This window comes from Pseudomonas sp. MWU13-2517 (genome assembly GCF_023242545.1).
In the GTDB taxonomy this organism is placed as follows: domain Bacteria; phylum Pseudomonadota; class Gammaproteobacteria; order Pseudomonadales; family Pseudomonadaceae; genus Aquipseudomonas.
This window is the reverse complement of sequence record NZ_JALMFA010000004.1, coordinates 1-56977: the sequence shown is the minus strand read 5'-3', so window position 1 is coordinate 56977 and position 56977 is coordinate 1. Positions and strand designations below refer to the sequence as shown.

General features: G+C 61.6%; 54 protein-coding genes and 1 pseudogene (1 of these 55 cut by a window edge). 27 read left to right on the top strand and 28 right to left on the bottom strand.

Annotation, left to right across the window (positions count from 1 at the left end; all coding sequences use genetic code 11):
* From lepA to lptF, 3 genes are all read right to left on the bottom strand, one after another.
* On the bottom strand, positions 1–495 hold the 5' end (the start) of the coding sequence (gene lepA / locus M5B97_RS07150) for a translation elongation factor 4 (protein WP_123714726.1). 1305 nt of this gene lie to the left of the window's left edge; the window shows 495 of its 1800 coding nt (coding positions 1–495); its start codon is at positions 493–495; its stop codon lies beyond the left edge, outside the window.
* A 152-nt stretch (positions 496–647) separates the two neighbouring features.
* The gene (lptG, locus tag M5B97_RS07145; RefSeq protein WP_134658450.1) at positions 648–1727 is read right to left on the bottom strand and encodes an LPS export ABC transporter permease LptG; all 1080 of its coding nucleotides are present in this window, start codon (positions 1725–1727) and stop codon (positions 648–650) included.
* Positions 1720–2838: an LPS export ABC transporter permease LptF gene (gene lptF, locus M5B97_RS07140; RefSeq protein WP_123714724.1), complete on the bottom strand. Its 1119-nt coding sequence runs from the start codon at positions 2836–2838 to the stop codon at positions 1720–1722. Before lptF ends, lptG begins: the two co-directional genes overlap by 8 nt.
* 283 nt (positions 2839–3121) lie before the next feature.
* Here lptF and M5B97_RS07135 point away from each other — a divergent pair, with 283 nt between their 5' ends.
* The 5 genes from M5B97_RS07135 (at position 3122) to rlmF (ending at position 9913) form a co-directional block, all read left to right on the top strand.
* Positions 3122–4612 carry a leucyl aminopeptidase gene (locus M5B97_RS07135; RefSeq protein WP_123714723.1) on the top strand — a complete coding sequence of 497 codons (1491 nt, stop codon included), beginning with the start codon at positions 3122–3124 and terminating at the stop codon, positions 4610–4612.
* A gap of 160 nt (positions 4613–4772) precedes the next feature.
* The gene (locus M5B97_RS07130; RefSeq protein WP_134658454.1) at positions 4773–5201 is read left to right on the top strand and encodes a DNA polymerase III subunit chi; all 429 of its coding nucleotides are present in this window, start codon (positions 4773–4775) and stop codon (positions 5199–5201) included.
* 7 nt (positions 5202–5208) lie between these two features.
* Positions 5209–5595: a DNA polymerase III subunit chi gene (locus M5B97_RS07125; protein WP_134658456.1), complete on the top strand. Its 387-nt coding sequence runs from the start codon at positions 5209–5211 to the stop codon at positions 5593–5595.
* 123 nt (positions 5596–5718) lie between these two features.
* Complete coding sequence (locus M5B97_RS07120) at positions 5719–8565, top strand: valine--tRNA ligase (protein ID WP_248731122.1); 2847 nt, start codon at positions 5719–5721, stop codon at positions 8563–8565.
* Between the two features lie 328 nt (positions 8566–8893).
* Entirely contained in the window at positions 8894–9913 is a 1020-nt protein-coding gene (rlmF, locus tag M5B97_RS07115; RefSeq protein WP_123714719.1) for a 23S rRNA (adenine(1618)-N(6))-methyltransferase RlmF, read from the top strand.
* 79 nt (positions 9914–9992) lie between these two features.
* Here rlmF and M5B97_RS07110 read toward each other — a convergent pair whose 3' ends face one another.
* Positions 9993–10274, bottom strand: a complete 282-nt coding sequence (locus tag M5B97_RS07110) for an HU family DNA-binding protein (protein WP_005785131.1) — start codon at positions 10272–10274, stop codon at positions 9993–9995.
* 398 nt (positions 10275–10672) lie between these two features.
* On the opposite strand from M5B97_RS07110, the gene yejK reads away from it, so the two are divergent.
* On the top strand, positions 10673–11677 hold the full coding sequence (gene yejK, locus M5B97_RS07105) for a nucleoid-associated protein YejK (RefSeq protein ID WP_248731121.1): 1005 nt from the start codon (positions 10673–10675) through the stop codon (positions 11675–11677).
* Positions 11677–12027, top strand: coding sequence for a glutaredoxin family protein (locus M5B97_RS07100; RefSeq protein WP_248731120.1), 351 nt, complete (start codon positions 11677–11679; stop codon positions 12025–12027). Before yejK ends, M5B97_RS07100 begins: the two co-directional genes overlap by 1 nt.
* 121 nt (positions 12028–12148) lie before the next feature.
* Here M5B97_RS07100 and M5B97_RS07095 read toward each other — a convergent pair whose 3' ends face one another.
* The 4 genes from M5B97_RS07095 to M5B97_RS27625 all read right to left on the bottom strand — a co-directional run bounded on the left by M5B97_RS07095 (position 12149) and on the right by M5B97_RS27625 (position 16314).
* Positions 12149–14389, bottom strand: a complete 2241-nt coding sequence (locus tag M5B97_RS07095; RefSeq protein ID WP_248731119.1) for a TonB-dependent receptor — start codon at positions 14387–14389, stop codon at positions 12149–12151.
* A gap of 239 nt (positions 14390–14628) precedes the next feature.
* Complete coding sequence (locus M5B97_RS07090) at positions 14629–15606, bottom strand: FecR family protein (RefSeq protein WP_248731118.1); 978 nt, start codon at positions 15604–15606, stop codon at positions 14629–14631.
* Positions 15603–16181: an RNA polymerase sigma factor gene (locus M5B97_RS07085; RefSeq protein ID WP_123714716.1), complete on the bottom strand. Its 579-nt coding sequence runs from the start codon at positions 16179–16181 to the stop codon at positions 15603–15605. Before M5B97_RS07085 ends, M5B97_RS07090 begins: the two co-directional genes overlap by 4 nt.
* A gap of 7 nt (positions 16182–16188) precedes the next feature.
* The gene (locus tag M5B97_RS27625) at positions 16189–16314 is read right to left on the bottom strand and encodes a hypothetical protein (protein WP_283100916.1); all 126 of its coding nucleotides are present in this window, start codon (positions 16312–16314) and stop codon (positions 16189–16191) included.
* Positions 16315–16484: 170 nt separating this feature from the next.
* Here M5B97_RS27625 and M5B97_RS07080 point away from each other — a divergent pair, with 170 nt between their 5' ends.
* The 3 genes from M5B97_RS07080 (at position 16485) to fecA (ending at position 20339) form a co-directional block, all read left to right on the top strand.
* Positions 16485–16973 (top strand): sigma-70 family RNA polymerase sigma factor, encoded by a 489-nt coding sequence (locus M5B97_RS07080; protein ID WP_248731251.1) that lies wholly within the window; start codon positions 16485–16487, stop codon positions 16971–16973.
* Positions 16970–17911, top strand: a complete 942-nt coding sequence (locus M5B97_RS07075; RefSeq protein ID WP_248731117.1) for a FecR domain-containing protein — start codon at positions 16970–16972, stop codon at positions 17909–17911. The genes M5B97_RS07080 and M5B97_RS07075 overlap by 4 nt, the downstream gene beginning before the upstream one ends.
* A 91-nt stretch (positions 17912–18002) precedes the next feature.
* Positions 18003–20339 (top strand): TonB-dependent Fe(3+) dicitrate receptor FecA, encoded by a 2337-nt coding sequence (gene fecA, locus M5B97_RS07070; RefSeq protein WP_248731116.1) that lies wholly within the window; start codon positions 18003–18005, stop codon positions 20337–20339.
* Here fecA and M5B97_RS07065 read toward each other — a convergent pair.
* Positions 20336–21208 (bottom strand): LysR family transcriptional regulator, encoded by an 873-nt coding sequence (locus tag M5B97_RS07065; RefSeq protein WP_248731115.1) that lies wholly within the window; start codon positions 21206–21208, stop codon positions 20336–20338. The two genes, fecA and M5B97_RS07065, sit on opposite strands and share 4 nt — an antisense overlap.
* 106 nt (positions 21209–21314) lie before the next feature.
* Between M5B97_RS07065 and M5B97_RS07060 the strand changes: the two genes are divergently transcribed.
* Positions 21315–22823, top strand: coding sequence for an MFS transporter (locus tag M5B97_RS07060; protein WP_248731114.1), 1509 nt, complete (start codon positions 21315–21317; stop codon positions 22821–22823).
* A gap of 52 nt (positions 22824–22875) precedes the next feature.
* On the opposite strand, the gene M5B97_RS07055 is transcribed toward M5B97_RS07060, so the two are convergent.
* Together M5B97_RS07055 and M5B97_RS07050 are read right to left on the bottom strand one after the other, a co-directional pair.
* Positions 22876–23286 (bottom strand): HPF/RaiA family ribosome-associated protein, encoded by a 411-nt coding sequence (locus M5B97_RS07055; RefSeq protein WP_134658470.1) that lies wholly within the window; start codon positions 23284–23286, stop codon positions 22876–22878.
* 212 nt (positions 23287–23498) lie between these two features.
* Positions 23499–24446: a LysR substrate-binding domain-containing protein gene (locus tag M5B97_RS07050; protein ID WP_134658472.1), complete on the bottom strand. Its 948-nt coding sequence runs from the start codon at positions 24444–24446 to the stop codon at positions 23499–23501.
* Between the two features lie 136 nt (positions 24447–24582).
* Here M5B97_RS07050 and M5B97_RS07045 point away from each other — a divergent pair, with 136 nt between their 5' ends.
* The 3 genes from M5B97_RS07045 to M5B97_RS07035 all read left to right on the top strand — a co-directional run bounded on the left by M5B97_RS07045 (position 24583) and on the right by M5B97_RS07035 (position 27924).
* Positions 24583–25959, top strand: coding sequence for an L-serine ammonia-lyase (locus tag M5B97_RS07045; protein WP_248731113.1), 1377 nt, complete (start codon positions 24583–24585; stop codon positions 25957–25959).
* A gap of 61 nt (positions 25960–26020) precedes the next feature.
* On the top strand, positions 26021–27307 hold the full coding sequence (locus M5B97_RS07040) for a serine/threonine transporter (RefSeq protein WP_248731112.1): 1287 nt from the start codon (positions 26021–26023) through the stop codon (positions 27305–27307).
* Between the two features lie 299 nt (positions 27308–27606).
* On the top strand, positions 27607–27924 hold the full coding sequence (locus M5B97_RS07035; RefSeq protein WP_123714709.1) for a DUF3509 domain-containing protein: 318 nt from the start codon (positions 27607–27609) through the stop codon (positions 27922–27924).
* On the opposite strand, the gene M5B97_RS07030 is transcribed toward M5B97_RS07035, so the two are convergent.
* Positions 27921–28409, bottom strand: a complete 489-nt coding sequence (locus M5B97_RS07030; RefSeq protein ID WP_060755005.1) for a phosphate-starvation-inducible PsiE family protein — start codon at positions 28407–28409, stop codon at positions 27921–27923. The genes M5B97_RS07035 and M5B97_RS07030 overlap by 4 nt on opposite strands.
* A gap of 248 nt (positions 28410–28657) precedes the next feature.
* Here M5B97_RS07030 and M5B97_RS07025 point away from each other — a divergent pair, with 248 nt between their 5' ends.
* Positions 28658–28918: a YebG family protein gene (locus M5B97_RS07025; RefSeq protein ID WP_003188807.1), complete on the top strand. Its 261-nt coding sequence runs from the start codon at positions 28658–28660 to the stop codon at positions 28916–28918.
* Positions 28919–28973: 55 nt separating this feature from the next.
* On the opposite strand, the gene M5B97_RS07020 is transcribed toward M5B97_RS07025, so the two are convergent.
* Entirely contained in the window at positions 28974–29993 is a 1020-nt protein-coding gene (locus tag M5B97_RS07020) for a Glu/Leu/Phe/Val dehydrogenase dimerization domain-containing protein (RefSeq protein WP_134658478.1), read from the bottom strand.
* Between the two features lie 187 nt (positions 29994–30180).
* Here M5B97_RS07020 and M5B97_RS07015 point away from each other — a divergent pair, with 187 nt between their 5' ends.
* Complete coding sequence (locus tag M5B97_RS07015) at positions 30181–30984, top strand: transglutaminase family protein (protein ID WP_248731111.1); 804 nt, start codon at positions 30181–30183, stop codon at positions 30982–30984.
* On the opposite strand, the gene M5B97_RS07010 is transcribed toward M5B97_RS07015, so the two are convergent.
* From M5B97_RS07010 to hmgA, 4 genes are read right to left on the bottom strand one after another with little or no spacing between them, the layout of a single operon-like run.
* Positions 30981–32348 carry an aromatic acid/H+ symport family MFS transporter gene (locus M5B97_RS07010; RefSeq protein WP_248731110.1) on the bottom strand — a complete coding sequence of 456 codons (1368 nt, stop codon included), beginning with the start codon at positions 32346–32348 and terminating at the stop codon, positions 30981–30983. The genes M5B97_RS07015 and M5B97_RS07010 overlap by 4 nt on opposite strands.
* A 51-nt stretch (positions 32349–32399) precedes the next feature.
* Positions 32400–33044, bottom strand: coding sequence for a maleylacetoacetate isomerase (maiA, locus tag M5B97_RS07005; RefSeq protein ID WP_123714704.1), 645 nt, complete (start codon positions 33042–33044; stop codon positions 32400–32402).
* A gap of 12 nt (positions 33045–33056) precedes the next feature.
* Positions 33057–34343: a fumarylacetoacetase gene (fahA, locus tag M5B97_RS07000; RefSeq protein ID WP_248731109.1), complete on the bottom strand. Its 1287-nt coding sequence runs from the start codon at positions 34341–34343 to the stop codon at positions 33057–33059.
* A gap of 3 nt (positions 34344–34346) precedes the next feature.
* Positions 34347–35630: a homogentisate 1,2-dioxygenase gene (gene hmgA, locus M5B97_RS06995; RefSeq protein ID WP_248731108.1), complete on the bottom strand. Its 1284-nt coding sequence runs from the start codon at positions 35628–35630 to the stop codon at positions 34347–34349.
* Positions 35631–35750: 120 nt separating this feature from the next.
* Between hmgA and M5B97_RS06990 the strand changes: the two genes are divergently transcribed.
* Positions 35751–36530 (top strand): IclR family transcriptional regulator, encoded by a 780-nt coding sequence (locus M5B97_RS06990; protein ID WP_248731107.1) that lies wholly within the window; start codon positions 35751–35753, stop codon positions 36528–36530.
* 1 nt (position 36531) lies between these two features.
* On the opposite strand, the gene dacB is transcribed toward M5B97_RS06990, so the two are convergent.
* The 9 genes from dacB to M5B97_RS06945 all read right to left on the bottom strand — a co-directional run bounded on the left by dacB (position 36532) and on the right by M5B97_RS06945 (position 45986).
* Positions 36532–37989 carry a D-alanyl-D-alanine carboxypeptidase/D-alanyl-D-alanine-endopeptidase gene (dacB, locus tag M5B97_RS06985; RefSeq protein WP_248731106.1) on the bottom strand — a complete coding sequence of 486 codons (1458 nt, stop codon included), beginning with the start codon at positions 37987–37989 and terminating at the stop codon, positions 36532–36534.
* A gap of 52 nt (positions 37990–38041) precedes the next feature.
* On the bottom strand, positions 38042–39082 hold the full coding sequence (locus tag M5B97_RS06980; protein ID WP_248731105.1) for a hypothetical protein: 1041 nt from the start codon (positions 39080–39082) through the stop codon (positions 38042–38044).
* On the bottom strand, positions 39082–41496 hold the full coding sequence (locus M5B97_RS06975) for a TonB-dependent receptor (RefSeq protein ID WP_248731104.1): 2415 nt from the start codon (positions 41494–41496) through the stop codon (positions 39082–39084). The genes M5B97_RS06980 and M5B97_RS06975 overlap by 1 nt, the downstream gene beginning before the upstream one ends.
* Positions 41497–41604: 108 nt before the next feature.
* Positions 41605–42540 (bottom strand): glutathione S-transferase family protein, encoded by a 936-nt coding sequence (locus M5B97_RS06970; protein WP_248731103.1) that lies wholly within the window; start codon positions 42538–42540, stop codon positions 41605–41607.
* Positions 42541–42615: 75 nt separating this feature from the next.
* Positions 42616–42888, bottom strand: coding sequence for a GIY-YIG nuclease family protein (locus M5B97_RS06965; protein ID WP_123714697.1), 273 nt, complete (start codon positions 42886–42888; stop codon positions 42616–42618).
* A 36-nt stretch (positions 42889–42924) separates the two neighbouring features.
* Positions 42925–43395, bottom strand: coding sequence for a nuclear transport factor 2 family protein (locus M5B97_RS06960; protein WP_248731102.1), 471 nt, complete (start codon positions 43393–43395; stop codon positions 42925–42927).
* A 104-nt stretch (positions 43396–43499) separates the two neighbouring features.
* Positions 43500–44132, bottom strand: coding sequence for a DUF1120 domain-containing protein (locus tag M5B97_RS06955; RefSeq protein ID WP_248731101.1), 633 nt, complete (start codon positions 44130–44132; stop codon positions 43500–43502).
* A gap of 210 nt (positions 44133–44342) precedes the next feature.
* Positions 44343–44969, bottom strand: coding sequence for a response regulator transcription factor (locus M5B97_RS06950; protein ID WP_134658497.1), 627 nt, complete (start codon positions 44967–44969; stop codon positions 44343–44345).
* 183 nt (positions 44970–45152) lie between these two features.
* Complete coding sequence (locus M5B97_RS06945; RefSeq protein WP_248731100.1) at positions 45153–45986, bottom strand: response regulator; 834 nt, start codon at positions 45984–45986, stop codon at positions 45153–45155.
* Positions 45987–46399: 413 nt separating this feature from the next.
* Here M5B97_RS06945 and M5B97_RS06940 point away from each other — a divergent pair, with 413 nt between their 5' ends.
* From M5B97_RS06940 to M5B97_RS06895, 10 genes are all read left to right on the top strand, one after another.
* Complete coding sequence (locus M5B97_RS06940) at positions 46400–47041, top strand: DUF1120 domain-containing protein (protein WP_248731099.1); 642 nt, start codon at positions 46400–46402, stop codon at positions 47039–47041.
* Positions 47038–47679 (top strand): DUF1120 domain-containing protein, encoded by a 642-nt coding sequence (locus M5B97_RS06935; RefSeq protein WP_248731098.1) that lies wholly within the window; start codon positions 47038–47040, stop codon positions 47677–47679. Before M5B97_RS06940 ends, M5B97_RS06935 begins: the two co-directional genes overlap by 4 nt.
* Positions 47680–47706: 27 nt before the next feature.
* The gene (locus M5B97_RS06930; RefSeq protein ID WP_248731097.1) at positions 47707–48330 is read left to right on the top strand and encodes a DUF1120 domain-containing protein; all 624 of its coding nucleotides are present in this window, start codon (positions 47707–47709) and stop codon (positions 48328–48330) included.
* A gap of 27 nt (positions 48331–48357) precedes the next feature.
* The gene (locus M5B97_RS06925) at positions 48358–48981 is read left to right on the top strand and encodes a DUF1120 domain-containing protein (protein WP_123714690.1); all 624 of its coding nucleotides are present in this window, start codon (positions 48358–48360) and stop codon (positions 48979–48981) included.
* Between the two features lie 32 nt (positions 48982–49013).
* Positions 49014–49634 carry a DUF1120 domain-containing protein gene (locus M5B97_RS06920; RefSeq protein WP_248731096.1) on the top strand — a complete coding sequence of 207 codons (621 nt, stop codon included), beginning with the start codon at positions 49014–49016 and terminating at the stop codon, positions 49632–49634.
* Positions 49635–49676: 42 nt separating this feature from the next.
* Positions 49677–50306 (top strand): DUF1120 domain-containing protein, encoded by a 630-nt coding sequence (locus tag M5B97_RS06915; protein WP_123714688.1) that lies wholly within the window; start codon positions 49677–49679, stop codon positions 50304–50306.
* Between the two features lie 2 nt (positions 50307–50308).
* A complete protein-coding gene (locus M5B97_RS06910) occupies positions 50309–51007 on the top strand; it encodes a fimbria/pilus chaperone family protein (RefSeq protein WP_248731095.1) in 699 nt (232 codons plus the stop codon).
* Between the two features lie 120 nt (positions 51008–51127).
* Positions 51128–53569, top strand: coding sequence for a fimbria/pilus outer membrane usher protein (locus M5B97_RS06905; protein ID WP_248731094.1), 2442 nt, complete (start codon positions 51128–51130; stop codon positions 53567–53569).
* A gap of 11 nt (positions 53570–53580) precedes the next feature.
* Positions 53581–54705, top strand: coding sequence for a DUF1120 domain-containing protein (locus M5B97_RS06900; protein WP_248731093.1), 1125 nt, complete (start codon positions 53581–53583; stop codon positions 54703–54705).
* Between the two features lie 10 nt (positions 54706–54715).
* The gene (locus tag M5B97_RS06895; protein ID WP_248731092.1) at positions 54716–55366 is read left to right on the top strand and encodes a DUF1120 domain-containing protein; all 651 of its coding nucleotides are present in this window, start codon (positions 54716–54718) and stop codon (positions 55364–55366) included.
* 35 nt (positions 55367–55401) lie between these two features.
* On the opposite strand, the gene M5B97_RS06890 is transcribed toward M5B97_RS06895, so the two are convergent.
* Together M5B97_RS06890 and M5B97_RS06885 are read right to left on the bottom strand one after the other, a co-directional pair.
* Positions 55402–56673, bottom strand: a complete 1272-nt coding sequence (locus M5B97_RS06890) for a CynX/NimT family MFS transporter (RefSeq protein ID WP_248731091.1) — start codon at positions 56671–56673, stop codon at positions 55402–55404.
* Positions 56663–56848, bottom strand: a pseudogene (locus M5B97_RS06885) (GntR family transcriptional regulator); the annotation flags it as partial. The gene M5B97_RS06890 and the pseudogene M5B97_RS06885, both read right to left, overlap by 11 nt.
* Positions 56849–56977 lie beyond the last annotated feature (129 nt).

The window sequence follows — 56977 nt, the reverse complement described above, 5'->3', positions numbered from 1 at the left end:
GCTGCAGGTGACGGCGTCGGTGGCGTCGATGCCGATGATCTTCTCGATCTCTTCCTTGACGCGCTCAGGCTCGGCCTGGGGCAAGTCGATCTTGTTCAGCACGGGCATGACTTCCAGGCCCTGCTCGATTGCGGTGTAGCAGTTGGCAACCGACTGTGCTTCAACGCCCTGGCCGGCGTCGACCACCAGCAAGGCACCTTCACAGGCCGCCAGGGAGCGGCTGACTTCGTAGGTGAAGTCGACGTGGCCCGGGGTGTCGATGAAGTTCAACTGGTAGGTAATGCCGTCTTTGGCCTTGTAGTACAAGGTAACGCTGTGGGCCTTGATGGTGATCCCGCGCTCGCGTTCGAGGTCCATGGAGTCCAGTACCTGGGCTTCCATTTCACGCTCGGCAAGGCCGCCGCACATCTGGATGAATCGATCGGCCAGCGTCGACTTGCCATGGTCAATGTGGGCGATGATGGAGAAATTGCGGATATGACTCAAATCACTCACGGGTCAACACTCAAAAAGGCTGCAGGCAGATTGCCCGCTGAAAAATAGCCGGGAATTGTACCTGATGCTCAGGCCAGACGTCATCTTTGCTGACCAGAACAAAAATGCCCCGATCTACCGAACGGGGCATTTTTTTGTTCATATGCGCGGTATCAACCAGCCCGTCGCAGCAGCCAGAACCCGGCCACGGCGCAGATTGCCGTCGGTACCAGCACCGCAAACAGCGGAGAAAAGCCGAACACCAGGCTCGATGGGCCAAGCAGATCCTGGGCGATACGGAACGTGAAGCCTACCAGCACGCCGGTGAATACTCGCTGACCAAGGGTCACGGAACGCAACGGACCAAAGATGAAGGAAATCGCCATCAAGACCAACGCAGCGGTGACCACCGGTTGCAGCACCTTGACCCAGAACGCCAGCCAGTAGCGGCCGTTATTGAGGCCCTGGTCCTTGAGGTAGTGGATATAGCTCCACAAACCCGAGATTGGCAGGGCTTCCGGGATCATCACCACGGTATTGAGCAATTCCGGCTTCAGGGCGATATCCCATGGCTCGGAGGCCACATTGATCACTTCGGTGCTGGCCTTGGTGCCTTGGCCCACATTGCGGAAATAGGTAGTAGTGACCTCACTCAACTCCCACTTCTCGGCACTGTACTGCGCACGCTTGGCAAAGCTGGAGGTCAGCATGTGCCGCTCTTTGTCGAACGTATAGCGCGTCACACCGATCAGCAGGCCGCCCGGCTGCACGGCGTTGATATGGATGAACTCATCACCCTGTCGGTGCCACAGGCCGTGCTTGGCGCTCTGTGCATCCCCCGAGCCCTGGGCCAGGGCGCGGTTGGCCTGGGCGGTGGCTTCGGCCGGTGGCGCCACGTATTCGCCGACAAGCACGCTGCAAGCCATCAGCAGGAGCATGGGTTTCATCACCGCCCAGACGATGCGGCCGATGGACACACCGGCGGCGCGCATGATGGTCAGTTCGCTGCTGCTGGCCAGGCCACCCAGGCCGATGAGGCAGCCGATCAACGCGGCCATCGGCATCATGTCGTAGACACGACGAGGCGCGGTCAGTGCCACGTAGCTCAATACGTCCGTGACGGTGTAGGTATCGGTGACGTTGCCCACTTCATCGATGAAGGCAAACAACGAGGCCAGGCCAAGGATGATACCCAATACCGCCAGGATGGCGATCAGTACGCTGCTACCTATATAGCGATCAAGCTTAGCCACGGGCCAACTCCTTCAGGCCACGACGGCTCTTCATTTTCAAACGGATAGGCTCCCAGTAGAGCAGTCCCAGGCCGATGACCAGGAATATCCCGTGCACCCACCACAAGCCCAGGACGGGCGACAACTTGCCCTTCTCCAGGGAACCACGGGCGGAAATCAGGATAGTCAGGTAGGCCATGTACAGCAGGATCGCCGGCAACAGCTTGAGGAAGCGGCCCTGGCGCGGATTGACCCGCGACAGCGGCACGGCCATCAAGGTCACGATGAACACCAGCAGCGGCAGGGAAATCCGCCATTGCAACTCGGCGATGGAGCGCAGCTCCTGGCTGCCGAGCAGCGACGAGGTCGGCAGCGCATCGCGGTCGGTCACTTCTTCACTGATTTCAGGCTTGGCCAGCATCACACCATAAGTGTCGTACTTGATCGCACGATAATTCGCCAGGCCAGGGCTGCCGTCATAACGATAGCCATTTTCCAGGATCAGGTAGCGGCTGCCATCAGGACGTACTTCCTGGTGCCCACTGTTGGCCACCAGAATCGAAATGCCGCGGTCTTTCTGGTTCTCGCCGAGGTTTTTCTGGGAAATGAACACCCCACCGAGATTGGAACGGTCATCGGTCATGGTTTCGGTATAAGTCACCCGCGTACCGTCGTTGAGCGCCTGAAAGCGCCCGGGTTCCAGGGTGTCGAACTCGGTCATCGCGTCCTGCTTGTTCAGCAGCAACTGGAACTGCATGGCGCCCTGGGGAGCAAGGCTCATGCTCAACCATGCCACCACCAGGGCGACGCCGGCGGCCGGCACCATGGTCATGGCCAGCAGACGCTGCTGGCTCATGCCGGTGGCCGAGAGCACGGTCATTTCACTTTCGAGGTACAACCGGCCGTAGGCCAACAGAATGCCGAGGAACAGGCCAAGCGGCAGGATCAGTTGCAAGAAACCCGGCAGGCGAAAGCCCATGATCAGGAACAACGAACCCGGGTCCAAAGCACCCGAAGCGGCCTGGGCCAGGAATTTGACGAAACGACCACTCATGGTGATGACCAGCAAGACCGCACTCACGGCACTCAGGGTCAACAGGACTTCGCGGGACAGATAACGGAAGACGATCAAACCAGACACTCCAGGGTTGTCAGGCTAAGGCGGCCAAACAAGCAAGCATTACGAGTCGACCCGTTTACACGGGTCGGCTAAAAAGATTGCGCATTATCCTGTGATTGACCGCGCCTGTCACTGAGCTTGCTCATGCGCGTGCACAAAGCACCTGGCAAGGGTTGTCAGGTTCCGTCGGCGAGGTTCAAACTGCGGCCTTTGCCGCTGGCGGTTTACAAAGCCGCCAGGCTTTAAAGCCTGTGTACAGACCTCAGGCTCACAGACCTTCATAAGGGACCCGAAAATGGAATTGGTTGTAAAAAGCGTTAGCCCCGAAACGTTGAAAACCGCCACCCTCGTGGTCGCTGTCGGCGAAGGCCGCAAACTCGGCGTCGCCGCCAGGCAGCTGGACGAATTGAGCGGTGGCGCCATCAGCGCCGTGCTCAAGCGCGGCGACCTGGCCGGCAAAGTCGGCCAGAGCCTGCTGCTGCAAAGCCTGCCCAACCTCAAAGCCGACCGCGTCCTGCTGGTAGGCGTGGGCAAGGACGCCGAACTGGGCGACCGTCCGTTCCGCAAGATCATCAGCGGCATCCTCTCCACCCTCAAGGGCCTGGGCGGCAGCGACGCGGCACTGGCACTCGATGAAATCGTCGTCAAAGGTCGCGACAGCTACGGCAAGACGCGCCTGCTCGCCGAAACCCTGGTCGACGGTGGCTACCTCTTCGAACAGTTCAAGAGCCAGAAAGCCGAACCCCGCGCCCTGAAGAAAATCACCCTGCTGACCATCAAGGCCGCCCAGGCTGAAGTCGAGCGCGCCGTGACCCACGCCCAGGCCATTGCCCATGGCATGTCGTTCACCCGCGACCTGGGTAACCTGCCGCCGAACATCTGCCACCCGACATTCCTCGGCGAACAGGCCAAGGCATTGGGTAAAGAGTTCAAGGGCCTGAAAGTCGAAGTGCTCGACGAGAAGAAGATCAAGGAATTGGGCATGGGCTCGTTCTATGCCGTGGGCCAGGGCAGCGACCAGCCGCCACGCCTGATCGTGATGCAATACAACGGCGGCAAGAAGTCCGAGAAGCCTTACGCCCTGGTCGGCAAAGGCATCACCTTCGACACCGGCGGCATCAGCCTCAAGCCAGGCCTGGGCATGGACGAGATGAAGTACGACATGGGCGGTGCCGCCAGCGTATTCGGCACCCTGCGTGCCGTGCTGGAGCTCAAGCTGCCGATCAACCTGGTGTGCATCCTGGCCTGTGCCGAGAACATGCCGAGCGGCGGCGCATCCCGTCCGGGCGACATCGTCACCACCATGAGCGGCCAGACCGTCGAAATTCTCAACACCGACGCCGAAGGCCGCCTGGTGCTGTGCGATGCCCTCACCTACGCCGAGCGTTTCAAGCCGCAGGCCGTGATCGACATCGCCACCCTGACCGGTGCCTGCGTGGTGGCCCTGGGCGCCCACACTTCGGGCCTGCTGGGCAACAATGATGAGTTGATCGAGCAACTGCTCAGCGCCGGCAAGGCTGCCGACGACCGCGCCTGGCAACTGCCGCTGTTCGACGAATACCAGGAACAGCTGGATAGCCCGTTCGCCGACATCGCCAACATCGGCGGCCCGAAAGCCGGCACCATCACCGCGGCCTGCTTCCTGTCGCGTTTCGCCAAGAACTTCAACTGGGCCCACCTGGATATCGCCGGCACCGCCTGGACCAGCGGCGGCAAGGACAAGGGCGCCACTGGCCGCCCGGTACCCTTGCTGACCCAGTACCTGCTGGATCGCGCCAAGGCATAACCGTGTAGGAGCGAGCATGTCGTGGCGAGGGAGCTTGCTCCCGCTGGACTGCGCAGCAGCCCCCAGCTTTTCTGGAGGCCGCTTCGCGCCCCGGCGCAAGCAAGCTTGCTCGCCACACTACGCTCGCTTTTATCCCGGTTGAGGCCGCTCAGGAACCGCAATGACCCAAGTCGACTTCTATATATTGCCCAGCGCCGACCCGCTCGCGCGCCTGGACTTTGCCTGCAAACTCACCGAAAAAGCCTGGCGCATGGGGCACCGCATCTACCTGCATTGCAGCGATGCCGACCAACGCACCGAGCTGGATGCCCGCCTGTGGCGCTTCAAGGGTGAGAGCTTCGTGCCTCACGGCCCCGCCGAGTCAGAGCCCGACGGCCTGGTTGTACTGGGATTGGGCGACAGCTGCGGCGCTCACAATGACCTGCTGGTCAATCTGGACTTGAAAGTACCGCCCTTTGCCAAGGCGTTCGCCCGCGTAGCGGAAGTGGTGGTGGAGGATCCGGCTATTCGTCAGGCCGCGCGGGAGAGTTTCCGTTTCTACCGCGAACAGGGCTATCCTCTGCAAGATCACCGGCTACAACGACTTTGAGTAAATGATGGACACTCCCAACCCTCTAAAAAAAGACGACCACCTGCTGGACGACCTGGAGTCGATCCGCAAGTTGCTGGGTGATGATGACTTGCAACCGCCGCTGTTGACCGAGACGGTCGAAGGCGAGGTGCAGATTCCACTGTTGTTCGACATGGTCGGCGGCAAACCTGCCGCGCCGGAGCCTGTTGCCGAAGCGCCCGCCGCAGAGCCAGCGCCCGCCGAAAAAGCGCCGGACGCGCTGCTGCTGCACCTGGACAACGAACTGCGCGCCGCCGCGCAATTGATCATGCAAGACGTGATCGACGACTTTGCCCCCCATATCGAGACCGAGATCAAGCGCCGGCTGGATGCGCGCATGGAGAGGCTGATCGCCGCAGCCACAAGTAACTAGCTTCCAACTGCAAGTCAGAGCACTGCGATCAACTTGCAGCTTGTCGCTTGTAGCTTGCAGCTGCTCCCCCCCGCTATACTTGTCGGCTTTCCTGAATTAATGCCAACTAGGGTCCCGCCGCGCATGGATAAGACCTACCAGCCGCACGCCATCGAAACTTCCTGGTACAACACCTGGGAATCCGAGAATTATTTCGCCCCGCAAGGCGCGGGCGATTCCTACACCATCATGATTCCGCCACCGAACGTCACTGGCAGCCTGCACATGGGCCATGGCTTCAACAATGCGATCATGGACGCGTTGATCCGTTTCCGCCGCATGCAGGGTCGCAACACCCTGTGGCAGCCGGGCACCGACCACGCCGGTATTGCCACCCAGATGCTGGTGGAACGCCAACTCGAAGCCACCGGCCAGAACCGTCACGACCTGGGTCGCGAGAAATTCCTGGAAAAGATCTGGGAGTGGAAAGACCAGTCCGGCGGCAATATCAGCCGTCAGATCCGCCGCCTCGGCTCGTCCGTAGACTGGAGCCGCGAGCGCTTCACCATGGACGACGGCCTGTCGGAAGCCGTGAAGGAAGCCTTCGTACGCCTGCACGAAGACGGCCTGATCTACCGCGGCAAGCGCCTGGTCAACTGGGACACCAAGTTGCACACGGCGATTTCCGACCTTGAAGTGGAAAACCACGACGAGAAAGGCTTCCTGTGGAACCTCAAGTACCCGTTGGCCGACGGCGCCAAGACCGCTGAAGGCAACGACTACCTGATCGTCGCCACCACCCGTCCGGAAACCATGCTCGGCGACGCCGCCGTGGCCGTTAACCCGAACGATGAGCGTTACCAGGCGCTGATCGGCAAGTTTGTCGAGCTGCCGCTGGTGGGTCGTCGCATCCCGATCATCGCGGACGATTACTGCGACCCTGAATTCGGCACCGGCTGCGTGAAGATCACCCCGGCCCACGACTTCAACGACTACGAAGTCGGCAAGCGCCACAATCTGCCGCTGCTGAACATCTTCGACAAGAACGCCGCCGTATTGCCGGCCTGCCAGGTGTTCAACCTCGACGGCACGCTGAACGACAGCATTGACGGCAAGATCCCGGCTGAATACGTCGGCCTCGACCGTTTCGAAGCGCGTAAGCAGATCGTTGCCGCCTTCGATGCCGCCGGCCTGTTGGTCAGCGTTGACGACCACGGCCTGAAAGTGCCGAAGGGCGACCGCTCGGGCACCGTGATCGAGCCGTGGTTGACCGACCAATGGTACGTCTCCACCAAACCGCTGGCAGAACCTGCCATCGCCGCCGTGGAAGATGGCCGCATCCAGTTCGTGCCCAAGCAGTACGAAAACATGTACTTCTCGTGGATGCGCGACATCCAGGACTGGTGCATCAGCCGTCAACTGTGGTGGGGCCACCGCATTCCGGCCTGGTACGACGAGTCGGGCAAGGTCTATGTAGGCCGCGACGAAGCCGAGGTGCGCGCCAAGCACAACCTGGGCGCAGACATCGCGCTGCAACAGGACAACGACGTGTTGGACACCTGGTTCAGTTCGGGCCTGTGGACGTTCTCCACCCTGGGCTGGCCGCAGCAGACCGAGTTCCTGAAGAAATTCCACTCCACCGACGTACTGGTCACCGGCTTCGACATCATTTTCTTCTGGGTTGCCCGGATGATCATGCTGACCATGCACCTGGTGAAGAACGAAGACGGCACGCCGCAGGTACCGTTCAAGACCGTGTACGTACACGGGCTGGTACGTGATGGCCAGGGCCAGAAGATGTCCAAGTCCAAGGGCAACGTACTGGACCCGCTGGACATCATCGACGGCATCGACCTGGAAACCCTGGTACAGAAACGCACCTCGGGCCTGATGCAGCCGAAACTGGCGAAAAAGATTGAAAAGCAGACACGCGACGAGTTCGCCGACGGTATCGCCAGCTACGGTACCGACGCCCTGCGCTTCACCTTCTGCTCGCTGGCGTCCACCGGTCGCGACATCAAGTTCGACATGGGCCGCGTCGAAGGCTATCGCAACTTCTGCAACAAGATCTGGAACGCGGCGCGCTACGTACTGGATAAAGGCGAGGACTGCGGCCAGAACGGTGAAGCCGTCGAACTGAGCCTGGCCGATCGCTGGATCATTTCCCAGTTGCAGCGCACCGAAGCCGAGGTGACCCGTCAGCTCGACCAGTTCCGTTTCGACCTGGCCGCACAGGCCTTGTACGAGTTCATCTGGAACCAGTACTGCGACTGGTACCTGGAACTGTCCAAGCCCGTGCTGTGGGACGAAAACGCGCCGATCGAACGCCAGCGCGGCACCCGCCGTACCCTGGTGCGGGTGCTGGAAGTGGCACTGCGCCTGGCACATCCGTTCATGCCGTTCATCACCGAAGAAATCTGGCAGCGCCTGGCGCCGCTGGCCGGTATCGAGGGCAAGACTATCATGCTGCAGCCTTGGCCGGTGGCCAACGAAGCGCGCATTGATGAGGCGGCCGAAAGCGATATCGAATGGCTCAAGACCCTGATGCTCGGCACGCGCAATATCCGCGCCGAGATGAATATCGGCCCGGGCAAGCCCCTGGCCGTATTCGTCAAGAACGCCAGCGCCGAAGACCAGCGTCGTCTCAGCGAGAACGATGCACTGCTCAAGAAGCTGGCGAAGCTGGAGTCCATCACTGTCTTGGCTGACGGCTCTGAAGCACCGCTGTCCGCCACCGCACTGGTCGGCGACATGGAAGTATTGGTCCCGATGGCCGGCTTGATCGACAAGGGCGCCGAACTGGCCCGCCTCGACAAGGAAATCGCACGCCTGCAAGGCGAAGTGCAGCGGGTGGGCGGCAAGTTGTCCAACGCGGCATTCGTCGACAAGGCGCCGGCCGAAGTGATCGAGAAGGAACGCGCCAAGCTGGCCGAGGCCGAACAGGCCCTGGGCAAGCTGGCTGAGCAGCACGCGCGGATCTCCAGCCTGTAAGGTGGACCGTGTGTAAGAAAGAGGCCTTCGGGCCTGATGCCAGTCAGTTAAAGAGGAGCATAGTCACTGTGGCGAGGGAGCTTGCTCCCGCTGGGTCGCGAAGCGGCCCCAGCTTTGGGCTTGAAAAGACTGGGCCTGCTACGCAGTCCAACGGGAGCAAGCTCCCTCGCCACAGGTTACTCGTTGTCCGCTCTATCGCTTAGCTGACTGATATCAGGCCTTCGGGCCTCTTTTTTTTGGAGGTTTGAAAACCCAATTACCGAGGTCAACTTCGGAATGTGTGACAATACCCACCACTTTTGAAGCAACCCCAGAATCGACGTAGCCCATGACCGCCCCCAGCACGCCAAAACCTCCGCGCAAGAAGCCTAAAACCGCAGCCACGGCCAAACCCGTCACGCCGCGCAAAGAGGCCACCTTGCATCCGCGCAACCGCCACACAGGCCGTTACGACTTCCCGGCGCTGATCAAAACGACGCCGGAACTGGCGAAATTCGTGATCATCAATCCCTATGGCAAGGAAAGTATCGACTTTGCCAGCCCGGACGCGGTGCGGGTCTTCAACCGGGCGCTGCTGAAAGCCTTCTATGGCATCCAGCATTGGGATATCCCAGCCGACTACCTGTGCCCACCCGTACCGGGGCGTGCCGACTATGTGCATTTCCTCGCCGACCTGCTGGCCAGCGTCAACGACGGCAAGATTCCGCGCGGTTCAATCGTCAAGGTGCTGGACATCGGCATGGGCGCCAACTGTGTCTATCCGTTGATTGGCTACATGGAGTACCGCTGGAACTTCCTCGGCTCCGAGGTCGACCCTATCGCCGTGGCCGCGGCCAAGGCCATCGTGCAATCCAATGACCTGAGCAAGGTCATCCAACTGCGCCAGCAAACCAACCCCAAGCAAATCCTGTTGGGCCTGCTGGAGCCGGGCGAGCGCTTTGACCTGACCATGTGCAACCCGCCGTTCCACGCGTCCATGGACGAAGCCACCAAGGGCAGCGAACGCAAGTGGCGCGCGCTGGGCAAGGCCGATCCCAAGCGCAAGTTGCCGGTATTGAACTTCGGCGGGCAATCGGCAGAGTTGTGGTGCGAAGGCGGTGAAGCACGCTTCGTCACGCAGCTTATCGCTGAGAGTGCGCATTTTGCCCACAAGGTGTTGTGGTTCAGCACATTGGTGTCAAAAGCGTCGAATTTGCCGGCGATTGAGACAGCACTCAAAAAAGCCAACGCACTGGAAAGTCATGTGGTGGAGATGTCCCAGGGCCAAAAGCAAAGCCGTTTCGTGGCCTGGACCTTCCAGACCAAGAACGAGCAGCAGATCTGGCGTCAGCGCTGGGTTCGCGACTAGCCCTTCATCACAGTAAAAATCGCAGGCAATAAAAAACCGTGCCCGGATCGCTCCGGAGCACGGTTTTTTTTACCGCGTCTTACTTGTTAACAGCGTCGGTCAGGCCTTTGGCCACAACCAGCTTGATAACTTTCTTGGCAGCGATTTCGATGGCAGCGCCGGTCGAAGGGTTACGGCCAGTACGGGCAGGACGCTCGGTCACTTTCAGCTTGCCGATACCTGGCAGAGTGATTTCGCCGCCGTTTTCCAGCTGATCAGCAACGATCTGGCCCAGTTGGTCCAGCGCTGCGCGCGCGGTGGTTTTTGGCGCGTCGATAGCTTCAGCGATATCAGCGATCAGTTGGTCTTTAGTCAAAGCCATTGTGGTGTTCCTTCCCTATCAAATTCATATGGATATTGCAGAGTGCAGTGTCAGCCGTCGAGCCTGACCGTCTAGGCCTGGCACCCCCGGCTATAACCACGGAGATCGGGGTTATAGATGCTTGAAACGGGGATTGGTTCGACCTGACAGATGCTGAATGCACGCTTAACGCCGATACTTGGCGTAAGACGGGGCAAAACTAGCACAGAGACGGGGAAATATCCGCCTCTACCTAGCCATTTGGTCAGCTTTATCGCTCTAAAGCGTGAAAAAAAGGCATATGCCCCGTCAGAGAGCATCCAAAACAGCCTTCGGAGCGTGTCTTGACCAATGGGTGCGGTACACTGGGCGACTTTTCGGGGAGGCCACCAGCTCCCCTTCAACCAGCCGAGAAGCCTATGCCGATCCGTCATTGCATCGTCCACCTGATCGACAAAAAACCCGACGGCACACCCGCAGTTCTCCATGCCCGCGATACGGAACTGTCCGAATCCGCCGCCATCGAGAACATGCTTGCCGACCTCAACGAGAGCTACAACGCCAAACAAGGCAAGGCCTGGGGGTTCTTCCATGCCGAGTCCGGCGCGCACCCGTTCAGCGGCTGGTTGAAGGAATATTTCGACGGTGGCCAGGATTTCACCACCTTCAGCCGCGTGGCGGTCGAGCACCTGCAAAAGCTGATGGAAGAGTCCAACCTTTCCACGGGTGGCCATGTTTTATTTGCCCACTACCAGCAAGGCATGACCGATTACCTGGCCATTGCCCTGCTGCATCACAGTGAAGGCGTGGCAGTGACCGAAGAGCTGGATGTGACCCCGTCGCGCCACCTGGACCTGGGCCAACTGCATCTGGCGGCGCGGATCAACGTGTCCGAGTGGCAGAACAACAAGCAATCCAAGCAGTACATCTCGTTCATCAAGGGCAAGAACGGCAAAAAGGTCTCGGAGTACTTCCGCGACTTTATCGGCTGCCAGGAAGGCGTCGACGGCCCAGGCGAGACCCGCACCCTGCTCAAGGCGTTCAGCGACTTCGTTGAAAGCGAAGACCTGCCGGACGAGTCCGCCCGCGAGAAAACCAAGACATTGGTGGATTACGCCAGCAGCCAGGCCAAGCTCGGCGAGCCCATGGGCCTGGAAGAACTGTCGGGCCTGATCGATGAAGATCGGCCGAAAGCGTTCTACGACCATATCCGCAACAAGGACTACGGCCTGTCGCCGGAAATCCCGGCGGATAAGCGCACCCTCAACCAGTTCCGCCGCTTCACCGGCCGCGCCGAAGGCTTGTCCATCAGCTTTGAAGCCCACCTGCTGGGCGACAAGATCGAATACGACGAGGCCGCCGGTACCTTGATCATCAAGGGCCTGCCGACCCAACTGACCGACCAGCTCAAGCGTCGCAACTGATGCTTGGCGGGGTGTTCAAGAAAGTCCTGCTGGTGTTGCTGGTCGTGGTGGTGATTCAAAACTGGGGCAAGATCGAGCGGGTGTTCAACCCGTCGCAGGTGGTTTCGGAGCAGGTACGCGCCTCGGCGCGCGTGGTGCTCTATTCCACCGAGTGGTGTGGCTACTGCAAGCAGATCCGCCGCTTCCTGGACCAGAAAGGCATTCCATACCAGGCATTCGACATCGAGAAGGACGCCCAGGCACGCAAAGCGTATGAAGCGTTGGGCGGTGGCGGGATTCCGTTTGTAGACGTGAATGGCACATTGATTCGTGACTACAACCCGGACGCGATCATGGCCGCGTTGAAATAACCCGATTGGCAAACACAGTAGAACAAGGGGTCTTGCTCCCGATGGCAGGGTGTCAGTCACCTCATGCAGTGACTGAACCGCTGCTATCGGGAGCCCTCTCCTACTGGTTCCCGCGGTGCGCTTAGAAGTTAGCTTCCAGCGACACCATCGCCGTACGCTCTTCTCCCACGTTGTAATACGCCGTGCTCGGCGCCAGCCCGTTCACCGGTGCCGAATTGAACGACACGGTGCGGGCCGAGCTCAGGTATTCCTTGTCGAACACGTTAAGCATCGACAGGCGCAGGGTCGCGGACTTGATGACTTTCTTGTCCACCGGCAAATAGATACCGGCGTTGAGGTCAACCACGGTACGCCCGGAGATTTTTTCGTCGTTGGTCAAATCGCCGTAGAAACTGCCGACGTATTTGCCCGCGATGTTGCCGTAGAAACGCGAATCGTCATACCCGAACACCAGGTTGAACATGTTTTCCGGCACGTTGGCCAGTTGCTTGCCCGAGGTCGGCAACAACACGTTCTTGCTGAGCAAGTCGTCTTTCTGTTCAGACTGGGTGTAGGTGTAGGACGCGTAGTAGTTGAAGTGATGCGGCAGCAGGCCACTCCACTCCAACTCCAGGCCCTTGTTGTCGACCTGGCCGACGTTGATCACCGCGTAATCACCGTTGAAGTCAGTGGTCGACAGTTGACGGTCCTTGAAGCTGATGTAGAACAGGGTCGCGCTCAACGCCATGGCATCTTCCGTGTAGCGCCAGCCCAGTTCCTGGTTCCAGCTCAACTCGGGCTTGAGGCTCACCGAGTCGCCCTTGTTGTACAGCACGTAGTTCGGCGGCGTACGCATGTTGCGGGTGACGTTGTAGAACGCCTGGTTACTTTCGTCGAACTGGTACTTGGCACTCAAGTTCGGCAGGAACTGGTGGTAACGGGTGTTTCGTTTTTCCGGCTGGTCGTACAGGCTGCCCAGGTTGTTGCCGTCGCGCTCGACGTATTGGTACGCCACGCCACCGACAAAACTCAGGTCCGGCGTGGCTTGCCAACTGTCCTGAACCCAGAGCTTCTGGGCTGGGGTAACGGTGTAGTAATGGCGGCCTTGTACGGTCGCACCATTTTTGTCGACCACTTGGCCGCCACTGTTGTAGTCGCCCCACACATCATCGGGTGCGCCTTCGCCGTTGATCCCGATAAACGGCTGGCTCTGGCGCTGGCGCGCGCGTTCATACCAGTAGCCGTAGTCCAGACTGTGTTCTTCGTTGACGTCCCATTTCATTTTCGCAGTGACGCCGGGGCGCCAGGTCTCGGTCCAGGATGGGCGATAGTAGTTGGCTGACTTCAGGTTGCTCAGGTCGTAGTTGCCGGCTTTATCGGACTTTGGCCCCAGGTTCGAAGCGGTCTGGCCACTGAAACTGCCACCGTTGGCCCAGTAGTAATAGGGCGTGACGGTCAGCGCCAGGTTGTCTTGCAATTGCCAGCGCTGGGTGAGCGTAGCGTTGACGCTTTCAAACGGGTTGCGGTTGAGTTTGTAGGACGAGGACAGCAGCCCGCTCTTGTAGATCGGGGTTTCGGCGTAGTCTTTGCGCCGTCCTTCCTGATCGAACTGCGTTTTGCTCAGGGTGTTGTAGTTGTAGTTTTCCTGGTTGTTGTACTTCACCGTAGCCAGTGTCGAGTTGCCATTGCCGTCTTCAAACAGACTGCTCCACTCAACCTTGTCGCTGCGCAAGGTGCCTTTGCCGCGCCATTTGTCACCTTCCAGGTGCGAGGCCGACACCCAGGTCTTGAGGCCGCCGAAGTCACCGGTGTTCACGCGTACAAAGGTCTTGCGCAGGTCATTGGCCCCTACGATCTGCTTGGCGAACACTCCGGGTTCTTTGGTCGGCCGAAGGGTGATCATGCCGATGTTGCCGCCGCTGGAACCAATGTGCGGGCCGTCCGCTTCGGAGGAACCCTGGGTGGCGAACACCTCGGCGAGGTTTTCCGGGTCGCCCAACTGGTTTGAATACACGGCGTAGTTGCCCGAATCGTTGATCGGCACGCCGTCTACGGAAACCCCGATCTGGTCGGAATTCATACCGCGCATGGTGAAGTTGGTGCCGCTGGTGCCACTGGAGTCATCGCTGGAAACGTTGATGCCCGGGGTGTACTTGAGCTTGTCGATGGCGTTGGCGGTTGCCGACATTTCGTCCATGGCTTCCTTGGTCACCGTGGACCGCGCCTTGGCACTTTCTTCGCGAATCATGTGACCGTTACCCAAGGTTTGTTTGCCGGCGATATTCACCGAACCTACGTCCTGAGCATCCTCCGCCAAAACCAGCGGCGCAAAGCCACCCAGGCCCGTTGCCAGAAGCAGGGCATAAAGTTTGTTGTAGTTCACCTGTAGATCCCTTACCTGTTGTATGGGGCAACTGCGCCGAGGCTGGAGTGGCAGACGACGCTTGTCTTCCTGACCACTTGCTCAGGAACCCGGGGATGATCCACGTCATGTGTAACGGTTTGGTGACAGGTTCAGGGGATTGCGATGAAGGTTCGGTTAAAGCGCTGCAGGCAGCGCGAGGCGTGGCCTGCGCAAGCCGAACAGGCAAGCGAAAGAGATAGAGTCGGCGTGATGTGTATCTAACGCAACACAATCATCCGACCAAAAACACGCTGCTGTTCAAACCCGAGCACGGCCTGCAAGGCATTCAACACCGCTTGCGGGTCTTTGCTCGGAAAGCTGCCGCTCACACGTTTGCCGGCCATCTCGTCGTTGAGCAACAGAATGCGCCCCGGGTAGTAACGCCCCAGATCCTCGATCACATCGGCCAACGGCGCCTTGTAGTAATTGAGCCATCCGTCGCGCCAGGCCAGGCGCGACTCGCCGTCAACCGAGTGCATGGGTTCGGCGATACCGTCGGCGTAGGCCACTTGCTGGCCGGCCGTCAGAATCTGCTGCTGCCCCTGCCTGGACGCGGTGACGCCCACCCGCCCGGACAACACCGTGACCTGCGCACCGGCCGGTTGCAGCCGCACTTCGAATTGCGTACCCAGCACCCGCGCTTCACCGCTGCCCGCTTCCACCACGAAGGGCTGGCCAGTGTGGGTCACGCTGAAAAAACCGGCGCCGCGACGCAGCTGGATGTGGCGCTCGCCATGGCTGAAATCCACGGCAATGGCGCTGTCGGCATCCAGGGTCACTTGGGATTGATCGGCCAGGGTGACGGTCCTCACCTCGCCGGGCGCGGTCACGTAGTCGGCGCCGAAGTCATCGACCCAGCGCGACGGCTGCCAACCGAGGCCCATGCACACCATCAACAGCAGGCACGCGGCCATGGCCAACGCACCGGCCCCACGCACCACCCGTGAACGTCTTGCCGTGTTCATCGCGGTGAGGTAGCCCTGCAAGGCCAGAGCCTCTTCGTCCGCCAGCTTGCGCGCCGGCACTTCACTCAACTCCCACAGCACCTGCGCCTGGGAATAGGCCTCGACGTGCGCAGGGTCGGCACGTAACCAACGGCTGAAGGTAACCTGATCGCCACTGCTGGGCTGGTCGTGCAGCAGGCTCAACCAGTCGAGTGCGGCCTGCTCTTGAGCGGGCGTGGGGGTAACGTTCACGGTGCTTTCCCTGGCGAGCGTGGAGGCAGTGGTTCACGAAGGCTGGCCTTACAGGCTTCGAGGGCACGCATCATATGTTTTTCCACGGCACTTTGGGACAAGCCCATGGCCTTGGCGATGTCCGCGTACTTGCGGCCATGGATGCGGTTAAGCAGGAAAATCTGCCGGGTGCGCTCCGGCAAACTGCGCAGGGCGGCTTCGACATGGCGCAAATCATTACCCGCCTCGAGTGCCGCCTGGGGTTCACTGCCCTGGTTATCCTGCTGCTCCGGCAACCAGCCTTCGTTGCTGCGCACCCGCGCGCCTTCACTGCGCAGATGGTCGATGGCGATGTTGCCGGCGCAGCGCAACAGGTAAGTGCTGAGTTCTTCGACCTGCACCAGCGGCCGGCGCCAGAAGCGCAGGAACAGGTCCTGCACCAGGTCGGCCGCCGTGGCGCGGCAACCCACGCGGCGGCTGACCAAGGCTTCCATCTGCGACCGCTGGGACAGGAACACCTGCAAAAAATGCGCACGCCCACCGGCCGCATCCGGGTGCGGGTTGTCTTGGGATTCCGGTGGAGTGCTGATCATCATGGCAGGCTCAGAATAAGGCGAAGGCCGCAACAGAACGGGTCAGCAGAACGACGCCCGCCAGGGTGGCAAACGACGCACCGCGCGATGTCACGCCTGGTCGATAGAAAGCAGGCAACAGGATTTTGCTTTTCATGCGGGAAGCGCCAGGTTCATCAGTGCGCGATATTAATGATAAATATTCTCATAAGCAAAAGAGAACGGATGAATCACCTGCCCCGGCGGATTGCCGAACCTTGTCATGCGCCCTACAATGCGAACAATTCTTGTTCTCTGACGCACACCAATGTCCGTGGAGTGATCGCGTTGCAGCCGTCCAACACCTTCGAAGTCCTGTACCACGACCATCACCACTGGCTCACCGGCTGGTTGCGACGCAAACTCGGCTGCCCTGAAAGTGCTGCGGACCTGGCGCAAGACACCTTTATCCGGGTGCTGACCGCACGAGAAACTCCAACGCTGATCGAACCCCGCGCTTTCCTCACCACCGTGGCCAAGCGCGTGCTGTTCAACTATTACCGTCGCCAGGACCTGGAACGCGCCTACCTCGATGCCTTGGCGCAACTGCCCGAGCACGTGCCGCCTTCGGAAGAAGAACGCGCCATCATCCTGCAAACCCTGGTCGAGCTGGACCAACTGCTCAACGGCTTACCCATCCCGGTCAAACGCGCCTTCCTGCTGGCCCAGCTCGATGGGCTGACCTATGCGCAAATCGGCGCAGAACTGGGCATCTCCATTGCCACCGTCAAACGCCACCTGAACAAAGCGGCCATGCGCTGCTACTTTGCCCTATGAACTTCTCGACCCACGTCGCCGAACAGGCCGTGCACTGGCTGATGGAAATGCAGCAAGGTGGCCTCAACCCGCGCCAGCAAGCGGCTTGGCAACAATGGCTGGCGGCCCACAGCGAACATCAGCGTGCCTGGGACCATATCCAACGCGTCAACCAACGCCTGCGCGGCATGCCTTCGCCCCTGGCGCATGCGACGTTGAACGCAGCGAAATCCAGCAGCCGGCGCCAGGCGCTGAAATTGCTGCTGATCCTCGGTGCGGGTTCGGCTGCGGCCTGGGGCCTGCGCCAACAGCACGTCCTGCCGCCGCTGAGCGCCGACTACCGCAGCCCCGTGGGCCAGCGCCGAAAGGTGCAATTGGCCGATGGCAGCCAGTTGCAGCTCAACACCGGCAGCGCGGTGGATGTACACATTGATGGCCAGCAGCGCTTGATCCGTCTGCTCGAAGGCGAAATCCTGCTAACGGCCCAAGCGGGCCATTCGCCCCTGCGCGTGCTGACCGGCCAGGGCCTGCTCAGCAGCCAGGCGGCGCGCTTGAACGTGCGCCAGTTCAATGACCGCACCCAACTGGCGGTACTCGACGGCCATGTCGAGGTCATGCCCAACCACTACAGCGGCCTGCCGCTGATCGTCGAAGCCAACCGCCAGGTGAATTTCACCCGCAAAGGCTGGGACACCCCGCGCCCTGTCGACGCCAACAGCGGCGCCTGGGCCGATGGCATGCTGATGGCTGCCCACATGCGCCTGGAAGATTTCCTCGCCGAGCTGGGCCGCTATCGGCGTGGCCAGCTCAATTGCGATCCGCAGGTGGCCAACCTGCTGCTGTCCGGCAGTTACCCGCTGGATGACAGCGAGCGCATTCTCGACCTGTTGGAAGTCAGTTTGCCGGTCAAGGTTCGACGCTTTACGCGCTACTGGGTGACCGTGCAGGCACGCGCCTGAAAATATTCTCGATAACCGTGAGCCGTTTTCCAGCCCTCGCGTGACAGAGAAGGAAAGCCACCTTGATCCTTCCTTCTCAGGACCGCCCTTCATGCCCCAGCACCCCACCCTTCTCGCCCGTACCCTGCGTCAGCTACTGCTCGGCGCCAGCCTGAGTTTCACCGTGCTGCCCCAGGTAATGGCGGCCGAAGCCAAGCCCTATCACATCGCCCCGGCATCGCTGGAAACGGCCTTGAACCAATTCGGACGCGAAGCGGGCGTACTGATTTCCTTCGGCTCCGACCTCACGGCAGGCCTGCAGAGCCGCGGTTTATCCGGCAACTACAGCGCCGCCGATGGGTTGCAACAACTGCTGGAAGGCACCGGCCTGCAAGCCCGGGCCGAGGGCAACAACGCCTACAGCCTGCAACCGGCCAACGCCCCCACGACCGTCGAACTGCAAACCTCAAACGTCGTGGGCGATTGGCTCGGCGATGCGGAACAAACCAACGTGTTCGAACACCCCGGCGCCCGTGACGTGATCCGCCGCGAAACATTCGAACGCCAGGGCGCCACCCAGGCCCGTGACGTGCTCAACCGCATCCCCGGGGTCAATGCCCCGGAAAACAACGGCACCGGCAGCCATGACATGGCGCTGAACTTCGGCATTCGCGGTCTCAACCCGCGGCTGGCCTCGCGCTCCACCGTGTTGATGGATGGCATTCCGGTGCCCTTTGCGCCGTATGGTCAACCACAGCTTTCATTCGCCCCGATCAGCATGGGCAACATGGACGCAGTTGACGTGGTACGCGGCGGCGGCGCCGTGCGCTACGGCCCGCAAAACGTTGGCGGCATCGTCAACTTCGTGACCCGCGCAATCCCGGACGCACCGACGGTCAAAGGCGGCTTGCAGACCGAAACCAGCCCGTCTTCCAGCCATGATGGCTTCAAGACCACCGGTAACCTGCTGGCTGGCGGCACCGCCGACAACGGCCTGGGCGGCGCGATTCTGTACTCCGGCACCCGTGGCGGCGACTGGCGCGAAAACAGCAATACGCGCATCGACGACCTGATCCTCAAGGGCAACTACCAGCTCGACGACGCCAATAGTTTCAATACCATGGCGCAGTACTACGAAGGCCAGGCCGATATGCCTGGGGGCTTGAACGTGAAGGACTACAAGGCTGATCCGTACCAGTCCACCCGCCCTTACGACAAATTCTGGGGCCGCCGTACGATGTTCAACGCCGGTTATCGCTACCAGGAAGACCGTCGCGAATTCACCGCCAATACCTTCTTCACCACCACCTTGCGTAACGGCTATCTGGACCAAGGCAACTTCCTTTCGCTGTCGCCGCGCGAATACTGGGTACGCGGCCTGGAAACCCGTTTCGCCCAAGGCTTCGACCTCGGCCCCACCCGCCATGAAGTCGGCGTCGGCTACCGTTACATCAACGAAGCCGGCCACGAAATGCGCTATCGCACGCCGATCACCGCCAACCAGCAAATGCCCAACACCGATAGCCGCAACGACCGCGACACCCGTGGCGCCACCGAAGCCAATGCGTTCTTCGTCGACGACCGCATCGACATCGGCAAGTGGACCATTACCCCCGGTGTGCGCTACGAGATGATCGAGTCCCAACAGACCAACAACCTGACCAACGTCAAGTACAAGGGAGACTACAACACCGCGCTGCCGGCGTTGAACGTGCTCTACCACGTTACCGAAGACTGGAACCTCTACGCCAACACCGAAGGCTCGTTCGGCAGCGTGCAATACAGCCAGATGCCCAACCGCATAGCCAGCGGTGAAGTGAAGCCGGAAAAAGCCCGCACCTGGGAACTCGGCACGCGTTACGACAACGGCACCCTGCGCGCGGAAATCGGTGCGTTCCTGATCAACTTCGATAACCAGTACGACAGCAACCAGACCAACGACACCGTGATCGCCCGTGGTGAAACGCGCCATCAGGGCATCGAATCGAGCATCAACTACGCCCTTGACGGTTTGAGCCCGGCGCTCGCGGGTTATGACGTGTACGCCACTTATGCCTACGTCGATGCGACCATTCGCGAAGACGGCCCGAACAAAGGCAACCGCGTGCCCTTCTCGTCCAAGCACAAAGGCACCCTGGGCGTGGGTTACACCGAAGGTCGCTGGAAGCTCAACCTGGACAGCAGCTACCAGAGCAGCCAGTTCGCCGACAACGCCAATACCCAGGCGGAAAGCGCCGACGGCGCCAACGGACGCATCCCCGGCTACATGCTGTTCAGCAGCCGCGCGGCGTATGACTTCGGCCCGCAGTTGTCGGATTTGAACGTGGCGGTCGGTGTGAAAAACATCTTCAACAAGCAGTACTACACCCGCTCGTTCGACGACAACAACAAGGGCAAATACGTCGGCGAGCCGCGCACGGTCTACGTGCAAACCTCCATCGCGTTCTAACTGCCCGCCAGGCAACTGGGAGTGCCCGCCACCAAGGCGTCGATGGCGCAGCGCACTTTGGCGGGCATACGGGCGGCCGTCGGCCAGATCACATGGATCGGCGCAGGCTGCGTGCGATGGCTCGGCAGCACGGCTTCCAGTTGCCCACGCAGCACGTAATGCGCAATCAACCAGCTCGGCAACCAGGCCAGGCCGACGCCCGCAATCGCGGCATCGGCCACGGCCTGGAGGTCGTCGAGCATCAATGGCGAGGTCACCCCGGAGCGCAGGGACGTACTGCCCCGGTAGGCAATGCCTCGGTGACCGGCGAGATCATCGATACCCTCAATCGGCCCGACACGCCGCAAGTACGCCGGTGAAGCGGCCAACCCCACCGACTGTTCACCCAGGCGGCGCGCACTGAGGCGGTCGGTGTCCGGTAGCGGGCCGATGCGCACGGCGACATCAAAGCCTTCCTGCACCAGGTCCGTGAGCCGGTCCGAGAATGAAATCTCGATCTCCAGTTCCGGGTAACGGTCCATCAATCCCCACAGGGCAGGCGCCGCATAATGGTGGCCGAAAGCCAATGGCAAGCTTGCCCTTAAACGCCCGCGCGGCTGTTGCCGGCCGCTTTCGAGTACCGACTCGGCGGCCTCCAGTTCGGCCAGGGCGCGCAGGCAATGCTCGTAGTACGCCTGCCCATCTTCGGTCAGACGCTGGCGGCGCGTGGAACGCTGCAACAGGCAAGTGCCCAAGCGTGCCTCCAGCCGCGCCAAGCCCTTACCCACGGCAGAGCGCGTGAGGTTCAGACGTTCAGCGGCTGCGGTGAGGCTGCCGCTCTCGACGATGTGCAGAAACAGTTCAACGCCGTCGAAACGTGGAATGGCCATGATTTTATTGTCGCCCTGGAATCCCTTATCAACGGAAAACTTATCACGAATAAAGAATTCAGTTCCCGTGAGAATGAAACCTTCATTCAATCCAAAGGAACATCCCATGCCGCCCGCCACTGCCGTATCGGCCGTCAGCGTCTCGCGTACCGCCAGAGATGGCCTCGCCCTCACCGCCGTGTGCCTCGTTGCCCTGATGTTCGGCCTGGAGATCTCCAGCGTGCCGGTCATCCTGCCCACCCTCGAACAACAATTGGGCACGGGCTTCCAGGATGCGCAATGGATCATGAACGCCTACACCCTGGCCTGCACCAGCGTCCTGATGGCGGCAGGCACGCTGGCCGATCGTTTTGGTCGGCGGCGCATGCTGGTGCTGTGTTTGTGGCTGTTCGGCGTGGCCTCGCTGGCCTGTGGGTTGGCCGATACGGCGTCGACACTGATCGCGGCGCGTTTCGTCCAGGGTGTGGGCGCCGGGGCAATGATGATTTGCCAGTTCGCCATTCTTTCGCACCAGTTCTGGGAGCCGGAGGGGCGTGCACGAGCGTTCGCGGTATGGGGCGTGATCGCGGGCGTGGGTCTCGGATTCGGGCCAATGGTGGGCGCCTTGATCCTGGCGATAGCGGATTGGCGCTGGGTATTTCTGGTACACGTGCCACTTACCTTGCTGACCCTGGCGTTGCTGCGGGCCAGTGTGCAGGAATCCCGCGACCCGGCCGGGCATCGCCTGGACATTGCCGGGATGCTTACCTTGACGCTGTCAGTGTTCGCGCTGGTGTACTTCATCACCCAGGGCAGCGAAAACGGCTTCGGCACACCGGCCATGCTCGGTTGGGCAGGTTTGTCGCTGGTCGGGTTGCTGTTGTTCATTGTCATCGAGCGACGCAGCGCACATCCGATGTTTGATTTCTCGGTGTTGCGCATCCAGCGTTTCAACGGTGCCTTGATGGGCTCGATCGGTATGAACTTCAGTTTCTGGCCGTTCATGATCTACCTGCCGCTCTATTTCCAGGCGGGCCTGGGCTACGACACCCTGACCACCGGCGGCGCCCTGCTTGCCTACACCTTGCCCACCCTGCTGGTGCCGCCGCTGGCTGAACGCCTGGCACTGCGTCATGGCGCCGAACGGATTATCCCCATAGGCCTGGGTTTGATGGGCGCCGGGTTTATCGCCATGGCCATCGTCAATGGTACCGAGCAGCCGAGTATCGTGCTGGTGCTGTGCAGTTGCGGCATCGCGGGCGTGGGTTTGGCGCTGACTAATTCACCGACCACTAACACCACCACCGGCTCGGTCTCGGCCGACCGTGCCGGCATGGCGTCGGGCATTGATCTCAGTGCACGGCTGATCACCCTGGCGCTCAATATCGCGCTGATGGGGCTGGTGCTGTTGCTCGGGATCAGCCATCAACTGGCCAGCCTGCTGCCCGCCTCCACGGCGGTGAATTGGCCCGTCATCAGCCAACACATTGCGGCGGGCAAGCTGGAAGGGCTGGGGTTGACCACCCAGCAAGCCCAGGTGGCACTGCGCCATGGCGCCGGTTGGGCAATGCTCTTTGCCGGTATCGGCGCGGGCGGGCTGGCGCTATTGAGCCGGTATTTCTTCCGCCGCCGGTAAACGAAAACGGGCCTGCGTATGCAGGCCCGTTCGGGTAGGGATGAAAGAGCTGTCAGCTGTTAATCGCTGCCTGCAGGTTTTCTTCAAACTCCGCTTCGAGCGCACCCTCGTTCACTTTGTTGGCCGGCAGACTTTTCCCGGCAGCGCGTGGCTTGCCTTGCAGTTTGCCGAACAGATGTTCCAACGCATGCTCCAGCTTGATAGCCGCACCGTCGATCGCCTGTTCAAGCGTATCGGCCTTATCGCAGACCGAGATCGGTTGATGGCCTTTTGGCCGCGCTTCCAGGCGGCAACTCAAATCATGGGGGCCTGGCTTGTCGCCGTTCTCATCCCGCAGGTAGACCTCAACACGGGTAAGGTGCTCTTCATAACGTTCGAGCGTGCTCTCAATGGTCGTACGTACCCACTCCTCCAGTCGGATGCTGCTTTCAATATGGTTATCGCTATTGACTTGGATTTGCATAGTTCTTCCCTTATTTCAGCTAGCTCGCGGGAGGCCACGACTGCAACACCGATGCGGTGAAACCATGACCTCTTGATTACACAATTGAGCACTCAGCGAAACATTTCAACCCCTTTGCAAAGATAAATCCCACATTACAAATTAAGTCTGACTACGAGCAAAAACGCTGTTAGGGTGGGGAGTTAGTTACATCTTCCTACGCCCTGCGAACCTTACAATTGCCCCTCTCCCAGCGGGTGCAATCCGCGAAAAACCGCTGCTTCCTCCACCAGCCAGTCATGCACCGCCCGCACGCCCGGATGGCTCAACGCGCCTGGTGCATACAGCAGCACGTAGCGTTTGTGGTTGGGCACGGCTACGCCGAATGGGACGATCAAGGTGCCACGCTCCAGCTCATCATTGAGCAGGGTGCGCCGGGCAATCGCCACGCCCATGCCGGCGATGGCAGCTTCGATGGTCAGATGGTTGCGGTTGAAGGTGTGCCCACGCCGCACATCGGCGTGGTGATAGCCGATGGCATTCAGGTAAAACTCCCACTCGGCGTACTCATAACTCCCACGCCAGGCCGTGATGTCGTGCAACAGCGGAAAGTGCACCAGATCCGCCGGGCCATGTAACGGCGGACGGCCGCGCAGCAGGCCAGGCGCGCACACCGGGAATATCTGCTCGTCCAGCAGGGCTGTGGATAACAAGCCAGGGTAGCTGCCGTCGTTGAGGTCAATCGCCAAGTCAAAGTCGCCTTCGTGCAGGGCAATGCTGCTGTCTTCGGCCACCATGCGCAGTTGGATGTCCGGGAAGCGTTGCTGTAAACGCGGCAACCGCGGCGTCAGCCACTTACCCAGAAACGACGGAATGGAACGCAGGCGCAGGGTGCCGCTGATCATGCCGGCGTCCAACCGCTGCAATTCGGCATCGATGCTGCCGTAGGCCTCCCCCACCGTCGTTGCCAACCGCTGCCCCTCGGCACTGAGTTCAACCCCGCGCGCCCGGCGATGGAACAGTCGAAACCCCAACCGTTCCTCCAACTGGCGGATTTGCTGGCTCACCGCCCCCGGTGTGATGTGCAGTTCTTCAGCGCAACGGGTGAACGACAAATGCCGTGCCGCGCAGGAAAAAACGTGCAACCAGACGTACGTCTGGCCATGGAGGGGGCGGGTCATAGGGTTTAGTCCTGCTAAAGGGTGTCTTAGGATAATTCGTTGGTCAGTGCCGATCCAGAGGATCAGTATCGCGCCAATTGCGCTCGGCCTACAAAAATGGCAGCGATTCCTACTCCATTGCTTGTAAGGCTTTAGCATGGCTATCAGTTTTTTCGATCTATTCAAAGTGGGCATCGGCCCTTCCAGCTCCCATACCGTCGGCCCCATGCGGGCAGCGGCGAGCTTTGCCCAGGCACTGGTCGACCAACAGGTGCTGAGCGACACGCGCCGGGTCGAAGTGCGCCTGTACGGCTCGCTGTCCGCCACCGGGGTCGGCCACGCCACCGACCGGGCCTGCGTCATGGGCCTGATGGGCGAATGGCCGGATCAGGTCGACCCGACCTCGATCAACACCCGCATCCAGCAGTTGCGTGAGTCCGGCCGGTTGTTACTCGCGGGCACCCAGGACATTGCCTTCAATTGGCACTCCGATCTCCTGCTGCTGGACGAAAGCCTGCCCTACCACCCCAACGCCATGTCGCTGCACGCCTACGGTGAAACCGGCCTGCTGAGCGAGCAAACCTATTATTCGGTGGGCGGCGGCTTCATCATCGACGCAGCTGAGGCGGCTTCGGGTAATGCGCCGACCAGCGATGTGCAATTGCCCTACGACTTTTCCAGCGCAGTCGAACTGCTGGCCCTGTGCAATAAGCACGGCCTGCGAGTTTCGGAGCTGATGATGGCCAATGAACGGGCGTGGCGCAGCGACGCAGAAATCCGTAGCGGCCTGCTGCATATCTGGTCAGTGATGCGCGAATGCGTGGAACAGGGCCTGCGCGACGAAGGCATCTTGCCGGGGGGCTTGGATGTACCGCGTCGCGCCGCGAAACTGCACCGCAGCCTGTTGGAAATAGGCAAGCCGAATGTCATCACCTCGACCCTGTCCGCGATGGAATGGGTCAACCTGTTCGCCCTCGCCGTCAACGAAGAAAACGCCGCCGGCGGACGCATGGTCACGGCGCCGACCAATGGCGCGGCGGGGATCATCCCGGCGGTGCTGCATTACTACATGAAGTTCAATGCCAACGCCTCTGACGACGATGTGGTCAATTTCTTCCTGGCTGCGGCCGCTGTCGGCATTCTGTGCAAGAAAAACGCCTCGATCTCCGGTGCCGAAGTCGGCTGCCAGGGCGAAGTCGGCTCGGCCTGCGCCATGGCGGCCGCCGGGTTGGCCGAGATCCTCGGCGCAACCCCCGAGCAACTGGAAAACGCCGCCGAAATCGGCCTGGAGCACAACCTCGGCCTGACCTGCGACCCTGTCGGCGGCCTGGTGCAAGTGCCGTGTATCGAGCGCAACGCCATCGCCGCCGTGAAGGCGATCAACGCCACGCAAATGGCCCTGCGCGGCGATGGCAAACACTTCATTTCCCTCGACCGGGTGATCCGCACCATGCGCGATACCGGCGCCGATATGCATGACAAGTACAAAGAAACTTCACGGGGCGGCCTGGCGGTCAGCTGGGTGGAGTGCTGATCGGAGCACTGCTACCCGCCCCAACGTGAGCCCGCGCAAAAATAATAACGAGGCAATATCGATGACTGATGTACGTACACCTGCCGTAGAAAATCCTGCTGTAGAAACGACCGTGACCACGGGCTGGACCCCACACGACACCACCTGGATGCTTGGCCTCTACGGCACCGCCATCGGCGCGGGCACCTTGTTCCTGCCGATCAACGCCGGCGTCGGCGGCTTCTGGCCGCTGATCGTGCTGGCGCTGCTGGCTTTCCCGATGACCTTCTTCGCCCACCGTGGGCTGACGCGTTTTGTGCTGTCGGGAAAATCCGGCGACATCACCGAAGTCGTCGAAGAACACTTCGGTATCGGCGCAGGCAAGCTGATCACCCTGCTGTATTTCTTTGCGATTTTCCCGATTCTACTGGTGTACAGCGTGGCCCTGACCAACACCCTGGGCAGTTTCATGCAGCACCAGTTGCACATGACGCCGCCGCCCCGGGCGATCCTGTCGCTGGTGCTGATCCTCGGCTTGATGGCCATTGTGCGCTGCGGCCAAGGCGTGATCGTCAAAGCCATGAGCGTGTTGGTGTATCCGTTCGTTGCCGCCCTGTTGCTGCTGGCGTTCAGCCTGATTCCCAATTGGAACGGCGCGTTCTTCGCCTCGGCCGGTGACGGCATGCCGATGCCACTGTTCTTCAAGACCCTGTGGTTGGCTATTCCGGTGATGGTGTTCTCCTTCAACCACTCACCGATCATCTCTGCATTTGCCGTCGACCAGAAGCGTGTGTATGGCGCCCAGGCCGAACGCAAAAGCGGCGGTATCCTGGCTACCGCCCACGGCATGATGGTGCTGACAGTGATGTTCTTCTGCTTCAGTTGCGTGCTGGCCCTGTCGCCGGCCGATTTGGCGGCCGCCAAGGCGCAGAACATTTCGATCCTGTCGTACCTCGCCAACCACTTCCAAACGCCGGTCATCGCCTACGCCGCACCGTTGATTGCGCTGGTGGCGATCACCAAATCCTTCCTTGGCCACTACATCGGTGCCAGCGAAGGCTTCCAGGGTTTGATCGTCAAATCCCTGCGTGGGCGTAACCGCTCGATGTCGTCCAAAGCGCTCGAACGCTGCACCGCATTGTTCATGGTGCTGACCTGCTGGGCCGTTGCGACCTTCAACCCGAGCATCCTGGGCATGATCGAAACCATGGGCGGACCGATCATTGCCTGCCTGCTGTTCCTGATGCCGATGTACTCGATCCGCCGCGTGCCATCGCTGCGCCAGTATTCGGGCCAGTTGTCGAATGTGTTTGTGGTGGTGATCGGGTTGATTGCGCTTTCAGCGATCGTTTTTTCCGTTCTGCCCTGAAACGGGTCGCCCACCTCAAGAACAATACAGCGCTCATGTGAAAAGGGGCTTGCTCCCGATAACGGTACATCAGCCAATAAATACTCGGCTGAATGACCGCCATCGGGAGCAAGCCCCCTCTCACATCAAGCCCACAGCGCCTGGGAGGCCCGTGTACGGCACGGCCCTTGCTGTACAGCTTGCGAGGTAAACGGACTTTGTAAAACCTCAGCGACGGAGTGGCCGGTGGTCAGGCAACGCGAACTATTCCCGACACCGGTCGTCAATGACTGCATGTTCCTATCAGGCGGTAACGCACCATGGACAATCCTTTTCAGATCATCACGGACACTTTCACCCCCCAGTACCGCGTCAACCTGAGCATCCAACGGCTCGACGGCAGCATTATGCTCACGCTCTCGAATGAAACGGGCGTGGTGGCCAAGCGCATGATCAGCGCCGAACAACGCAACGATCCGCAACGGCTCAAACGGCTGGTACAAAGCATTCAGTTCGGCATCGCTATCGAGCAGGGCCATAGCGCCATGGAGATCCTGGCGATGATGACGGACGGTGACGGCCACAAACTCCTGCAGCGACCGCCCACGCCCAGCCTGCCCTTCAGCGTCGGGCTTTAAAGCTCGCCCTTCTCGGTTTCCTGGCTCGCCTCGCCTTTGCGACGCGGGCCTTCAACCTTTACCGACGGGAACGCCGACGAGGCGTACCGAACGACCATAATCGAGAACGCCAACAGCAGAATACCGCCGCACAGGTAGATGATGCCGATGTCCGGCGGGTTGTGGTGCGATACGTTGGAGATCAACAGGCGCGTCAACGCGGTGATCGCCACGTAGATCAGGAAGCGCACCGGCATGTGGTTGGTCTTGAAGTAAATCCCTACCATCGCGCCCAATTCCAGGTAGATGAACAGCAGCAAGATGTCATCGATCTTGATATGCCCGTTCTCCAGCATCCCCAGAAACTCCATCACCGCCGCCCAGGCGGTCACCGCGCCAATGGCGAACAGCGCCAGGTAGTGGAATGTCTCGACGAACAGATTGCCCAGGGACTCGGCGAGACCATGTACGTTCTGGCGCAGCCTTTCAGCCCAGTTGATTTTCACGATGATGCTTCCTTAGGTCGGCTCGACCGGATAATGCGAGGTGGACGTGACGATTGTTCTGCATGCAGAAAAAAGGCCAGCAGCCGGTATAAGATGATGGCAGGGTGATATGAGGCACTCCAAACCTGCCTTTTCGGGCTACATTAAAAAACTGCTACCCAAACCCCACGGTTTGGCTTACCCTTTTAGCTGTATATAAATACAGTAGTCGCAAAAGACAACTATCGTGAAGGCATGTGAGGTGGTGAATGGCCGTCGAAGTGGTATACCGCAGCAGCCGAGATCTGGAGCGTTTGTTCATGGATAAAGCCGAAGCTGACCGTCATGACAAGATGCTTGAACTCGCTGAGTTGCTGGCAGAAGTGTTGCAAAAAGCCGTGCCGTCCCTGAGCGAGCAGCAAGTGGAAGAAGCCGGGATCTACATGGCGAAGAACCGCGATGTATTTGCCAAGGCGTTCAAGAGCCAGCCGGACGCGTTGTCCGAATTGCTGAACCCGGCAGCGGAATAAAGCCCGAATTGAACAGGCCCTGAGTCACTGACTCAGGGCCTTTTTAATGCCCGGGCTATTTGTACAGCAGCCGCTCGGCGAGCTCGTCGGCGACCCGTGCCGGGGAACGTTTTTCGGCCTGGGCGTGGGCGAAGATTTCGGTCAGGCGCCTGCCTATGTTTGACAGATGAGCCGTGATGTCCGCCAGCTCCGCACCGCCGTGCTTGAGAGCGACGTAGATCAAGCCACCGGAGTTGATCACGTAGTCTGGCGCATAGAGTATGCCGCGTCCTTCCAGTTGGTCGGCGATCTCCAGGTTGGTCAGTTGCGCGCTGGCGGAACCGGCCACAGCGGCGCAACGCAGTTGGCCGACCGTATGGCGATTAAACACCGCGCCGACGCCGCAGGGCGCGAGGATGTCGCAGGGGGTGCTGAGCAAGGCATCGTTGGCGATGGGGTGCGCGCCGAGTTGCTCCATGGCCAGTTGAACCTTGCCGTGATCGATATCGCTGACCAACAGCTCGGCACCGGCTGCGTGCAGTTGCTCGGCCAGGGCATAACCCACGTTGCCCAGCCCCTGCACCGCTACGCGCAAGCCTTCGAGGTTGTCGCTGCCAAGGCGGGCCATGGCGGTGGTGCGGATACCGGTGAACACGCCCATGGCGGCATGGGGCGCAGGGTCGCCGGCGGCGGTGGTGCTGGTGACGAAGCGGGTGTGCTGGGCGATGCAGTCCATATCGGCAACCGAGGTGCCGCTGTCGATGGCGGTGATGAAGCGGCCATCGAGTTTTTCGATGCAGCGGCCAAAGGCTTCGAACAGGGCGGCGCGGCTTTCCACGTGCACGGGACGGATGATCACCGCCGTACCGCCGCCCACCTGCAGGCCGGCCAGGGCAGCTTTGTAGCTCATGCCTTGGGCCAGGCGCGCGGCATCCGCCACGGCACTTTGATCGTCGGGGTAACTGAGGTAGCGACAGCCGCCCAAGGCCGGCCCCAAGCGACTGTTGTGGATGGCGATGATCGCCTTCAGCCCCGTCACCGGGTCGACGCTCAGGTGCAGCGATTCAAGGCGGGTGCTGTGCATGAGCGCAAACATCAATGAGCTCCCGAATCACTTCTGGTAGTGGCCCAAGTATAGGCTTGCGGTAGAAAAATGCTGGACTGCGCTGGAATAAGGCTCCCGGTTTTGCAGGCCCTAAGACATAAGGCGGCAGGATATTTCTCAAGACGCTGGACGAAAATTCACAGCAAGGCTAAAACGGGGGCATCTGCCGGAGAACGCAATGAATCCCCGCCAAGCCTTTTTTGCCTGCCTGGACCGTTCACCCCCCGCGCTGTTTGAAGCTGCGCTGTGGATTGCCGCCGAGCACGATCCTGCCGTACAGCCGTTGCAGATCCTGCAAGACTTCACTTTGTTGCAACAACAGGTCGCGCTTGGCCTGCCGATGTTGCCGGCTGACGAACTGGGCCAACCCCTGTTACGCCGCTTGAACGACCTGGGGTTCGCCCAGGACGACTTCACCCCGCTGCGCCCCGCCGCCGCCCTGTTGGACAAGGTACTGCAACGCAAGCGCGGGCAACCTTTGGCCATGGCGCTGATTGCACTGGAAATGGCGCGACGCCTGGACATCCCTCTGGTGGGTGTGAATTTCCCGGGGCATTTTCTGTTACGGGTGCCCGGCGCCGACCACCTGCTGGACCCCTGTGGCGGTCGGCGTCTATACCCCAATGACTGCCGCGAATTACTGCAGCGTCAATACGGGCCGAACCTCAAGCTGCAGGCCGAGCACCTGCACACCACCGAACCACGTTCGATCCTGCAACGGCTGTCACGCAACCTGCGCCAACTGCACCTTTCCAATGACGCCCCACTCGACGCATTGATCGATGCCGAGCGCGTACTGGAACTGGGCAATGCCAGCGCCGCCGACTATTTGGCCCGGGCCAGCCTGTATCAACGCCTGGACTGCCCGAACGCCGAGCGCTTTGACCTGGAACATGCCCTGCTGCTCAGCGAAGACCCGATCCAGCGCCTGCGCCTGACCGAGCGGCTGGGGCATCTACCGCCCAATACTGTCGTGCATTAAGCCTGCGGCGCCTTGAGGATATCGGTCTGCAACGGGCTCTTCGGCGTGCTGACGACAGGCGAACGCACCTGAATAATCAGCAACGCCGCAATCACCGCCGGAATCGCGCAGAAAAAGAAAATCTGCTGCACCGGAATATGCATCGCCAACAGCGCGCTGCCAAACAGTGGCCCCAGGATTGAGCCGAATCGCCCCACACCCAAGGCCCAGCCGGTGCCGGTGGCGCGCACGTGAGCCGGGTAGAAGTTGCTGGCAAAGGCGTTGAGCGTAAGCTGGCCGCCAATAATGCAGAAACCGGCGGCGAACACGCAGGCCACCAGGTAGCGCGGGTTGTCATGGTTCAATCCCAACAGGACGGTGCACAGGGCAGCGGCCGCCAACACACCGGACAACAGCCGCACTTTGCTTTTCAGGCGGTCGGCGAACCAGGCCATGCCGATGGCACCCAGAGTGCCGGCAAACAGGAACATCGACGTCACCAGATTGGCTTCTTTCAAAACCAGGCCGCTTTCCAGCAGCAGCGACGGCAACCAACTGATCATGAAATACAACAGGATCAGGCTGACGAAAAAAGTCGCCCAGATCAGTACGGTCGGGCGCGCGTAGCCGTTGCGGAACAACTCCAGCACCGTCAGCCGGCTGCCCTGCTCCTGCCGGTTTTCGGCCTCGGTGGCCAGTGGCGGTTGCCAGTCGGGCAGCATGCGTGCCGTAACCTTTTGCAGGCGCGCATAGGGCGGTGCATCACGCAACAGACGCGGCAGGGATTCGGGCAGCAACCCCACCAGGAAGGGGAACAGCAACAACGGCGTGACGCCGCCCGCCAGGAAAACCGCCTGCCAGCCATAGCTTTCGATAAAGCCCGCCGCTACGAACCCACCCGCCGCGCCGCCGAACGAGAAGCCGCACGCCGCCAACGTCACCATCAAAGTGCGCAACCGGGGCGGGGAGTATTCCGACATCAACGCCATGGCGCTCGGCATCGCACCCCCCATGCCAATGCCGCAGATAAAGCGCGCGGCCATCAGTGTGGTCAGGGAGTTGGCGAATACCATCAGTACGGTAAGGCTGGCGTAAATCAGCACGCAGCCCAGCAGGATGCGCCGCACGCCAAACCGGTCGGCCAGGGGTGTCACCAGCAGCGAGCCCAACGTCAGGCCCAACAGGTTGGCACTGAATACCGGGCCGAACGCGGCTTTTTCCAAGCCCCAATCCTTGGCCAATGCCGGCACTACGTAACCCAGTACCTGAGCGTCGTAGCCGTCGGTCACCAGCAGCAGCGCCAGCAACAGGAGGATCAACCACTGATAGCGCGACACCGGACGGGCATCGAGTGCCGCGCGAAAGCTGGCAATCTGATTGTGCATCGCAAGGTACCTTGATTATTTTTATTTGAATAATGCCCCTCCCACATGGATTCAGGGTGTAGCAGGGGTATCCGGCTGGTTGGCAGGATGCGCTTGCACAAACGCCGGATGCTGTGCCGCCAGCGCCGCCACCCGCCCAATCCGCGGAAATGCCGCCAACGGCACCTTGAAGCGCTCCGCTGCATACAGCTGGGGAATCAGAAACGCATCCGCCATCCCCGGCTGCTCGCCAAAGCAAAAACCTTCATCGCCAATCAACTGCTCCACCGCGCCCAGCCCCTGGCTGATCCAATGGCCGATCCATTCCAGCAATTGCGCCTCGTCGTGCCCCCACTGTCGCAGCAGGTTCTGGGTGCTGGAGTTGTGCAACGGGTGAATATCGCAACCAATGATCGACGCCACCGCACGCTCATGCGCACGGGTGGCGATATCCCTGGATAACAGCGGCGCCTGTGGATAACGCTCGTTCAGGTATTCGATGATCGCCGTCGACTGAATCAACAGCTCACCGTCGTCCGTGCGCAACGCCGGTACACGGCCCTGCGGGTTGATTGCCAGGTATTCCGGCTGGCGGTTGGCGCCGCCCGCCGGGACCAGCAGGTTGATCGGCACGGCAGTGAAATCCAGCCCTTTGAGTGCCAGCGCGATACGCACTCGGTATGACGCAGTAGAACGGTAGTAGGTATAGAGCTCCATCGCCCGGCCTCCTTAATGCGCCGCAACCACGGTGCCACGGCACTCGCCGAAGCCGATGGAGGCAAACCCTTCGCGGCGGCACCGGGCGCGCAGGATGATTTCGTCGCCATCTTCAAGGAACTTGCGCACTTCGCCGGAGGCCAGCTCGATCGGTTTTTTGCCGCCTTCGGTGATTTCCAGCAGGCTGCCGAACTGCCCCGGCTGGGGCCCGGACAAGGTACCCGAGCCGAACAGGTCACCGGCCTGCAACTGGCAGCCGTTGACGCTGTGGTGCGCAACCATCTGCGCCACTGTCCAGTACATATGCTGGGTGTTGCTCAGGGTCAGGCGATGGGCCGGCAGGTTCTGCTCACGCATCGACGCGGTGGTCAGCAATACCTCCAGTTCGATGTCTAGGGCGCCCGCGTTCTGATCACGGTTATCCAGCAGGTATGGCAGCGGCTGCGGGTCACCTTCGGGCCGCGCCGGTTGCGCCTTGCGGAACGGCTCCAGCGCCTCAGCCGTAACTACCCACGGTGAGATGCTGGTGATAAAGCTCTTGGACAAAAACGGCCCCAGAGGCTGGTACTCCCACGCCTGGATATCCCGTGCGGACCAGTCGTTGAGCAGGCAGAAACCGGCGATATGCTCGGCCGCGTCGCCAATGGCAATCGCGTCGCCCATGGCGTTGCCCGGACCGATCCAGATGCCCAGTTCCAATTCGTAGTCCAGCCGCGCGCAGGGTCCGAAGGTCGGCTCGGTCTGGCCGGCCGGCAGGGTCTGGCCTTTAGGGCGACGGACTTCGGTGCCCGATGGGCGAATGGTCGAGGCGCGCCCGTGGTAACCGATCGGCACGTACTTGTAGTTCGGTAGCAAGGGGTTGTCGGGGCGAAACAGTTTGCCGACGTTCTGCGCGTGTTCGATGCCCACGTAGAAGTCGGTGTAGTCGCTGATTTTCGCCGGCAGGTGCATCTGGCAATCGACAGCGCGGTGCAACACCTGCGCCTCGCGGGTTTGCAGCTTGCTGCCTTCGGCCAGCAGTTCCAGCAGGCGTTCGCGCAGGGCCACGCGCGGGCCACGGCCCAGTTCGAAAAAGCTATTCAACTGGCCACCGGCGGTGGCTTCTACGGCGCGGCGCGCCTCACCTTCAAACTCGTCCAAAGCGGCGTGCAAGTCGAGGATCGAGTCGCCAATCGCCACGCCGCTGCGTGGTGCCGAGCCGTTGATGCTGAACACACCCAGCGGCAGGTTTTGCAGGGGAAAGTCGCGGTGACCGTTGGCGGAGGCCACCCAGCTGCGGGTTAGCGTCGGATGAGTCATGGGTTATCTCCGGTTCGGGTTGAAGGTGGCGGGCAGCGCGGCCCAGCACGCGTCATAGGTGTTTTGCAGTTGCGGGCATTCAAGGGCGAACTGTGTGGGACGCAGCACTTGGCTGGTCTCGAACATGAAGGCCATGGTGTTATCGATTTTGTGCGGCGCCAACTCCACGTTGATGGCTTTGGTGCAGGTTTCGCCGTCCGGGCCGTGGGCACTCATGCAACTGTGCAACGACGCACCGCCGGGCAGGAATCCTTCGGCCTTGGCGTCGTAGGCGCCCTGGATCAGGCCCATGTATTCGTTCATCAGGTTGCGGTGGAACCACGGCGGGCGGAAGGTGTTCTCGGCCACCATCCAGCGCGGCGGGAAAATCACGAAGTCGAGGTTGGCCAGGCCGTGAGTGCTGGTGGGCGAGGTCAACACCGTGAAGATCGATGGGTCCGGGTGATCGAAACTCACCGTACCGATGGTGTTGAAACGACGCAGGTCATATTTGTACGGCACGTTGTTGCCATGCCAGGCGACCACGTTCAACGGCGAATGGTCCAGCTCGCAGGCCCACAGCTCGCCAAGGAATTTCTGCACCAGGGTGGTCGGTTGCTTGAGGTCTTCGTAGTGCGCGACCGGCGTGAGGAAATCGCGCGGGTTGGCCAGGCCGTTGCTGCCGATAGGCCCCAGGTCCGGCAAGCGCAGCGGTGCGCCATGGTTCTCGGCGACGTAGCCACGGGCCTCGGCATCCAGCAGTTCGACACGGAATTTCAGGCCGCGCGGCAGCACGACGATTTCCAACGGTTCCACGTCCAGCACGCCCAATTCGGTAGCAATGCGCAGGCGCCCCTGCTCGGGCACGAGCAACAGTTCGCCGTCGGCATTGAAGAACACGCGCTCCATGGAGCGGTTGGCGCGGTAGTGGTAGATGCTGATGCCAGAGGGCTTTTGCGACCCTGAGTTGGCCACCATGCCTGCGAGCCCATCGATAAAGTCGGTCGGTTCGCTGGGAATATCCAATGGATTCCAGCGCAGGCGATTCGGTGTCACCGCGCCCAGAGTCCCGCCGGCCAATTGCCGCTCCACCTTTACAAATGCCGGGTGATTGGCCGATGGCTGAATACGGTAAAGCCAGGTTCGGCGCGCTTCGCTGCGTGCCATGGTGAACGCCGTGCCGGAGAACAGTTCGGTGTACAGCCCGTAGGGCGCTTTTTGCGGGGAGTTCTGGCCGACAGGTAGCGCGCCTGGCAGGGCTTCGCTGGCGAATTCATTGCCGAAGCCCGATTGATATTCGAGGTGCATGGATCATCCTCTGTGCGGAAGTTGTTTTTATCGTAATCCAGTTACGCATAACGTAATTTGATCACCATCGACCGTCAAGCTATAAAGACGCCCATTCATCTCTCGGATTCTCGCCCTTCCATGGAAAAGCCCCGCGACACCGGTAAACAGAAAGTCCGCTCGGCCGAAGTGGGCACCGATATCCTCAAGGCCCTGGCCGAACTGTCACCCGCCACCTCGCTGTCGCGCCTGGCCGAACACGTGCAAATGCCCGCAAGCAAGGTGCATCGCTATTTGCAGGCGTTGATCGCCTCAGGCTTTGCCGAACAGAACACCGCCACCAACCACTATGGCCTGGGCCGCGAGGCGTTGCGCGTGGGCCTGGCTGCATTGGGCAGCATGGACGTGTTGAAAGTCGGCGCCATGCCGCTGGCCGAACTGCGCGATGAATTGAATGAAACCTGCTTTCTGGCGGTGTGGGGCAACCAGGGCGCCACCGTGGTGCATATCGAACCTGCGGTGCGCGCCGTCACGGTAGTGACGCAGTTGGGTTCGGTATTGCCGCTGCTCGGTTCGTCCACCGGCCTGGTGTTCAGCGCTTATTTGCCGCCGCGGGAAACCGTGGAATTGCGTGAACGTGAGATACAGGCCGGAATCGCCCACGCCCTGGCCGACGATCAGGCCTACGCCACCGTCTGCGAGCAGATTCGCAGCCGTGGCCTGCACTTTGTGCACGGTTTGCTGATGCCTGGGGTGGACGCGTTGTCGGCGCCGGTGTTCAACGCGGTCGGGCAAGTGACAGCGGTGATGACCGTGGTCGGCCCCACCTCATTGTTCCACGCCGATGAAAATGGCCCGGCGGCGCAACACCTGCTGGCAGCGACCCGGGCCGTGAGCTGGCGAATGGGCTACCAACCCTGAATCAATCGTCCCAGCGTGACAGCGCTTCTACCACACGGTTTTCCACGCCTTTGACCTGGGCGCCCGCCACCACATAGTTATTGCTGATCATGGAGAACACCAACCGCCGCCCGTGGGTATCAGTGATGTAACCGCTCAAGGACGAAACGCCGCCCATGGAGCCGGTCTTGGCATGCAGATTGTTTTCCGCGGGCGTGCCCTTGAGGCGATAACGCAGACTGCCACCGGCCATGCGGTCGGGATTGCCGGCAATCGGCAGCGCGTTGTACCAGGCATCGAACCACGGCTGTTTACTCGCGGCCAATAGCGCATCCGTAAGGTTCTGGGACGACACCAGGTTACGTCGCGACAGGCCCGAACCATCCACCTGGCTCAGCGTCGCGGTATCCAGGCCCTGACGCTTGAGAAACCCGGCCACCGCCACCGCGCCGGCCGCCGCCGTGCCGCTGTTGGCCGTCTTGCGGCCCATGGCTTTGAGCAAGGCTTCAGACATGTTGTTGTTCGAGAGTTTGAGCAACGGCGTGATCAACGCCTGCAGCGGTGCCGATTGGTGCTCGGCCAGCACGGTGGCCGTGGCCGGGCTCACGCCGCCCATCACGCGACGCCCCGATACGCGGATGCCCTGCTGTGCCAGCGCCTGTTCAAACAGGTTGGCGACCAGCTGCGTCGGCTCCCACACACTGACCAGTTGCTCGCTCTGCCTGCCCGGCGCGACCGCACCGCTGAGCTGCAACAGATTGGTGCCATGACGGCGATTGATCCCATAGGTGTTGCCCGGTCCACTGATGGCACGGTTGCTCAGCTGCAGGTAATCGGTGGGCGGGTAGATCTCGACGCTGACCGGCTGGCCGGCGCGCACCGGCGCCTTGGCCGTGACCAGGACGCTGCCCGCATCGAAATCCATATTGGGGGATACGGTCAGTGCCGAAATCTGCGCGCCGTAGTAGGTGGTTTCATCATCATGGGACCAGTCCACCCCCAACCGCTCGGCGTCGAACCAGGTGTCGTCGAACACCAGGTCGCCCTGCACCTGGCGTATGCCCAGGCTGGCCAATTGCGCCGCCAGTGCCTGGTAGTCGGCAAACTGGATGGTCGGGTCGCCGAGGCCACGCAGGTACAAGTTACCGGTGAGGCGATCACCCTGGCGTATGCCGTTGCTCAGCAGTTGCGTGGAGAAACGGTATTGCGGCCCCAGCACATCCATCGCCGCCGCCGTGGTCAACAGTTTGAGGTTGGACGCCGGCACCAGCCGTGTGCGCGGGTTGTGCTGATAGAGCGTGGCGCCACTGCTGGCATCACGCACCATCAGGGACACGCTGGCGCCGTGCAGCGCCGGATCGGCCAGCAGTTGGTCCAGGCCATGCCCGCCCGCCGTCTTCGACGGCGTGGCGCAACCACTGAGCAGCAGCCCAAAACCCAGCGCCATCGCGCCGGCGTGTATCCATCGTCCCCACTGCATAAACCGCATTCCTGAATCTACGAGAGTGCGCAGCTTGGTTAATTCACGGCCCTCAATCAAGTGCCAGGGTAGTGATGGAGAACGTACCGGCCTGAAACTGCGGGTCGGGCTTGGGTTCGGCTTGGCTCGGCGCGGGTTGGTTGAAGTCCATCGCCGGCAGGTAAACCCGCTGGCGCTGCGCGTCGAAGGCCATGTTATAGGCCATCGGCACGGTGCTGAAGGTGGTCGCCAATGCGTAATGATCGGCATCACTTTGCTCGATCACCCTGACGTTCGCGTCCACGCCGCTGGGGATCAGCAAGCGACGATGTTGCGCATTGTAGGCCAGCGCATTGACGTCATGCCCAATCGGCAGCTTCGCCTTGACCTCGCCGCTTTCACGATCCGCCACGATCAGCACCGGCGCGTCACCCCGACATGCCACAAACAAACGCTGGCGCTCGACATCCTGAGCCAGCGCACTCGGTTTGGGGCAGTCGGTGAATTGCCAGGTATCGAGCACGGTAAAGGTGTCGGCCGCATACCGCGCAACCTTGCCCTCATCCCGCATCGGCAGGAAGAAACTGCCATCGCCCTTGAGCAGCAGCGGGTCGATCTTCTTCACCGCGAGTTCATGGGCGCCGGTGATGCGTTCCTGCTTGGGATCGAACTCAAACAGCGTCGAGCGATCCGCCCGGCGACCGCTGACGATGATCACCTTGCCGGTGGACGGCTCGTACACCGCACTGTTGAGGTTGCTTTGCGCCACAGCAATACGCTTGAGCGGCTTGAGTGTGGATAACTGCACCACACTCAAGCTGCCATCGGTATTGAGCACGAACACGCGATCCAACTCGGGCACGAACACCACGCCGTTGGCGCCATCGGACTGCGCCACGGTCTTGACCGCACGTTGGTGCTGGACATCAAACACGGTCAAACCGTTTTCGCGGCGGGCCACGAACAGATAGGGACGCGTCGGATCGAGGCCGACGAACCCCCAACTGTGCCCGCTGCCGGGCAAGGTCACCCGGTGTTCGCGATGGATAGCACCGATGTCTGCTGCCGCTGCGGTGCCGATGAACAGAGCCAATAGCCAGGCGGACTTTTTCATCAGAAGGTCAACGTACTGGAAACCGACACCTGCCGTGCATCGCCGATGGACACAAACTGCGTGTTCACCGAGGAGGTGTAGTAGGTGCGGTCGAACAGGTTCTTCACGTTGAGCTGGAACTTGACCTTTTGCCCATCGATTCTGGTGTCATAGGTGGCAAACGCATCGGCCACGGTGTAGCTCGGCAGGTCGAAGCTATTGGCGGCGTCCCCTGCCCGCTCGCCCACATAGCGTGCACCGGCACCGACCCGCAACTGATCGCCGCCCAGGATGCTGCCGAAGTCATACACGGCCGATAACGAGGCGGTGTTCTTCGCTACGTTCTGCAGGTCGTTGCCTTTGTACTTGCTGTCCTCGACCACGACCGCATCGGTATAGGCGTAGCTGCCGATCAAGCTCCAGTTGTCGCTCAACTGCCCGCTGGCGTCCAGTTCCAGGCCACGCGAGCGCACCTTGCCGGCCACGCTGTACACCGAGGCCAGGCCGTCGCCCACCTGCACCAGTACGTTGCGTTTTTCGATGTTGAACAACGCCGCGCTCGCGGTGATGCGCCCCGGCATATCGAATTTGGTCCCCAGTTCCCAGGCCTTGGACTGTTCCGGCTCCAGGCTGCCGTCCAGCACGGTTTTGTTGGCCAGCGGCGCAATGGTTGAGTTGGGTTTGAACGACTCGGTGTAGCTGCCATAGAACGACAGTTGGTCGGTGTAGCGGTACACCAGGCCGGCACGTGGCACCCATTTCTGGCCATTGCCGTCGGTGTTGGCGGTGAACGGCACACCTTTGCCGGCGTACTGGTCGTACATCTGGTAGCGCGCGCCGCCCACCAGAATCCACTGGTCATTGAGGTGGATGGCATCCTGGAAGAACAGCGAATCGCTACGCAACAGGTCGGTCTGGTTACTGTCCGGGGCGCTGACGGTGGTGCCCGCCACTTCTCTGCCATACACCGGGTTGTTGTAGTTGAACACGCTACGCGGCGCCTGGCGGATCAGGTCGGCGCGGTAGATCTTGCGGTATTCGTCGTCCAGGCCGAATACCAGGTCGTGCTGCATGCCGGCCACATTCACCTTGCCTTCGAGGCTGGCGGTCGTGAAGCGGTCGGTCGTCAGCGCGCCCTGGGTGCCGTCCATGCTGCGGGTCAGGGTGCCGTTGTTGTTGACCTTGACCACGCGCACTTGGCTGGCGTCGTAGGTCTCGCGGTTCCAGCTGTAGCCGAAGTGAGCTTTCCAGTCGTCGTTCAGGTCGTGGTCGACTTCCAGGCGATACAGGTCGGAGCGACCTTCCATGTTGTTGAACGGCTCATCCAGGCGACGGGTCGCGGGGATGTTCAACGGGTGGTTGGTCTTGGGGTCTATGGCGGTGCCACGGTCGAATGGCGAAAGGAATTCGCGGTGTTCATAGGCGAAGACCACCTTGGTGGTATCGCCATACCAGGCCAGGGATGGCGCCACCAGCGTCTCGCGGTGGGTGCCGAAATTGCGCCAGTAATCTTCGTCTTCATGATCGACGATCAGACGGTAAGCCAGGCCGCTGTCACCAATCGGGCCCGTGGTGTCGAGGTTGCCGCCGCTGCCGTTCTTGCCATCGCCGAAGGTCGAGCCGCGTGCCGTCAGGGAGGTGGACTGCACCAGCTCGGGCTTTTTGCTGACGATATTGACCACGCCGCCCGGGTCCTGGATGCCGTACAACAACGACGACGGGCCTTTGAGGACTTCGACCCGTTCAGCCGTGGCATTCAACGCGCGGCCCTGCACCAGTGGCATGCCGTCCTGCATGATCGAACCGTTACGGTTGTCGCCGAAACCGCGCAACATCACGGCGTCCTGAGTGCTGCCGAGGGTATTGGCCTGGGTGATGCCGCTGATGTTGCCCAGGGCGTCGTCCAGATTGCGCGGTTGTTGATCGCGCAATACCTGAGCGGGCACGACGTTGACGGTCTGCGGGGTTTCCAGCAACAGGCCGTGGGAGCGCATCACCGAGCTGGTGGGCGGTGGCTGATAGCTGGTGGTGTCCTGGGCTTGGCTGGCACCGTTGATGGTGGTCGCGCCGAGGTTGACCGCACCTTCGGTGGGCACGGGTTCCAGGGCCAGGGTGCGGGCATCGATCTGGCGGAAGGTGAAGCCGGACTGGCCCAGCAGGCGTTGCAGGGCCTGGGTCGCGCTCATCTGGCCGCTCACCGCCGGAGCGCTGAGACCGTAGGGCGCTTCATCGGTGTAGATCACACTGATACCGGTGACCCGGCTGAAATCACTCAGGGCCTGGGGCAGCGGTTTGGCTGCCAGGGCAAAGTTGAACTGGGTGCTTTGCTGCTCCTGTGCCTGTGCCACGGCCAAGGGCAGCAACGCCAGCCCCGACACCGCCAATACCGAGGCTCCCAGCCACTGTTTAACCAAACCGCCCGCCGTCGACTTCATGCTGTGAGAACCCGTGTAGAAAACGCTGTTAATGCGAATAGATCGCAGTTTCAAGCACTACACGGATGGGCCGTCGGTTTACCTCACTGCTGTTCACAAATAATTTTTTTATTGCGCCTGGATGCGAAAGCCAAAGCGTGGGAAATGCACATGCACGGTGCCGGCGCGCTCGTCAGTGCGGCGCAGAATCAGCTCTTCACGGCCGGCGAACACCAGTTCCCCCGCTACCGGGTCAACGCCGTAGTCAGTGGCCGCAATAGTGACCTGCTGGCCCGCCTTGAAGCCGTTCAAGTCCGCGAACACTTCATCGGGCAGCGCCGTCGGGGCCGTATTGCGCGCCACCTCCAAGGCGTCTGCGGCGCTCATTTCGCTGGCGGTGCCATGCCCGAAACTCAATACCCGCGCCAACCAGGTGCTGACGGCGGGATAGGCATCAACCAACGGCGCGGTTACCGATGAGCCCTTGAGGAACCACAGCGGGTGGGCCAGGGCAAAGTCGGCAATCGAAGGCTCGCCGAACAGGAAATCCCCCGCCTCGTGGCGCAATTGCTGATCGATGCGGCTGATGATCGCCGGCCACTGGTGCTTGGCCTGATCCAATTGCAGACGGGTTGCCGCACCGCCGCTGAACAGCTTGGCACGGTCAGCCACCAATATGTCGAGCATCGCCGGTGGCACTTTGGCGAATTTGACCGCCAGGGATTCCGGCTGGAACACCAGCGCCACTGCGTGGGAAAATACCACTGAGTCTGCCCAGGCGCTGAAGCCTTGGGTCACCAGTTCCAGGCCAAGAGGAAACAGTGCCGGCGAAGCTTTTTCCTGCTCCAGGCGCCGGGCGATCAAGGCGGTGTCGCAGTAGATATCGGCACCGACTTGCAAAACCGGCGTCTTGCGATAGCCGCCGGTCAGTGCGGTGAGGTCCGGCTTGGGCATCACCGGCGAAATCATGACCGAACGCCAGGACAACCCCTTGAAACCCAGCAACAGCCGGGCTTTTTCAGCAAATGGGGACTGCGGGTAGTGGTGGAGGATCAACTCAGACATGCCAGGCTCCGCTCAAGAAGTGAGCCGCAAGCTTAGCCTGCAAAAGCCCGTATGCGACTGATGGAAACTTATCAGTCAGCGTGATGAACCACTCGCCGCCAGACATTCCTTCGCACTTTTCTTGAGTTTCTTGATCAGCCGCTCCTGGCGCAAGGCTTCGGCTTTGCTGGCACACACCTCGGTATACACCAGGGCCACGGCGGGGCTGGAGAGAAAAAACCGTGCGCCTTTGCCGCTCTGGTGCATGGCAAAACGGCGCACCGGGTCGTTGCTGATGCCGCAATACAACGCACCATTGGCGGCGCGTACCAGATAGACAAACCAGGGTTTGGGGTCAGGCGTGTTCACAGATGAGTTCGGCAATGCAAGGAAGCACCCAGCTTATCAACGACTGGCCTGGAATGCCTTCAAGCCTTTGAGGGCCTGGGCACGCACGGCGTTTTTCACCAATGGCGTCCAGCCCAGCAACAGGCCTTTGGCTCCCAGGGCCTGTCGCGACCAGCGCCACAGGTCGAAGTGGTCATGGTGCTCGCAGATCTTGCCATCACGAAACACGAAACGCGCCTGGATGTCGTTGATCACCGTGTTGCCGGTGGCACTGAACAGATACGTCGCCACCCAATGCGCTGCGCCGCTGTGTTCATCGCTGCGCACGTTGTCGAAGGTCAGGGAGAAATCCTTGGCGCGGGTGGTGAGCATGCGCCACATGTCGCCGGCATCCCGGCCATGCAGTTCGCCGAAGGCCGGGTCGCTGAACACCACGTCATCGGTGTAGCAGGCGGCCATGGCCTCGGCGTCCAGGCGTTGGAACGCTTCATAGAAACGGGTGATCAACGCGGTGTGGGCATCACTCATGTGCAGCTCCCTGAATCGTTGTTGTTGATAGGAGCGCACGATAATCCGCGCGGCGGGGGAAAGCCACGGTCATTCGCCAGGGGCATGAGTGAGGTGTGCGCCGATTACAGGTAGACGACGTCCAGGGTGGCGCTGCCGTCGATCAGGACTTCTTCCGCCGCCGGCAGCTTGTTTTTGTCCACGATCCAGGTGATGAAGTCCAAGTCGGCCTTGAAGGCCTGCATCGGCAACGGCGCGTAGGACCCGGTCGCCCCGTTCAGCGAGCGCATCCAGTTCGGCTGCCAGACGGTGCCTGCGTACAGCCAGGTCTTGCCATCGACAGACTCGATCACCTCACGGGGTACGCCGTCGGCCGTGGCGTTGTTCATCCTCAGCTCGTACCAGCCGATTTTATTGTTATTGGAAGCCAGCCCAAGCCCGAAGTAACTGTCGGTCCAGTCGGTATAGCCGGCGGTGCCGAAGCGATTATCCGTAACCTTGACGGCCAGGGCAGTGGTCGCCACGCAGTTCACCTCAAACGTCAGCGTGGCATTTGGCAGTTGGGTATTGCCCCTGGGGTTAAGGTCCTGCACCGATATCTTGCCGTGGTCGACGGTGCCGCCCCTGGACAATGATGGCGTACACGCTGCCGGGGTGATCTTGCCGGTGACGCTCAGGTCCACACTCGAGGCGGCCGATACAGTAGAGACACCGGCCAGCATCAGCGCGGCGGCAATAACAAGTTGAGACTGTTGCATATCAATGCTCGCTTGCGGTCGATTATCAGCAGGGCAACTACACGTGCGTCGCCACCCTGCAAGTTCGACTCAATTAATAGACTAGGGATGTCAGACTCCCAACACACTAGCGATGAGAGGACATGCGCACTTTAGAGCACAGACTAGTTAAACCAAATACAAGTAATACGAATACAACAAACACACCACAATCATAAAACACCGCAACTATCAGGGCACCATTCCTGCTTCACGGGCATAAGCAAACAAATCCACATCCGTGGAAATGCACAGGCGGTGCATGGCCGTGCTTTTCTGCTTGCTGATCGTGGAAATACTGCGATTGACCCGTGCGGCAATCTGGCTCACGGTCATGCCGCTGGCGAGCATGCGCACCACTTCCTGCTCCTTGCCGGACAGCCTGGGAGTTTGCGCAGGTTGCGCCTGCTCAAGCTGGGCACGCAGGCATTCACTGACAAACGTACGCCCCTGCACCACGGTTTGCAGGGCTTGCGGCAGTTCCCTGGCCGAGGCGCTCTTGGCCACCACGGCCTTTGCGCCGTGGGACAACGCCGTGCGCAGGGTCGCGACATTGGCAAACATGGTCACCAGTATCACCGGCAACCTGGGGTATTGACGGTGCAACAACCCGAGTAATCCATAACCATCGGCCTGCTGGTCGCCGGGCATTGCAAAGTCCGTCACTATCACATCACAGGGGACACTGCCCACTAACGCCAGTAATTCGTCTGGCCCATTGGCCTCGCCCACGACCTTGCACTTACCACTCGCCTCAATCACCACTTTCTGCCCTACGCGAACAATAGGGTGATCGTCAGCAATAATTATGCGGAGCATCGGTAATATCCATGATGGCAAATAAGTAGCAGCCAAAATACCTCGCCCTGCCGCAGGCAACAACCGTCAATAAACGCTCTTGACAGGCTATTGCCCCATACTTCTGGAGGCCGGCATTAACACCTACACAATTAAAAGAAAATACATACAGAAAAGGACTACATAACAGAATGGAAAACTCCTTCATTTATCAAGTCGAAGTTTTCCCAAGTACTGTAGGTAACGTTCCACATCCTTATGAAACATCGCCAGCGCCATACGGCAGGTTGCTACGCCCGAACGCTGCACGTTGTCCATCAGCCACACCGCCTGTGGCTCAAGCTCCGTCGCACCGAGAAATGCCACGCCCCCCACCAGACGGTGCAGGTGATGGACCGTCAGTGCGGCATCCAGGCTTGCCTGGGCCTGGGCCAGACCTGCGAGGTCCTCATGGGCTTCGTGGATCAGGCTGGACAACAGCGGCTCGACAACCTCCCAGGTGCCGAACGAGGCCAGCAGGCTGGCGCGGGTCGGGCGCCGTTCGCGCGGAGGGCTCGCGTGCCGGGGTGGGGCTTGGCGGGCATGCAGGCATGTATCCGACAACCAGTGCCTCAGCAGTTCGCGCAACCGCGCCAGGGACACCGGCTTGACCAGCCAGCCGTCCATTCCACAGGCCTGGCAAAGACGGATGTCCTCGGGCTCCAGCCGCGCGGTCAAGGCAAGCACCGGCACCCGCTCACTGCCCGCCTCGCGCTCGCGACGTCGCAACTCGCGGGTCATGGTGTAGCCGTCCATGACCGGCATGCGGCAATCGCTGATGACCAGGTCGAACACATCGGTGGCCAGGATTTGCAGTGCCGCCTGACCATCGTTGACCAGCTGGTGAGCGACACCGAGCTTGTCCAGCAACGCGCTCATCAGCAGCCGATACGTCGCGTGATCGTCGACCACCAATACCCTGGCATCCTGCCAATGGCTGGGCAGATTGTCCGCCGGCAATGCCGTAGGCGGCCCTCCGCCTGGTTTATTGCCCCGCATAGTGACCTCATGCAGAGCGATAAGCTCACCTGGCTTTGCCTGACGCCAGGAGCCGACGACACATCATCGACTTTTCTGACAACTGCACTGGAACTTCTCGCTCAGAAAGTTTCGCCACCCATTGAGTTTGAGTAAAGGCGAAAAAAGCGCGAAACGTATCCAAATGAACCTGCCAAGGCGATACAACAACTACGACAACGGTGTTTTTTTCGAATAAAGGCGCCCTCTTCGAACGGCATTACAGGGTTGCTCGCACTATCGTAAAAGTTGCATTCACCCTGCACGGCCCCGGCGATAAATTCCCTCCCGCTTTACCAACAACAGCGCGTGCCCCTCGATAACCCTAAATCCAACGGGCAACTTCCCCGCGCACCCTATCTGTCCCTGAACCCTTGCACAGGAATACGTATTCCATGAAAGCCTCTTTCGTTGCCCTTGCGGGTACCGTGCTGCTTGTCACTTGCCCTTGGGCGTCGGCTGCCAGCAGTGTCGACCTGACTGTCAAAGGCACCATCACGCCGAGTTCCTGCACACCAAGCCTGTCCCAGGGCGGCAAGATCGATTACGGCAAGATTGCCGCCAAAGACCTCAACCAGACCACTTGGACCGAACTCCCCAAAGTCACTCTACAAGCCGCGGTGGACTGCGAAGCGCCGACTCTGTTTGCGCTGGTGACCCAGGACAATCGGCCCGCACGCCCTGTGCCGATCAGCCCGGAGCTTTACGGCCTGGGAGTCACCACCCACAACGAATTGATCGGCGGTTATTACCTCGATATCCGCCAACCACCACTGGCCGATGGCGTGCCGATCACTCCACTCAAATCCGTGGACGGTGGCCAGACCTGGAAGGGCGGGGACATTGTCACGCCCTGGGCCCCTGACACGTTCACAGGCTTTGGCGACAGGTCCAGCGGCCAAGTGGCGCCGATCCCGATTCAGGTACTCACATTCAATATCGAAGTGTGGCCCCTTCTGATGCCGGCCAAGGACTTGACCCTTACCGAAGAAGTGTCGATAGACGGCTCCGCCACCCTGGAGCTGCGCTACCTGTGAAGCGATCCACGATCAAACGCAGCGTGCTCAGCCTGCTCGCGGCAATGGCGCCCTGCGCCTTTGCCGCAAGCAGCGTCGACCTGCAGGTCCAGGGCCTGATTATCCCCGCAGCCTGCACGCCGTCCCTGAGCCAGGGCGGCACGGTGGACTACGGCAGGCTCGCGGCCCGGGACCTGCTGCCGGATACCTCCACCTGGCTGCCGCCAGCGATTATGCAACTGGCGGTGACCTGCGACGCGCCCACCTTGTTCGCCCTGCGCGGTCGCGATAACCGCCCCGGCACCGCGCACAAGGACGACGGCTATGGCTACGGCCTCGGGCTGATCAACGGCGACCAGAAGCTCGGCACCTACCTGCTGACGTTGCGTAACCCGGTGTCGGACGACGGCCCGGTGCAAACGCTGATGTCGACCACCAACGGCGATACCTGGTGGCTGGTCCCCGAAGGTACCTGGCTGGTGGCGCACCAGCTCGCCGCGTTCGGCAACAGCGACAGCGGCACACCGGCGCCGAGCCCGCTGCAAACGGTCACCGCCGAGTTGCATATCGAGCCGAGCATCGCCCCGGCCAATAGCCTGACATTGACCGAGGAAGTACTGCTGGACGGTGCCGCGACGGTCGACGTGATCTACCTGTAACCCACCCCACCACAAGGACTTGTGCCCATGCAGAGATACACCCTCACTACCCTGGCCATGTTGTTGATCGCCGCGGCGCCCGGCACTCAGGCCGCGAGCCATACCGACCTGAGCGTCAGCGGAACCATCGTCCCCAGCGCCTGCACACCGAGCCTGTCCAGTGGCGGCGTGGTCGACCACGGCAAGCTGACCGGACGCGACCTCGACCCGGACCTGCCCACACGCCTGCAACCGGGTGAACTGCAGCTTGATATTCATTGCGAAGGTGCCACGTTCTTCACCCTCACCACCGTCGACAACCGCGCCGGTACCTCGGCGATCAACCCGGCGCATCACGGCCTCGGAATGGTCAATGACAACCAGAAATTGGGCAGCGTGGCCCTCGGGGTATTCGAACCCATCGCGGACAACGTGGCGGTGCAGACCATCATGTCCCGCGACGGCGGTGCCAGTTGGGGCCCGTCCTCGTACCTGGGCCATATGGCGCTGACGTCGTTCGCCGTCGCAACAGACACCAGCACCCCCATCGCCCTGCAAGACCTGAGCGCGCGCCTGCGGGCCTTCACCGTGATTGCGCCGGCAAGCAGCCTGACCCTGCTCGATGAAGTGCCCATCGATGGCCACGCCACCCTGCAACTGAAGTACTGGTAACCCCCCATCTTTCCCAGGAGCCCGACCATGAACCTGCTACCCAAAGCCCTGACCGCCGCACTGCTGATCAGCGGTATCAGCCCCGCCTTCGCCGCCTCCAGCGTGGACCTCACCGTCAAAGGCCTTATCACGCCGAGCGCTTGTACCCCCTCCCTGTCCAATGGCGGCGCGGTGGATTACGGCAAGATTTCGGCCAAGGACTTGAACGTCGCCCAGTCGACCTTTCTCGAACAACAAACCCTGCAGCTGACCGTCACCTGCGACGCCGCGACCCTGATGGCGCTGGAAGGCAAGGACAACCGCGAGGGCACGGACTACGGCAATGACTTCATGGAATATGGCCTGGGGTTGATCAACGGCACCGAAAAACTCGGCGCCATGACCCTGCGCCTGCTCTCGCCGATGGCCGACGGTGTGGCGGCACGCACCATTGCCTCCAGTGATGGCGGCAACACCTGGTTCAGTGATCGCTACTTCATGCGCGACAACATGGTTTCCGTGGCCGACACCGCGACCATCGCCCCGATGCCGGTGCAGGTGTTCACCGCGGACCTCATCGTGAGCCCCGAGATCGCCCCCGCCAGCAGCCTGACCCTGACCAACGAAGCTGCGATCGATGGCTCGGTCACCCTGACCGTGCGCTACCTGTAAGTCTTCCCTGAACCCAAGGATCTGAAACCGCCATGAAATCTCTACCCGGCCTACTGTTGACCACCCTGCTGCTGGCTGCCGCCCATCACGCATCCGCGGCGTCGAGTGTCGACCTGACCGTCAAAGGCTTGATCGTTCCAAGTGCTTGCACCCCCGGTCTGTCGCAGAACGGTATGGTCGACCACGGCAAGGTCTCCGCCCAGGACCTGAACCAGGACTCCGGCACCTTGCTCGAAGACCGCACACTGGGCTTCACCATGAGCTGCGACGGGGCCACGTTGATGGCTATCCAGGCGATCGATAACGCCGCCGAATCTTCGCCGGAGCCCACCGACAGCTTCGGTCTCGGTTTGCTCAATGGCGAAAAGTTGGGATCGTTCACGCTTCGGATGAGCAACGCCATCGCCGACGGAGCAGTCGTCCAGACGATTGCTTCCGATGACATGGGCAAAACCTGGTTCGCCGAACCCACCATGATTCCTTTGTCCTACCAGTCAGTGGGTGCGGTGTCCGACGCCACCACGCCGATTCCGGTGCAGAACCTGCAACTGGATCTGCGGGTACGCACCTATATCCGGCCGGCGCGGAACTTCGACCTGAGTAACGAAGTTGATCTGAAAGGGTCCGCGACCCTGCAGGTCGTGTACCTGTAACCGCCCTCCCTCGATAACCCGGTACCCGGTGAAAGACACGCCATGAAGAACGCGACGCCACACCTGCTTGCCTGGCTCTACCTGCTCAGCGTCGGTGCTCCAGCACTGGCGGGGTCCAGTACGGAGCTGACGGTCTCGGGGCTGATCACCCCGAAAGCCTGCACCACGACCTTGTCGGCCGACGGTATCGTCGACCACGGCAGGGTCCCCGCGCGCAGCCTCAACCAGTATGAGTTCAGCAAGTTGCCGGCCCAGACCCTGGACCTGAGCGTGAGCTGCAACGACCCGGTGCTATTCGTGCTGGTGGGTGTGGATAACCGCGCCGAATCTTCACTCGGGCCGGGGTTCTACTACGGCCTGGGCACCAACGCGCATGTGCCCACCGAACGCCTGGGTACGGTGTCCCTGGCGATTCGCAACGCGGTGGGCGACGGCCAGCCGGCGCTGGTGCTGGCCTCCAGCAACAAGGGCCTGACCTGGTTCCCCGAGTCCAACGCCTACCCGGATAACTACATGGGCTTTGCGCAACCCGGCACGTTGGTGCCGGAGCCCCATCGCCTGGTCACCGCCACCCTGCACGTCAATACATCAATCAACGCAGCGGCCTACCTGACCCTTAACCAGGAGGTGCCGCTGGACGGCTCCATCGTGCTTGACCTGAGGTACCTCTAGCCATGTTCCCTTTCCCTGTTTTCCCCCTGATCGGCGTCCTGGCCGTGTTGTTTTGCAGCCCCGCGCGGGCTGACGGCATGGTGCCGGACACGTCCGTCGTGATCGTCAACGAAGCCGACGGTGAAGCCTCGGTGTCGGTGACCAACACCGACAGCAAACTGGCGCTGCTGCATGTCACCCTCGAGGACATTCCCGAAGACCCGGCCAAGCTGGTGTTCGTCACGCCGCCTCTGGCGCGGGTCGAACCGTCCAAGAGCCAACTGATCCGCTTTATCCTGCAAACGCCGGAGCCGCTGACCACCCAACGCCTGAAACGGGTGATTTTCGAAGGCATGCCCCAGGGTCGCTCGGAAGCCCAGGCCGGCCATGCTCGGGTCGGTGTGACGGTGCGCCAGAACCTGCCGGTGATCCTGCACCCCAAGGGCCTGGCCCCCAACCGTACACCATGGACGGGGCTGGTTTGGAACCTGAAGAACAACCAGCTGAGCGTGCATAACCCGTCGCCCTACGTGGTGCGCCTGGCCCAGGAGTTGCGGTTGCTGCCGGGTGACTCGGCGGCCCTGTTACCGCGCACATATGTACTGCCGGGGGAAACCCTGACGGTGGACACCCACGCCCCCGGCGCAACCCGCGTGCAACTGCAGCCGGCCACCGTCTACGGCTTTGCCGTGGCGCCCTACGAAGCACCGATCACCCTTTGATCGCCGGGCGCCAATGGACGGCGCCCTCATAAAAACAAAGTGGCCTCCTTGAAGGCCACCGGATGCGGCCCCGACGAGTAAAGGTCGGCGCGCACGCTTCCCGTATGTGAGAACGACCTTGTGAGCACAGTAAACACTGACCGCGACGGCGAAGCCGTGCCTGGCGTTTGCCTACGCCGGATCCTGGCCGGCCTGGCGCTGACCCTCGGCGGCGGCCTCGCGGCCAACGATGCCATGGCCGAAGGCGCCTTCGACCCCCAGACGCTGGCCCAACGCGGTATCGACCCGGAGCTTGCCAACCTGCTGCTGGAAGCACCGCGGTTCACCGCCGGGCGGCATGCCGTCTACCTGTACGTCAACGGTCAACGGCGCGGTCGCGTGGACGTGGCGTTCGATCGCCAGGGCGCATTGTGTTTCGACCGCGCCCTGCTGGACGCGGGAGATCTGAGAGTTCCAGCGGATAACCCTGACGGCAGCGCGTGCCTGGATTTTATCGACGACTATCCGCAAACCGTCATCGAACAGGACCCCGCCAGCCTGAGCCTGTCCCTGGTGGTGCCCACTGAAGCCTTGCGGCCGGTGGTGCGGGATATCTCGGGCTACCAGACCGGCGGCTTTGCCGGCTTGCTCAACTACGACGTGACCGGCCTGTACAACGCGTTCGGCGATGACAACAGCCGCTTCGCGTCGGCCAACACCGAGGTCGGCTTCAATGCCGGCGACTGGATCGTGCGCAGCCGCCAGGTGCAGACCTGGCAAGACAAGGTATCGCGCACCACTCACCTGGACGCCTATGCCCAGCGCACCTTCGCCGAACAACAGGCGGTGTTCCAGGGTGGGCAGATCAGCCTGTACAACCCGGTGCTGGCCGGCACGCAAATCACCGGCGCCCAGGTCTTGACCGAAACCGCCCTGCAGGACCAGAACCAGGGCGCAACGATCAATGGCATCGCCAACAGCCCCGCCCAGGTAGAGATACGCCAGAACGGCACACTGATTCATTCCACGGTGGTTCCGGCAGGCCCCTTTGCCCTCACCGATGTGCGCCGCTTGAACAGCCGCTCGGACGTGGAAGTCACGGTCAAGGAAAGCCTCGGCGAGGAGCGGCGCTTCACCGTGCCGGCGGCGATGCTGGGCCTGGGCCTGCCCGCGCCGGGCTACTCAGTAGCGGCCGGCCGCGTGCGCCGGATCGGTGACAGTGACGGCGCCGAACCCTGGGTGGTCAGCGGTGGCTGGAGTGGGGCCTTGCACCCCCAGGTCAGCGTCGGCGGCGGGCTGCTGGTGGCTGACCAATATCGCTCGGCAGGCATGAACCTGGGTTGGCTGCCCTGGCAGGACAGCCAGTTGCAGTTCTCGGGGCAGGCCGCCGAAGCCAGCCGGAACGGCCAGGAGCGGGGCGTGCAAACCGACTTGTCGTGGTCCCAGCGTCTGAACGATAACTGGGCCATCACCACCGCCGCGTCCTGGCGCAGCCTGGATTACCGCGACCTGGAAGAGTCCACCCACACCCGCTATACCCGCGAGCAGGAGCGTTCGCGCTATCGCGACCAACAAAGTGTCACGGCCTCCTGGGCCCATCCCTGGGTGGGGGCATTCAGCGCCGGGGTGTCGCGCTCGGCGTCCTATGCCGGTTTCAGCAGCAGCCGCGCCCTGGCGTCCTGGGGCACGAGCATCGGCGGGGTGTCGATTTCCGCCAGTGCCGAATGGCAAGTCGGTGGCCGTCAGCAGAGCGATGACAGCATTTACCTGACCATCAGCATGCCACTGGGCGAAAGCCGCCGAGGCCGCGCCTGGGCGCGCAATACCGGCGGCGAGCATCGCATCGGCAGCGGCTTGAGCGAACAACTCAACGACCAGCTCAGTTATCGGCTCGGCGTGGAGCGCGACAGCCGCGACCGTGAGGTGGAAACCTCTGTCGGTGTGTCCACCCTGCCCTGGTATAGCCAGCTGGACCTGAACTACACCCGCTCCGACGCTGAACGCTCAAGCTACCAGGGCGGTGCGCGCGGTGGCGTAGTGGTGCATGGCGACGGCGTGACGTTTTCGCCTTACCCGGTGCGCGACACCTTTGCCGTGATGTCGGTGGGTGAAATGGCCGGGGTCAAAGTCACTACCCCCAGTGGCCCGGTGTGGACTGACTGGCAAGGCCAGGCCGTGGTGCCGCAGCTCAGCGCCTATGGCCGCAGCCCGGTAGAAGTGCAAACCCGTTCGCTGCCGCGCAATGCCGACATCAGCAATGGCCTGGCGGTTATTTCAGCCGGGCGTGGGGCGGTGGACAAGGTGCACTTCGGCGTTGCCGTGACGCGCCGCGCCCTGCTGACCGTGACCGACCAAGACGGTTTGCCCCTGCCCCGAGGCGCGGCGGTGAGCACCGGCGACGGTGAGTTCGTGACCCTGGTCCAGGAAGGCAGCCAGGTATTCCTGCCCAGTGTGCTCGACACCCGCCCCCTGTGGATCAAGGCGCCGGGGCAACCGCGCTGCCGTCTGGACTTCGCACTGCCGAAAGACGGCGATCCCGATGTGTATTTCGAAACCGCACCGGCCCGGTGCCGACCACTATGAGGACTCTCGCCATGGGCCTGAAACCTGTCTTGCTGGCAGCGCTGCTGCTGGCCAACCCCGCCTGGGCCACCGAAGAATGCCGGCTCAACCTGAGCGAATCGCGCCTGGATTTCGGCCTGATGAACCGCGCCGTGGCACTTGTGCCCGTGCCCGAACGCCTGCTGGGCGAGCGTCGCTTCAGCCTCAACCTGAACTGCCCGCAGGCCACCGACATGACCCTGCTCTACCGTGGTTTGGCGGCCACCGTGGAGCGCTTTCGCTTCACCGAGCGCGGCAGCTATGACTTGCAAGCCAGTGATGCCGTGCTGGACGGGCAACCGGTGGAACTGGGCCTGCTCGCCGGCATCGGCCAGGCGCCTGGTGCGGTCGCCACCAGCCTGCGTTGGCGCCCCGGGCACGGCATCGTGCCGATGCGCGCCGGGGTGCCGGTCATCGGGCGCAGTTTGTCGGTGCAACTGCAGGCCAGCGCCTGGGTCGGCGAAGACGCAGCCCGCGTGAGCGATGCGGTGACCTGGGAAACCAGCGGGCTATTCGATGCGGTCAACGCTGGGCGGTCGCGCGAGCTGAGCCTGCTGGCGCGCTTCGCGCCGGCCGCCTGCACGCCAACCCTGTCCAACGGCGGCCATGTGGCACTGGGCAAACTCTCGATCAGTGACCTGAGCCAGACTCAGGACACCCCGCTGCCACCACGCCCGGTGGTGCTCAACGTGGCCTGCGATGCGCCGACCTATTTCGCCGTGCGCATGCAGGACAACCGGCCAGGCTCGGCCACCGGTGACGTCGATGCGAGCGCCTACGGCCTGGGCCTGGATGCGCGCCGGCAAAAAATCGGCCGCTACCGCCTGGCCTTCGATCCGAACCAGGCCAGCGCCGACAGTCATGCCCAACTCTATCGCACCGACTCCGCCACTGGCGGCTTGCCATGGAGCAGCGCCAGCAGCAGCCCGCTGGCCGTCGCGGCTGACCGCTACCTGGGCTTCGGCACTGGCGCCGGCAGCACCAGCGGCCCCGCTGCGATCCAGAACCTCAGCGCCACGGCCAGCCTGGAAGCGCTGATTGCACCGCTGGGCGCCCTGGACCTGGGCAGTGAGGTACGGCTCGACGGCGCGGCCACCCTGGAAATCCATTACCTTTAGGAGCTATCCCATGAAGCGTTCCCAGATGCACCTGTTCGCCCTGCCCCTGCTGTGCGGCGCAGCCCTGACACATGCGGCTTCCACCGTGGAGCTCACGGTCAGCGGCCTGATCACGCCCATGGCCTGCACCCCGGTATTTTCCGGTGGCGGCGTGATCGACTTCGGCAAGATTTCCCGGCAAGACCTCAACCTGACCAATGGCACGCGCCTGCCGCTGAAGTACCTGACGCTGACCGTCAGTTGCAACGCACCCGGCCGTTTCGTGCTCCTCATGCGTGACAACCGCGACGGCACCGCCCACATCGACAGCGAGATCTACTATGGGCTGGGCCTGGACAATGGCGGCAACAAGCTCGGTGTGTATTCGCTGAGTTTCGACCCCAGGCAGACCGTGGTCGACGACCTGGCGGTGGTCTACGGCACCGAGTCCACTACGGGCGGCGTGGCCTGGCGCACCTCCAACAGCAACCCCATCAACATCGGCTCGCGCAGCCTGCTGGGCTTTACCGAACTGGAGGGCAGCACCGCAGGCCCTTCAGCGATCAAGAACCTGACCAGCACCGTCACGCTGGAAGCGGTGATCAATGCCAGGCAGAACCTGGACCTGAGCGCGGAAACCCGCCTGGATGGCTCCGCTACATTGGAGGTGATGTACCTGTAAACACAGTCGGCAGGGGCGGAGCCGGCCAGCCCGCATCAAGGCGAGACTTTCTCGCTGCGCACGTTCACATACCGCGCACGCCCCGCCCCGCAGCCGGTGATGATGGCACCTGCGCCGATCACTGCGAAGACCCAGCCGGTCGCGCCCCAGCCGCCGGTCCAGTCGTGGAGCACGCCCACCGCCAGCGGCCCCATGGACGCCAGGGTATAGCCCACACCCTGGGCCATGCTGGACAGGTTGGCGGCCACATGGGAATCGCGCGAGCGCAAGACGATCAACGTCAGGGCCAGGCTGAACGTCCCGCCCTGCCCCAACCCCAGCAGGATCGCCCATCCCCACAACCCTTGCAGCGGCGCAAACAGGCAGCCGAACAAACCCACCAGCGTCAGCAGCATCACCACCACGATAGCCAGGCGTTGGTCCTTGCCACGCGTGGCCAGCCACGGTGCGGCAAGGGCGCTGGCCAACTGCACAATGATCGAACCGGACAGCATCAGTCCGGCTTCAGTGGCACTCAGGCCCCGATCGATCAGAATCGACGGCACCCAGCCAAACACGATATAGGCAAGGGACGACTGCAGGCCCATGTACAAGGTCACTTGCCAGGCCAGCGGGTCGCGCAGCAGACCCTTCACGCGATAAGCCACCGGGTGTGCGCCATGGGTCTGCCGGACCTGCGGCAACCAGAACAGCGCCGCCACCAGCGCGGGCAGGATCCAGAAGCCCAGGCCGATGTTCCAACTGTCGCCAAAGTAATGGCTGATGGGCACCGTCGCCCCCGCCGCCAGCGCCGCCCCCAGGCACAGCGCCATGGTGTAGACGCCGGTCATGGTGCCTGCCTGCCGGGCAAAATCGCGCTTGACGATGCCCGGCAGCAATACGCCGATGATGCCGATACTCGCGCCGGCCATGATGCTGCCGGCAAACAGCCCGAACTCGCCGAACGCACTGCGCAGAATGATCCCGGCAGCCAGCGTCAGCAGAATCCCCAGCACCACCCGCTCCGCCCCGAAGCGCCGCGCCAGGACCGGCGCCAACGGTGCGAACAGGCCCAGGCACAGCACCGGCAAGGTCGTCAGCAGACCGGCCTTGGCTGCCGACAATCCCAGGCTGGCGGACACATCACGCAGCAGCGGTGACAGGCTCGACAGCGCCGGGCGCAGGTTCAACGCCACCAGGACCAGCCCCAGCAGCAACAGCCATGCGCGGCTGACCACCGGTGGGCTGTGTTGCACGATGTCGTCGTCGGCTTCGGCGTCAATCAACAGTTCTTCAAGTTCGGTGGGGCGCTTGGCTTCAAGGTTCATTGATCAACTGCCGGCAGAGGGATTTGGCGCATTCAGGGTCTTGCTGCGTCACCGCATCGAGCAGGGCGATATGCAGGTCGAAGACCGCCTGGCGACGGGGCGAAAGGTTGAGGGTCTGACGTAACCGGGCGCCGACGATAGCGCAAAAGTGCGGGTACAGCTCGCTCAGCGCCGGTTGCGCGCGGTGCCCCACAGCCTATGCAGAGTTGCCGGCAAAGGCAACGCACCTGGGTTTTCCCGCAGGCAAAAATAAACCCGGCACCAGGCTAATGCCAGTCAGTTAAGAAGGGGAAAGGCTGAAAAG

Coding starts and splice junctions, on each gene's coding strand:
- M5B97_RS07135 (WP_123714723.1), top strand. CDS start 3,122: ATGGAATTGGTTGTAAAAAGCGTTAGCCCCGAAACGTTGAAAACCGCC.
- M5B97_RS07130 (WP_134658454.1), top strand. CDS start 4,773: ATGACCCAAGTCGACTTCTATATATTGCCCAGCGCCGACCCGCTCGCG.
- M5B97_RS07125 (WP_134658456.1), top strand. CDS start 5,209: ATGGACACTCCCAACCCTCTAAAAAAAGACGACCACCTGCTGGACGAC.
- M5B97_RS07120 (WP_248731122.1), top strand. CDS start 5,719: ATGGATAAGACCTACCAGCCGCACGCCATCGAAACTTCCTGGTACAAC.
- rlmF (WP_123714719.1), top strand. CDS start 8,894: ATGACCGCCCCCAGCACGCCAAAACCTCCGCGCAAGAAGCCTAAAACC.
- M5B97_RS07110 (WP_005785131.1), bottom strand. CDS start 10,274: ATGGCTTTGACTAAAGACCAACTGATCGCTGATATCGCTGAAGCTATC.
- yejK (WP_248731121.1), top strand. CDS start 10,673: ATGCCGATCCGTCATTGCATCGTCCACCTGATCGACAAAAAACCCGAC.
- M5B97_RS07100 (WP_248731120.1), top strand. CDS start 11,677: ATGCTTGGCGGGGTGTTCAAGAAAGTCCTGCTGGTGTTGCTGGTCGTG.
- M5B97_RS07085 (WP_123714716.1), bottom strand. CDS start 16,181: ATGATGATCAGCACTCCACCGGAATCCCAAGACAACCCGCACCCGGAT.
- M5B97_RS27625 (WP_283100916.1), bottom strand. CDS start 16,314: ATGAAAAGCAAAATCCTGTTGCCTGCTTTCTATCGACCAGGCGTGACA.
- M5B97_RS07075 (WP_248731117.1), top strand. CDS start 16,970: ATGAACTTCTCGACCCACGTCGCCGAACAGGCCGTGCACTGGCTGATG.
- fecA (WP_248731116.1), top strand. CDS start 18,003: ATGCCCCAGCACCCCACCCTTCTCGCCCGTACCCTGCGTCAGCTACTG.
- M5B97_RS07065 (WP_248731115.1), bottom strand. CDS start 21,208: ATGGCCATTCCACGTTTCGACGGCGTTGAACTGTTTCTGCACATCGTC.
- M5B97_RS07060 (WP_248731114.1), top strand. CDS start 21,315: ATGCCGCCCGCCACTGCCGTATCGGCCGTCAGCGTCTCGCGTACCGCC.
- M5B97_RS07055 (WP_134658470.1), bottom strand. CDS start 23,286: ATGCAAATCCAAGTCAATAGCGATAACCATATTGAAAGCAGCATCCGA.
- M5B97_RS07050 (WP_134658472.1), bottom strand. CDS start 24,446: ATGACCCGCCCCCTCCATGGCCAGACGTACGTCTGGTTGCACGTTTTT.
- M5B97_RS07045 (WP_248731113.1), top strand. CDS start 24,583: ATGGCTATCAGTTTTTTCGATCTATTCAAAGTGGGCATCGGCCCTTCC.
- M5B97_RS07040 (WP_248731112.1), top strand. CDS start 26,021: ATGACTGATGTACGTACACCTGCCGTAGAAAATCCTGCTGTAGAAACG.
- M5B97_RS07035 (WP_123714709.1), top strand. CDS start 27,607: ATGGACAATCCTTTTCAGATCATCACGGACACTTTCACCCCCCAGTAC.
- M5B97_RS07025 (WP_003188807.1), top strand. CDS start 28,658: ATGGCCGTCGAAGTGGTATACCGCAGCAGCCGAGATCTGGAGCGTTTG.
- M5B97_RS07020 (WP_134658478.1), bottom strand. CDS start 29,993: ATGTTTGCGCTCATGCACAGCACCCGCCTTGAATCGCTGCACCTGAGC.
- M5B97_RS07015 (WP_248731111.1), top strand. CDS start 30,181: ATGAATCCCCGCCAAGCCTTTTTTGCCTGCCTGGACCGTTCACCCCCC.
- M5B97_RS07010 (WP_248731110.1), bottom strand. CDS start 32,348: ATGCACAATCAGATTGCCAGCTTTCGCGCGGCACTCGATGCCCGTCCG.
- maiA (WP_123714704.1), bottom strand. CDS start 33,044: ATGGAGCTCTATACCTACTACCGTTCTACTGCGTCATACCGAGTGCGT.
- fahA (WP_248731109.1), bottom strand. CDS start 34,343: ATGACTCATCCGACGCTAACCCGCAGCTGGGTGGCCTCCGCCAACGGT.
- hmgA (WP_248731108.1), bottom strand. CDS start 35,630: ATGCACCTCGAATATCAATCGGGCTTCGGCAATGAATTCGCCAGCGAA.
- M5B97_RS06990 (WP_248731107.1), top strand. CDS start 35,751: ATGGAAAAGCCCCGCGACACCGGTAAACAGAAAGTCCGCTCGGCCGAA.
- dacB (WP_248731106.1), bottom strand. CDS start 37,989: ATGCAGTGGGGACGATGGATACACGCCGGCGCGATGGCGCTGGGTTTT.
- M5B97_RS06980 (WP_248731105.1), bottom strand. CDS start 39,082: ATGAAAAAGTCCGCCTGGCTATTGGCTCTGTTCATCGGCACCGCAGCG.
- M5B97_RS06975 (WP_248731104.1), bottom strand. CDS start 41,496: ATGAAGTCGACGGCGGGCGGTTTGGTTAAACAGTGGCTGGGAGCCTCG.
- M5B97_RS06970 (WP_248731103.1), bottom strand. CDS start 42,540: ATGTCTGAGTTGATCCTCCACCACTACCCGCAGTCCCCATTTGCTGAA.
- M5B97_RS06960 (WP_248731102.1), bottom strand. CDS start 43,395: ATGAGTGATGCCCACACCGCGTTGATCACCCGTTTCTATGAAGCGTTC.
- M5B97_RS06955 (WP_248731101.1), bottom strand. CDS start 44,132: ATGCAACAGTCTCAACTTGTTATTGCCGCCGCGCTGATGCTGGCCGGT.
- M5B97_RS06950 (WP_134658497.1), bottom strand. CDS start 44,969: ATGCTCCGCATAATTATTGCTGACGATCACCCTATTGTTCGCGTAGGG.
- M5B97_RS06945 (WP_248731100.1), bottom strand. CDS start 45,986: ATGCGGGGCAATAAACCAGGCGGAGGGCCGCCTACGGCATTGCCGGCG.
- M5B97_RS06940 (WP_248731099.1), top strand. CDS start 46,400: ATGAAAGCCTCTTTCGTTGCCCTTGCGGGTACCGTGCTGCTTGTCACT.
- M5B97_RS06930 (WP_248731097.1), top strand. CDS start 47,707: ATGCAGAGATACACCCTCACTACCCTGGCCATGTTGTTGATCGCCGCG.
- M5B97_RS06925 (WP_123714690.1), top strand. CDS start 48,358: ATGAACCTGCTACCCAAAGCCCTGACCGCCGCACTGCTGATCAGCGGT.
- M5B97_RS06920 (WP_248731096.1), top strand. CDS start 49,014: ATGAAATCTCTACCCGGCCTACTGTTGACCACCCTGCTGCTGGCTGCC.
- M5B97_RS06915 (WP_123714688.1), top strand. CDS start 49,677: ATGAAGAACGCGACGCCACACCTGCTTGCCTGGCTCTACCTGCTCAGC.
- M5B97_RS06910 (WP_248731095.1), top strand. CDS start 50,309: ATGTTCCCTTTCCCTGTTTTCCCCCTGATCGGCGTCCTGGCCGTGTTG.
- M5B97_RS06900 (WP_248731093.1), top strand. CDS start 53,581: ATGGGCCTGAAACCTGTCTTGCTGGCAGCGCTGCTGCTGGCCAACCCC.
- M5B97_RS06895 (WP_248731092.1), top strand. CDS start 54,716: ATGAAGCGTTCCCAGATGCACCTGTTCGCCCTGCCCCTGCTGTGCGGC.
- M5B97_RS06890 (WP_248731091.1), bottom strand. CDS start 56,673: ATGAACCTTGAAGCCAAGCGCCCCACCGAACTTGAAGAACTGTTGATT.